The following is a 56,200-nucleotide window of genomic DNA, read 5'->3' as shown; positions in this document are numbered from 1 at the left end:
ACACGGTCGGCCGTCCCTCGGGATCGGCATGCGTCGTCATCAGCCCGCGCGGCTTGTGATAGAGGAACAGCCGGGTCCGCTCGCGCGGCGGCAACGGCGTGCCGTCCACCGCCACCACGTCGTTGGCGGTGACGTCGAGCGCCGGCGAATTGATCACGCGGCCGTTCACGGTGACGCGGCCCTGCGTCACCATCTCCTCGGCATCGCGGCGCGAGGCGAGGCCGGCGCGCGCCAGCACCTTTGCGATGCGCTCGCCGGACTTCTTCGGCGCCGCGGGCTCGGGACGCGTCCGCTTCTCATCGTAGGAGCGCTCGCGATAGGCGCCGCGGCCGCCGAACGCCGGACGCTTGGCGAAGATCTGGCTGTCGTCCTCGTTGTCGCGGCGCGGCCGGTCGGAGAAGCGGCCCTCGCTGCGCGGATGCTCCTGCCAGTCGGTGCGTCCCTCGGGACGCTCGCGGCGGCGGTTGTCGCGGCGGTCGCCGTCCTCGTGCTTCTCCCAGCGCGGCCGGCTGAATTTCGGCCGCTCGCGGAACGGACGATCGCCCTGCTCGCGATCCTCGCGCGGCCGGGAGAAGCGCGGACGGTCGCCGCCCTCGCGGTCGTCGCGCGGCTTGTAGTCGTCGCGCGACTTGTAGTCGTCGCGCGGCGTGCGCTCGCGCTTCTGCCACGGCTTTTCGTCGCCGCGGTCGCGGCCGCCGAAATCCCGATCGGGGCCGCGATCGTCGCGCTTGAAACGCGGACGATCGCCGAAATCGCGTCGCGGTGCGTCGCCATCCTCGCGGCGGCGGAACGAACGGCCCTCGCTTTTGTCGCGGAACGAGCCCTTGTCGCGATCGCCGCGGGAAAACTTGCGGTCGTCGAATTTGCGCTCGGCGCGTTCGCCGCGCGGCTTGAAGGTGCGCTTCTCGCCGTCGCGCTCGCCGCGTGGCGTGTAGGGACGCTTCTCGCGATCGCCATAGGAGCGCTTTTCGCCGAACTTGCGGTCCGAGAACCGTCCCGCCGGACGCGCATCGCCGCGCTCGCCGCGCGGAGCCCGGTCGCCCTTGTCGAAATCGCGCCGCTCGCCGCGCGGCTTGAACGGGCGCTTGTCGCCGCCCTCGCGGTCATCGCGCTTGAAGCGCGGCCGGTCGCCATAGTCGCGGCGCGGGCTATCGCCATCCTCGCGGCGGCGGAACGCGCGGCCTTCGCTTTTGCCACCGAATGAGCGCTTGTCGCGATCGCCCTTGTCGCGATCCTTGCCACCGAAGCTGCGCTTGCCGAACGGCTTGTCCCCGCGCGCGCCACCAGGGCGGCCCTTGCCGGGGCCACCCCGGTCACCCCGGCCGCGCCGGGAATCGTTGTTTTTGTCGCTGTCGCGGGGCATGAATATTTCTCGCCTGGGCGTTCAATTGAGGGTGCAGGGCAACCGGGGATCCGCGCGCCATGCGAGGCGCGCTGGCACAAAACCGGCATCCACTTGTGCTGAAGGCGACGCTAGTAGCAGGTTTCTTGGGATGATACGAGGCATGTCAGCCCCTTCTTTCATGGATTTGGCGCTGAAAACCGCCGAAAATGCCGGAAAGTCGGGCGAAGTTCCGATCGGATGCGTCATTGTGCGGGGTTACGAGGTGATTGCCACGGCCAGCAACCGCACCCTGACCGACCGCGACCCGACCGCACATGCGGAAATCCTCGCGATCCGGCAGGCCGCGGACGCCATCGGCACCGAACGGCTGGTCGACTGCGACCTCTATGTCACGCTCGAGCCTTGCACCATGTGCGCCGGCGCGATCTCCTTCGCCCGCATCCGCCGGCTCTATTACGGCGCCGCCGACCCCAAGGGCGGCGCGGTGGAATCCGGCGTCCGCTTCTTCGCACAGCCGACCTGCCACCACGTGCCGGAGATCTATGGCGCTGTGGGCGAGACCGAGGCGGCGCGGCTCTTGCGCGAATTTTTTCGGGAGCGGCGGTGAGGCCGTAGCCCGGATGAGCGAAGCGATATCCGGGGAAGCCTCGCAGCGGAATAAGTCTATCCCCGTCATCCTGAGGTGGCCGCTTCTTCAGCGGCCCTCGAAGGGTCGACGGCCACCAGCCGGGCCGATTCATCCTTCGAGGCTCGCCGAAGAGGCTCGCACCTCAGGATGACGGTGCGAGAGCCGAGTCACCCCGCCAGGAAAAACTCCCGCAGCAATTTCGCGGTGGCATCCGGCGCTTCCTCGGGGAGGAAATGCCCGGAATCCACCGGCGCGCCGCTGACATTGGTGGCCCACTTTTTCCAGGTATCCAGCGGCGTCGTCGCCGCGCTGGCGACGCCGGCGTCGCCCCACAGTGCGAGCATCGGGATCGTGATCTTGTTGCCGGCGTCGACGTCGGCCTTGTCGATCTCGTAGTCGGCATAGGCGCCGGCGCGGTAGTCCTCGCACATCGCGTGGATGCGGGCGGGATCGCGGAACGGCGCGAGGTAATGTTCCAGCGCGCGCGGATCGATGGCGTCGAGCGTCCCGCTCTTGGTCTGGCTTGCCATCTTCTCTCTTAGGAAGAATTCGCCCTGCCCGGAGATCAGCGTCTCCGGCAGCGGCGCGGGCTGCGCCAAAAACGCCCAGTGATAGATTTTCAGCGCCGACAGCCGGTTCAGCTTCTGCCAGTAGTCATAGGTCGGCGCGATATCGAGCACCGCGAGCTTCGACAGCCGGCCGGGATGATCGAGCGCGAGCCGGTACGAGACGCGGCCGCCGCGGTCGTGGCCGGCGAGCGCGAAATGCACATGGCCGAGCTGCTCCATCGCCTCGACCATGGTCTTCGCCCAGGCGCGCTTGGTGTAGGGCGTGTGGTTGGCATCGCTGCGCGGCATGTCGGACCAGCCGTAGCCGGGCAGGTCGGCAATGATCAGCGTGAACTTGTCGTCGAGCTTCGGCGCCACCGTGTGCCACATCACATGCGTCGACGAAAAACCGTGCAGCAGCAATAGCGGCGGGCCCTTGCCGCCGACGCGGGCGAAGATGCGGCCCTGCGAGGTGTTGATCCATTCCGACGCATACCCGGGAAAAAGATCGGCAAGATCAGGCATCGAAGGCTCCTTCCCGGCGCGCGCCCTGCTTCAAACTTTGTTCGGCGTTGCCGCTGGCACAGGCGAGGTTTATGCCATCCTCAAGTGCCGCCAACAACAACATGAAACGAGGAAGTGCCATGTCGATCGATTTCGAGATTCCGGCCGAGGCCAAGGCGATCCGCGAAAAAGTCCGCAAATTCGTCCACGACGAGTGCATTCCCGCCGAGAAGGAACTGGATACCAAGCCGCTCCCCGAGGTGCTCGGCCCCTTGCGGAAGAAGGCCCGCGCGCAGGGCCTGTGGTGCCCGTTCGTGCCGAAGGAATATGGCGGCATGGGGCTTGGTCCGCTCGCCAACGCGCTGGTGCAGATGGAGCTCGGCGAGAGCATGCTCGGCGCGCTGGCGCTGAACACGCAGGGGCCGGATGACGCCTCGATGATGACGATCCTCGCGCACGGCACCGAGTACCAGAAGGAGAAGTTCCTTAAACCCCTGCTCAACGGCGAGAAGCGGATCTGCTTCTCGATGACCGAAAAGGCCGCCGGCGCCGACGCCACCGGCATGCAAACCACGGCGGTGAAGGACGGCAACGAGAACTACATCCTCAACGGCGAAAAATGGTTCTCGTCGTCGGCGAGCGTCGCCGATCTCGCGCTGGTGATGGCCAAGACCGATCCGAACGCGCCGCGCCACAAGCAATATTCGACCTTCATCGTCGAGCTGCCGAACCCCGGCTACAAGATCAAGCGCAACGTCGCCAACATGGCGATCGAGGGCCCGCATGACGACGTGATCCATGGCGGCCACTCCGAAATCGAGATCAGGGATCTGAAGGTGCCGGCCGACAATCTGCTCGGCGGCGAGGGCAACGGCTTCAACATGGGCCAGCACCGCCTTGCCTACGGCCGGCTGCGCCACGGCATGCACAACGTCGCCAAGGCGCAGCGCGCGCTCGATATGGCGGTCGCCCACGTGACAAAACGCTCGACCTTCGGCCAGCTCTTGGCCGACCGCCAGGCGGTGCAGTTCATGCTCGCCGACTGCGCCAGCGAGCTCTATATCGGCCGCCTGATGCTGCTGCACATCGCCTACAAGGCCGAGAAGGGCCTCGACATCCGGCAGGAGAACTCGATCGCAAAGATCTTCCACGCCCACATGGTGCACAAGGTGATCGACACCGCGATCCAGCTGCACGGCGCGCTCGGCTTCAGCCAGGATACGCCGCTGGCAAAATGGTACACCCAGGTGCGCTCGCAGCGGCTGGTCGACGGCCCCGACGAGGTGCACAAATGGAAGATCGGCAAGAACGTCATCAAGGCGTTCCGCGAGCACGGCACCACGGCGAGCGCGGCGGGCGGGGATTTGCTGTAGCCCCTCTCCGTCATTCCGGACGACGCGCATCGCGCGTCGATCCGGAATCTCGATGGTATTGGCACGGTCGCATCTCATCTCGAGATTCCGGGTTCGGCGCGTTGCGCCGCCCCGGAATGACGGATAGCACTTACTAGCCGCTCGCCGCGAACAATTCCCACTTGCCCGGCAGGCCTTTCAGTTCAAACGCGCCGCGTTCGGCGAATTTCAGGCCGGCGCCGGCGACGAGGTCGGTGACCACGCGCGACACCAGCACCTCGTTGGAGCCGCAGCGCGACATCACGCGCGCCGCGGCATGCACGGCAATGCCGCCGATGTCAGTTCCCCGCACCTCGATCTCGCCGGTGTGCAGGCCGGCGCGCACCGGAAGGCCGATCTGCTGCGCGGCGAAGCCGAACGCGAGCGCACAGCGCACCGCGCGGCCGGGGCCGTCGAAGGTCGCCAAAATGCCGTCGCCGGTGCTTTTCACCAGATGGCCGCGATGCCGGTCGACCATCTGCTGGGCGAGCTCGTCGTGATCGTCGAGCAGCCGCCGCCAGCGTTGATCGCCCATCGCGGCGGCGTTGCGGGTGGAATCCACGATATCGGTGAACAGCACGGTCGCGAGCACGCGCTCGAGCTCGCCCTGCGCATCGTCGCGATGACCGGTGACGAACTCTTCGATATCGCCCAGCATCGTCTCGTTCTCGCCGACCCAGTAGTAGTGATCGCGGCCGGGATATTCCTGCCATTTGGCGCCGGGGATGAGATCCGCGACAGTGCGGCCAAGCGCGATGGGAACGCGGCCATCGCCGGTGCGATGCAGGACCAGGGTCGGCACCTGCAGCATCGGCAAGATCGTCGTGACGTCGATCTCGCGGTTGAGGGTGAGCAGGGTGCGGATCGCGCCCGGACTGCTCGACAGCCGCTCGAACTTCGCGACCTGGGCGATTGCTTCAGTGTTGGCCGCCTGGCTCGGCGCCACGGACTTGATGGTCTCGCCCGCGCCCCAGTTCTGCACGATCTCGTCGCAGCGCGCGCGCCACTCCTGTTCGGACGAGCGGTCCTTCGAACGCGCAAAGCTGCCGAGCAGCACGAGATGCGAGACCCGCGCCGGATAGGTCGCGGCAAACAGCACGCTCATCGGACAGCCCTCGGAGAAGCCGAACAGGGCCGCGCGCTGCGAGCCAATGGCATCCATGATCGCGCGCACGTCGTCCATGCGCTGTTCGAGCGACGGCGCGCCGCTGATGCGGTCGGACAAGCCCTGGCCGCGCTTGTCGAACGCCACGACGCGGGCAAAGCGCGACAGGCGGCGCAGCACGGCGGTGTAACCCGGCAGCTCGTGCATGTATTCGATATGCGAGAACAGGCCGGGGACCAGAATGATGTCGACCGGCCCGTTGCCCATCACCTGGTAGGCAATGCTGGCGTCGCCGCTCTGCGCGTAGCGCGTCTCGGGCAGTTTGAAGTCGGTCATCGAGAGACTCCGGGGCGCACCATTGTCGCCGCTGGAGTTCATCGGATCAACCCCGCTCCGCTTCCACGGCCTGCCAGGCGATGTCGCGGCGACAGAAACCGTCCGGCCAGTTGATGCGATCGATCGTCTGATAGGCGCGGTCGCGCGCCTCAGTCACGGTCTTGCCCATCGCGCAGACGTTCAGCACGCGGCCGCCATTGGCAAGGATCGCGCCGTCTTTCGCCGCCGTGCCGGCGTGAAAAATCTCGACGCCCTCGACCTTGGCGGCGTCATCGAGCCCGTCGATCCGGGTGCCCTTGGCGTAGTCGCCGGGATAGCCCTTAGCCGCCATCACCACGGTCAGCGCCGGCTCCGGATACCAGCGCAGGTCAAAGTTCTTCAGCTGCCCGTCGCAGGCGGCGAGCAGCGCCGGCACGATGTCCGACATCATCCGCAGCATCAGCACCTGGCACTCGGGATCACCGAAGCGGACATTGTATTCGAACAGCTTCGGGCCCTGCGCGGTCAGCATCACGCCGGCATAGAGCACGCCCTTGAACGGCGTGCCGCGGCGCTTCATTCCGGCGACCGTCGGCAGGATGATCCGCGCCATGATCTGGTCGTGGATTTCAGCCGTCACGAACGGCGTCGGCGAATACGCCCCCATGCCGCCGGTGTTCGGCCCCTGGTCGTGATCGAACACCCGCTTGTGGTCCTGCGCGGTCGCCAGCGGAATCGCGGTGTCGCCGTCGCACAGCGCGAAGAAGCTGATCTCGCGGCCTGAGAGGAATTCCTCGATCACGACCTCGGCGCCCGCCGAGCCGAAGCCGCCCTCGAACATCATCGCGATCGCGGCTTCCGCCTCGGCCAGCGTCTGCGCCACCACGACGCCCTTGCCGGCCGCGAGCCCGTCGGCCTTGACCACGATCGGCGCGCCCTGCGCCTGCACATAGGCCAGCGCATCCCCGGCATTGTCGAAGCGGCGATAGGCGCCGGTCGGAATGTTGCACTCGCTGCAGAGATCCTTGGTGAAGCCCTTGGAGCCCTCGAGCTGCGCGGCCTGCTTGCCGGGCCCGAACGCCTTGATGCCGGCGGCGGCGAGGTCGTCGACGATGCCGGCCGCCAGCGGCGTCTCCGGCCCGACCACCACGAGGTCGACCGCATTGCGCTCGCAGAATTCGATCACCGCGGCGTGGTCGGCGACATCGAGCGCGACGCATTCGGCCTCGCGCGCGATCCCGGCATTGCCCGGCGCGCACCAGAGCTTTGCGACCAGCGGGGAGGCTGCAATCTTCCACGCCAGCGCGTGTTCGCGGCCGCCGGAACCGAGCAGGAGAATGTTCATCGAAGCCGATCGAGGGTTTGAGAGGCCATTTTGCGATGGTTTAGCACGGCCTAGCCGCGCCGCAATCGAGCGGTCCGGCGATATGTGGATATGTGAGGCGGCGCCCGAATTGGGCCGCCCAGACCTTGCACATAGTGGCAAAAACCCCGATTCTATAGGTCAGATGACTGCTGCTCCGAATCTCGTCAACGCGCCTGAATTCACCGTCTCGGAACTCTCCTCCGCCCTGAAGCGGACGGTGGAGGACCGGTTTGGCCACGTCCGCGTCCGCGGCGAAATCTCCGGTTTCCGGGGGCCGCACTCGTCCGGCCACTGCTATTTCGCGCTGAAGGACGAGAGCGCCAAGATCGAGGCGGTGATCTGGAAGTTCGCCCATGCCCGGATGCGCTTCAAGCCGCAGGAAGGGCTCGAGGTCATCGCCACCGGCAAGCTGACCACCTATCCGAATTCCTCGAAGTACCAGATCGTGATCGATTCGCTGGAGCCGGCCGGCGTCGGCGCGCTGATGGCGCTGATGGAGGAGCGCAAGAAGAAGCTCGCCGCCGAGGGCCTGTTCGACGAGGCGCGCAAGCAGCTGCTGCCCTGGCTGCCCGAGGTGATCGGCGTCGTCACCTCGCCCACGGGTGCCGTGATCCGCGACATCCTGCACCGGCTGGAGGACCGCTTTCCCCGCCGGGTGCTGGTGTGGCCGGTCAAGGTGCAAGGCGACGGCTCGGCCGAGCAGGTCGCCGCCGCGATCCGCGGCTTCAACGCGTTGCCGGAGGGCGGCCGGATTCCGCGGCCCGACTTGCTGATCGTCGCGCGCGGCGGCGGCTCGCTGGAGGACCTCTGGTCGTTCAACGAGGAGATCGTGGTCCGCGCCGCCGCCGACAGCCACATCCCGCTGATCTCGGCGGTCGGCCACGAGACCGACATCACGTTGATCGATTTTGCCGCCGACAAGCGCGCGCCGACGCCGACGGCGGCCGCCGAAATGGCGGTGCCGGTGCGCAGCGAGCTGTTCGTCGAGGTGGCGGCGCTCGCCCGCCGCACCATGGTGTGCTGGCAGCGCGGCCAGGAGGCCCGCCGCAACGAGCTGCGCGCCGCGGCGCGCGCGCTGCCGGCGGCGAGCGAATTGCTGGCGATCCCGCGGCAGCGGCTCGACCATCTCGCTGCTGCCCTGCCGCGCGGGCTGAAGGCCAACACCCACGCGCATTTCCGCCGCTTCGCCGCGAGCAGCGCGCGGCTCACCATCGGGGTGCTGCGCGGCCAGGTCGCGCATGCGCGGCAGCGGCTCACCGTCTCCGGCGAACGCATCACGCTGTCGGCGCGGGCGCTGCTGCACCGCCGCCGCGAGCGCTTTGCCGGGCTCGAGATCCGGCTGCAGGCCTCCCGGCTCGCCAATGCCAAGGCGCAGCGCAACGCGATCGCGCGCGATCTGGAGCGCACCCACCGGCTTGCCGAGCGCGCCCGCCGCGCCCTCCTCACCACGCTGCAGCGGCTGGAGGCGCGCGTCACCCATCGCGGGCAGTTGCTGGCGGCGCTGTCCTATCGCGGCGTGCTGGAGCGCGGCTTTGCGCTGGTGCGCGACGAGCGCGGCCACTCGGTCCATGCCGCCGCCGATATCGGCCCGAGCGCCAGCCTCTCGATCGAGTTCGCCGACGGCCGGGTCGCCGTCACGTCCGATGCCGACCGGCCGCCGGCGAGCCCGCGCAAACCGCAAGCACCGCGCGAGAAGCCTGCGGCGCCGAAGCGCGTCGTCAAGCCGGTCGATCAGGGCAGCTTGTTCTAGATCTTTTGGCGCATGATCTTTTCGGAAAGCCGCTGCGCACTTTTCCGGATCATGCTCTAGCGCGCCAGCCAGTCCGCGACGCGCTTTTGCGCGTCCTTGCGTGCATCCGCGTCGGTGCCGACATGGCCGCGTTCCGGCGTCGTCGCATCGGCCGAGGCGGCGATCGCGTGCAGCGGCAGGTTGGCGCGGTCGAAATCGTGATAGGCGTCGGGATAGACCACGATCCGCGCCAGCGCGCTGCGGCCGCGCGCGCCGTCCACCATCTGGCGGCAGGCAGCAGGCAACGCCACGTCGTCGCGCGCGCCGATCAGCACCAGGGTCGGCACCCGCGTGCTCCAGCCGAGGCCGGACGAGGCACGGCAATCCGGATAGAACGCGACCGCCGAGCGGAAATCCGGCTCGCTGTTGCGCGACCACATTTGCGGCCGCACCGCCCACAGCAGCGCGGCGGCGCCGTTGCCCCAGCCGACCAGGCTGATGCGGCTCTTCGCCACCCATTTCTGCTGCACCAGCCACTGCCGCGCCGCGCTGATATCGGCGACGCGCTGGCGCCGGATCTGGACCTGATGCTCCTTGCTGATGCGGCACTGCGGCCCAAGCTCGCGCGCGCCGTAGCTGTCCGGCAGCAGCACCGCATGCCCGGTGGTCAGCAGCTGCTCGGCCCAGTCGCGATAGCGCGGCGCGACCTGTTCGGAACGGCCGGCAAGGCCGCTGCAATCATGCAGCGCGATCACGGTCGGAAACGGCCCGTCGCCATCGGGCCGATAGAGCTGCGCATGCAGCGTGACGCTGCCTTCGGGGATCTCGACCTGCCGCGGCGCCGGCAGCGACGTCGCGGCGGCGGCCGGCACGGCAAGCATCGCCAGAACCATCAGGACTGATCCGAGGCGCATCCGATCCAGCCGGCGCGTTATGGCGCGGGAAACACAGCGAACCATGCGCGCAAGGCTACCATGCGCGGCTGCCGCCAAATCATCACAACTCGGTGGTTTAACGGGCGGACATGCCTCCCTATCTGTGATAGACGGCTTCATGAACATCCAGTAGGCCTCGTCCGGGGCAAGGCGGAGAGCTCAATCGTGCTGAACAAGTTCGGTCCCTCGGGCCATGGCGAAGCGCAGGTGCAGTATCTCGACGGCGACTTCCGCGTGATCTCGCCGGGCACCTATGTGCGCTGCGCGATATCAGATGTCCGGATTCCGCTCGACGAGCTGAAGTACTGGAGCGTCGACCTGCAGGAGGCCTATGCCACGCCGACCGCCGTGCTGCAGCGGCACCACCCCGGCGTGCTCAAGCCGCAAGGCTAGGTTGACCTGCGCGCCCTCCTCTCCCTTGACTTGAACAACTGATCCGTCACCAAGCGCCGCAGCGCGTCGGCATCGTCGAATTGCAGCGTCACCGCGAACGGCACGATCGCCTGCGCCCAGGCCGGCAGGCCGCCGGCGCCGCGCAACCGCGCCAGATCCTTTTCCGTCGTCACCAGGGTCAGGCCATCGCGCCGGGCCTCGGCAAGGAGCGCATCGATCTCGCCCTTGGTGAAGGCATGGTGATCGGCGAACGCTTTGCTGCGCGCGACGTCGACGCCATTTGACCGCAACGTGTTGAAGAAGCGCGCCGGATCGCCGATGCCGGCAAAGGCCAGCACGCGCTTGCCGTGAAGCGCGGCGAGCGAAGCCTCATCCGGCTTCAGATGGGCCGACAGCACCGGCCTGCCGCGGGAGCGGATCTCGGCGGCGATGGCCTGCGCCGCGCGTCCCTCGCCGACCACGATCAGCGCGTCGGTCCGCGACAACTGCGGCGGCAGCGGCGCGCGCAGCGGGCCTGCCGGAATGACACGGCCATTGCCGATGCCGCGTGCAGCGTCGATCACGATGAGCGATGCATCCTTGACCACGCTCGGATTCTGGAAGCCGTCGTCCATCAGGATCACGCTGGCGTCCTGCGCGGAGGCGAGCGGCAGCCCAGCGGCGCGATCGCGCGACACCACGACGGGCAGCGTGGCCGCCATCATCAGCGGCTCGTCGCCGACGTCGGCCGCGGTGTGGCTGGCCGGATCGACCTTCACCGGGCCGTGCAGCGCGCCGCCGTAGCCGCGGCTCAGCACCACCGGCCGCTCATCGAGCTCGCGCAACAGCTTTGCCAGCGCCAGCACGGTCGGCGTCTTGCCGGCACCGCCGACATGGTAATTGCCGACGCAAAACACCGGAACATCTGCGGCGGTGCCGGGGCGCTGCATGCGCCGCGCGGCGATCGTGCCGTACAGTGCGGCAAGCGGGGTCAACAGATGCGAGGTCCAAGACGCGGGCCGGTGCCAGAAGGCCGGCTCACGCATTGGCGGCTCCCATCTCGAGCTGCAACTGCAACAGATAGGGCTCGAGAGACGTCAACGTGCGCTCCAGCGCACCGCCGAGCTGTTCGACGACGCGCTCGGAGGCCACGAGCGAGGCGTCCCGCGCGGCGGGATCGGCGAGGAACCGGCCGAGCTGCTTGACCAGCGCCTCCCGATCGTCGGCACGCCGGGCGCCGCCGCCGCGATCGAGCGCGTCATAGACCTCGGTGAAATTGAAGACGTGCGGCCCGTGCACGATGGCGGCGCCGAGCTTGATCGCCTCGATCGGGTTCTGGCCGCCATGCGCGACCAGCGAGCCGCCCATGAACACGATCGGCGCCAGCCGGTAGAACAGGCCGAGTTCGCCCATGGTGTCGGCGACGTAGATATCGGTGGTCGCAACCGGCAGGTCCTCGTGCGAGCGCAGGCCGGGATGCAGGCCGGCGTCGGTCACCAGCCGCGCGACCGCCTCGCCGCGATCGGCATGGCGCGGCACGATCACGGTCAGGAGCCCGGGGAAGAATCCGGCGAGCGACTTGTGCGCCTCGATCACGATCTCCTCCTCGCCCGGATGGGTGGAGGCCGCGACCACGATCGGACGGCCGCGCGTCACCGACATCAGCCGCTCCAGCTTGGCCGGATCGGCCGGCGGCGCCGCGACGTCGAGCTTGAGGTTGCCGGTGACGATGACGTTGTGGCTGCCGAGCGCGGCAAAGCGTTCGGCGTCGGTCTGCGACTGCGCGAGGCAGATGTCGAACTGTCCGAGCAGCGTCCCGATGGTGTGGGACAGCCGTTGCCAGCGCGGGAACGAGCGCTGCGACATCCGCCCGTTGATCAGGACCATCGGCAGCCGCCGCGCGGCGCTCGACAGAATCAGATTCGGCCACAGATCCGACTCGATGAACAGCGCCAGCGACGGACGCCAGTGGTCGAGGAAGCGCGCGACATAACGCGGCGAGTCATACGGCACGTATTGGTGGATCACGTCGGGCGGGAACCGCTTGGCCACGATCGCCGCCGAAGTCACCGTGCCCGAGGTCAGGAGGATGCGCAAATTGAGCGCGCGCAACCGCTCGATCAGCCCGGCCCCCGCCAGCACCTCGCCGACGCTCGCGCCGTGAATCCACACCAGCGGGCCGTGCGGCCGGACATCGTCGCTCATGCCGCGCCGCTCGCCGACGCGCTCGGGGTCTTCCTTGCCGAGCTTGAGCCGGCGCTTGATCAGGGCAGGCGCGAGCGGCACCATCGCGGACGACAGCTTGCGGTAAACACGCAACGTCATCGGGAGCGAGCTAGCCAAGCGCTGCCTCCGGCCGCCCGACCACCTCATAGGCGCGCCGGGTCGATTCGTTCAGAAGATACTCCACCTGCTGCCGGAGCTTTTCCATCGTGTCGGCATCGGCATCCGGCGGCACGTAGACCGGCTCAATACCTACCACCGCGCCGCGCCCGAATGGCAAATTGATGGTGGTCGAATCCCAGTTTTTCAACCGAATGAATCGGCTGGTGACCATCGCGAACGGGATGATCGGCCGGCCGGTTTCCCGCGCCAGCATGATCGGCCCAAGCCCCGCCACCCGCGCCCGCTTCGGCACATCGGCCGTGGTCGCGATATTGCAGCCGTCCTGCAGGGAGCGCACCATCTCCATGAAGGCGCCGACGCCGCCCTTGCGCTGAAACGCGCCGGAATGGTCGCCGGAACCACGGATGGTGCCGATGCCGAGCCGCTCGACCGCAATCGCATTGAACTCGCCATCGCGGTGGCGCGAGATCAGCACCTTGGCGCGGTAGCTCTCCTTGCTCTTGATGAACGGCGTCATGAAGTGCTGGCCGTGCCAGAACACGAAGATCGCCGGCATCCACGGCTCGACCATCTGATAGACGTCAGTCGGCTCGTAGCTGAAGCGGTTGGTGAGCCAGACCAGCCGCAGATACTCGGCCGCAAGCACGCCCAACGCGCGCTGTACGACGGCGCTGCGCAGCAAATCGCGAAAAAAACGTTTCAATGGGAGTGCTTTGCGTCCTGCTCGGGATCGAGCAACCGGTGGAGGTGAACGACGAAATAGCGCATCTGGGCGTTGTCGACGGTCTGCTGCGCCTTCGCCTTCCAGGCCGCATGGGCGGTCGCATAGTTCGGGAACACGCCGACGATGTCGACCTCGTCCAGGTTCTTGAAGGTGTTGTGCTCGAGATCGGTCAACTCGCCGCCGATGACGAGGTGAAGCAGTTGCGGCTGGGCATTGTCTGACATGATGGCTGTTCCTAGCGGTATGCCCGGCAAGCAAGTTGAGTGATCATCTTCATAAATCGGCTCGTTGCATGGGAGCCGGCTTGGCCTCACGGCAAGGGATGCTTGCGAAAATGCTCGACAATGCGTGCATGACGATCGCGTCCCGCTGCCACCAGCATCCCATGCGTCACCTCGCGGCGATTGTATTCAATCGTGTGCCCCGAGAGCGCAGTCATCCTACCATCCGCTTCCTGCACGATCAAATTCGCCGCGGCAAGATCCCAGTCGCGGCTTTGCCCGCCCGCAAACGCCGCGTCAAGACGACCTTGGGCTACCCGGCACAGCCGCAAGGCGAGCGATCCGATCCGCGGATGCAGCTCGATTTCCTCTCGGCTCGGACTGAGCCGCTGCACCAGCGGCTTGGGTCCCGCCATGCGCGGAAAACTGAGATCAGAACCTGTGGTTGCATGCACGGCGGTGTCGTTGAGGGTGGCGCCCTGGCCGCGCGCGGCAAAAAAGTATTCGCCGGTCGCCGGTGCATAGACCGCCGCGAGTATCGGTGATGCGCGTTCAACCAGCGCCACACTGACGCACCAATCCTCGCGGCCGGCGAGATAGGCGCGGGTGCCGTCGATCGGGTCGACGATCCAGGTCAGCCGCTTGCCGAGCCGCGCCTCATCGTCGGCGCTTTCCTCCGACAGCCAGCCGTAATCCGGCGTCGCCGAACGCAGCCGCTGCTCCAGGAGGTCGTTGACCGCGATGTCGGCCTCGGAGACCGGCGAGGACGCACCCTTGATCCAGTTCTTCAGATCGGTGCGGAACAGCGAGAAGGCGAGCCGGCCCGCCTCCTGCACCGTCCTGGTCAGCAATGCCGCGTCGCGGGCCCTGGTCCAGTCGTCCGTATCAGCGTCCGCCAAGCGTCAGGCCCTCGATGCGCAGCGTCGGCGCGTTGACGCCGTAGCGGAATTCCAGATCGTTCGCCGCGACCAGCGATTTGAACATCGGCAGCAAATGGCCGGCGATGGTGACCTCGCTGACCGGATAGGTGATCTCGCCGTTCTCGATCCAGAAGCCGGACGCGCCGCGGCTGTAATCGCCGGTCACGCCGTTGACGCCGGAGCCGATCAGGTCGGTGACATAAAAACCCTGCTTGATGTCTGATAGCAGCTGCTTCGGCGTCAACGCACCCGGCTCGAGATGCAGATTGTACGATCCCGGCGACGGCGACGACGACACGCCGCGATGCGCGTTGCCGGTGGTGACGAGGCCGAGCTCGCGCGCGGTCGCGGAGTCCAGTATCCAGGAGGTCAGCACGCCGGCGTCGATCAGCGCCTGCTGCCTCACCTTGACGCCCTCGGCATCGAAGGTCTGCGAGCGCAGGCCGCGCACCCGCAGCGGATCGTCGATGATCCTTATATCCTTGGAGAACAGCTGCTCGCCGAGCTTGTCCTTCAGGAACGAGGTCTTGCGCGCGATCGAGGCGCCGTTGATGGCGCCGACCAGGTGGCCGATGATCGAGCCGGCGACCCGCGGATCGTACACCACGGGCACCTTGCAGGTCTCGACCTTGCGCGGATTGGCCCGCGCCACCGCGCGCTCGGCGGCCTTGCGGCCGACGGAAGCGGGCGACTCGAGATCGGAAGCATGCAGCGCGCTGCTGAAATCATAGTCGCGCTCCATCGCGGTGCCCTCGCCCGAGATCGCGGTGGTCGAGATCGAATGGCTGGAGCGCAGATAGGAGCCGTGGAAGCCGGTCGAGGTGACCAGCACCATGCCGCCGATCCCGGTCGAGGCCGACGCGCCGCCCGACTTGCTGACGCCCGCGACCGCGCGCGCCGCGGCCTCCGCCTCCATCGCGCGCCGCTCGAGCTCGGCGGTCGAGGGAACATTGCGGTCGAGCAGATCGAGGTCGGGGAAATCTTTCGCATGCAGCGCCGGATCGGCGAGCCCGACATATTTGTCGTCGGGCGCAACGCGCGCCATCGCCACCGCGCGCTCGGCGAGCTTTGCGATGCCGTCGCCGCTGACATCATTGGTCGACACCACCGCCTGGCGCTGGCCGACGAACACGCGCAACCCGACGTCGTCGCCTTCCGAACGTTCGGTTTCCTCGACGCGGCCGTCGCGCACCTCGACGCCCTGCGAGACGCCGCGCACCGCGACCGCATCGGCCGCATCGGCGCCGGCGCGGCGGGCGGCGTCGACCAGGCGCTGCGCGAGATCGCTGAGGGCGGATTGGTCGAACAGATCGGCAGATGGTGAAGGGTTCACGAACGATTTCCTGCGGATTGGACGGCGGGGCGGGACCAGGTCACGAACCCTCCAGATGTGCCGGATTCACAGGGATTTCAAGCGCTTTGCGGCGCCGGACAACAAAGATTTGAGCGGTCCGTGCAAGGCTTCGTCAATCATGCGGGCCAACCTCTTGTCAATCATGGCGGCGAGTCAGATCGGGTTAACCAGGCTTTTTAAGCCGAAACGGCCAGGCGTCGGCTAAGGTCACACGCATCGACCGGGAACATAATCCCGGCGGGGAGACAAAGGCGTGAGGCGTCAAACACCAACAAGCGGAATCAATTCCGCCGGGTCGAGCCGTGCACTGCGGCTCGACCCTCTTTCTCTTCCGCTCTCCTTCCACGCCCAGGACGCGCGCGCGGATGGCGGGATGCGGCAGGTCGAACTGCATCGCGAACATGTCGTGCTGCGCCGCGCCGTTCTCGGCATGCGGATGGCGGTCAATGTCCGCGTCAGCGATTTCCTCGGCGTTGCGGTGCGCGGCATCGACGACGCGCAGATGCTGGTGCTGGTGCATCGCGATCCCTCGCTCTCGATTCCGCTCGGCACGAGTTCGGATGCCGACGAGATCGCCGCAGCCTGGCAGATGTGGAGCGAGATCTTTCAGCTGCCGCAACTGACCGAGCCGGCGCCGGCCGAAGCGGGCCCGCGCCGTCGCCGCCGCAACGCGATCCGCGCCCGCCGCCCCAAATTCCTGGTCCGCCGCCGCGCCGGCTTTCGCCTCAACGAAGCCAGCATCCATCGCGGCGAGCGCGAGATCATCGCGCGGGATTGAGTCGCCGCTGTTGGTCCCGTCATCCCCGCGCAAAGGCTTCGCCTTTGTCGCTGGAGGTGCGAGCTCTTGCGAGCCTCGAAGGATCGACGGCCACCAGCCGGGCCGATTCATCCTTCGAGGCTCGCCGAAGAGGCTCGCACCTCAGGATGACGGGGATGGTTTAGTCGAGCGCAGCCTCGCGAGCCTCGGAATGACGAGAGTGATCACATCGCGCGCAGCACGGCGTCGACGACGAGGCCGGCGAACAGCAGCAGGCCGGCTTCGCGGTTGGACCAGAAGATGCGGAGGCAGAGCGCGCCATCCTTGATGTCGAGCCTCCTGATCTGCCAGGCGAGATGTAGCGCGAAGGCGGCGAGCCCCGTCCAGGCGGGCCAGCCGGCGCCGGCGAGCGCGAGCGCCACGCCGATCAAGAGCACGGCGAGGCCGTAGAGCACGACCAGCGCGCGATGGGTGCGTTCGCCGAACAGGCGCGCGGTGGACTTGACGCCGATCAGCGCGTCGTCCTCGGCGTCCTGATGGGCGTAGATGGTGTCGTAGCCGATCACCCAGGCGATCGATCCGGCGTAGAGCACGACCGCGGTGAGGTCGATCCGCCCGAAGGTCACCGCGAATCCCATCAGCCCGCCGTAGGAGAAGGCGAGGCCGAGCACGACCTGCGGCCACCAGGTGATGCGCTTCATGAACGGATAGATCGCGACGATCGCGAGCGAGGCGATGCCGGTGAGAATCGCAAAGCGGTTGAACTGCAAGAGCACGGCAAGCCCGATCAGCGCCTGCAGCACCATGAACACCAGCGCCTGCTTCACCGTCACCTGCCCGGCCGGGATCGGCCGCGACCGGGTGCGCTCGACCTTGTCGTCGAGATCGCGATCGGTGATGTCGTTCCAGGTGCAGCCGGCGCCACGCATCACGAAGGCGCCGATGAAGAACAACAGCACCAGCAGCGGCAGCGGCCTGACGTCGCGGGCGACGCCGGCGGCGAGCGCCGCCGACCACCAGCACGGCATCAGCAGCAGCCAGGAGCCGATCGAGCGGTCGGCCCGCGCCAGCCGCAGGTACGGCCGGGCCCAGACCGGCGCGTGCGTATCCACCCAGTTGCCTGTGGAGTCGGCAACGCGGGCGGTTACGTCACTCATGGGTCACGGGTCATCGGGTGAGAACGTTACCGTTCAGCGTATCGAAGGTGCTGCCGCCCTTCTTGGTCGGCGTCGCCTCCGGCAACGAGGCGGACGAACCCAGCACGTCGCTTAGCGACGGGCCGGCGGGGCCGCGCGACTGCGCCTGGGCCTGCTGCTCGGCGGCGCCGCAGACCCGCTTCAGCAGGCCTTCGGTGTTCTTGTGGCCGGCTTTCAACTGATCGGCGATCTGCGGCGGGATTCCGCACTTCGCCGCGTTGGCCTCGACATACTTGATCATGTTGAGCTCGGCCTTGCCGTAATTGCCGATCAGCTTGCAGGCCTCGGCGGCGCTGGCATGCTTGTCGCTCGCGGTCTTGATCGCCTTGCCGCGCTTCTCGGCCTCCTCGCGCAGCGGAACGAAGTTCTTCATGCAGGCGTCGGACGGGCCACCTGCCCCGCCTCCGGGCGGAGGCGGCGCGGCAAACCCGCCGCCGCCGCCGGCGATCGGGGCGGCACCACCGCTCGGAAATGCTGCCGGCGAGGCACCCACCTTGGCCGCGGGCGCGCCATTGACCGGCGGGAACGCCGAGTCGGGCGGAGTGCTCGGTCGCAGTGCAGGCGCCCCGTTGACCGGCGGAAACGGCGAGTCGGACGCGGCCCGCTTTGCGGGCGCGCCGTTCACCGGCGGAAACGCCGGGTCGTTGACGGTGCCGGTCTGACCGGGCAGCGGCGCCGGAAAAGCGCCTTGCGCCGCGGCCTGTCCCACGGACAAGGCGGTCGCAGCAACGGTCAGCACGATCAGGCGGCGGATCATCGAGGGTGGTTCTCCGGCAAAGGTCCAGGCAACCCCAGCGCAACAAAGCGACGAATTGAGGGGTGTATTTACGATTCCTGCGCCGCCTTAACAACCCGTGGATTTGGGCGACAGCGCGGCGTTGGGCCACACCGGCCACATTAAATTGTTCCCCGATTCTAAGCCTTTAGGCTACGAACGGCGGTAAAATGGACGATCAAACATGCCTGAACTGGATTTTCGCAGCCCGCGGCTGTTCGTCGACGCACCCTTGAGCGCCGGCGCGACGGTCGAGCTCGACCGCAACCAGAGCAATTATCTCGGCAATGTGCTGCGGCTCGCGGCCGGCGACACCGTGCTGGTGTTCAATGGCCGCGACGGCGAATGGCGAGCGGAGATTTCCGGGCGCAAGCGGGCCGGCACGCTTGCGATCACCACGCAAACCCGCGCGCAGGATCGCCTCCCCGACATCACCTACGCCTTCGCGCCGCTGAAGCATGCCCGGCTCGACTACATGGTGCAGAAAGCGGTCGAGATGGGCGCGGCAAAGCTGGTGCCGGTGCTGACGCGCTTCACCCAGGTGTCGCGCGTCAATGGCGAGCGGATGCGCGCCAACGTGATCGAGGCGGCCGAGCAGTGCGGCATCATCTCGCTCGCCGAGGTCGCCGATCCCGTTTCGCTCGACAAGTTCCTCACCGGCCGCGCGCCGTCTCGACTTTTGGTGTTCTGCGACGAGGCCGCCGAGGTCGCGAGCCCGGTGCAGGCGCTGCAGACGGCAGCGGCGAGTGGCGGCATCGATGTCCTGATCGGCCCCGAGGGCGGCTTTGCCGAGGAGGAACGCGCGCAGCTGCTGCGCCAGCCGAGCATTCTCCGCCTTGCGCTCGGCCCGCGCATTTTGCGGGCGGATACCGCCGCGGTGGCAGCGTTGGCACTGGTGCAGGCCGCGCTCGGGGATTGGCGGGGCGCGTAGCCCATCCCCGTCATCCTGAGGTGCGAGCCTCTTCGGCGAGCCTCGAAGGATGAATCGGCCACCAGCCGGGCCGTGCATCCTTCGAGGCTCGCAAGGGCTCGCACCTCCAGCGACAAAGGCGAAGCCGTTGCGCGGGGATGACGGGAAACAAGGGGCGACCCCACCCCTAGCCAAGCTGTCGTAAAATCGTTAACGCACGCAATCATTAAGCCATCTGGCCGATCGCTGTCGAAAGCCCGCTTCGGCCGTGGTAGAGCCTGCGCCAATCGACCCTGGAACCGGTGGCGGAACCCGAATTCCGCGCCTTTTGGACCTTGCTGGACTTTTGAGATGACCGACGCTGCTGCCACTCGATCCGCCGCCGGATCCGCCTCCGGGTGGGCGGATGCGTTGCTGGCCTCGTTCGCGCAGGCCGGCTACCTCAGGTCCGAGCCGGCGATTCTACAGCCGGCCGAGCCGTTCCTCGACCTGTCCGGCGAGGACATCCGCAAGAGCCTGTATCTGACGACGGATCCGACCGGCGAGGAACTCTGCCTGCGCCCGGACCTGACGATCCCGGTGGCGCGCGACTATCTCGCCTCGCCGCGCGCCGGCCAGCCGGCGGGCTTCAGCTATCTCGGCCCGGTGTTCCGCTATCGCGGCGGCCAGCCGAGCCAGTTTTTGCAGGCCGGCATCGAATCCTTCGGACGGCAGGACCGCGCCGCGGCCGATGCCGAGATGCTGGCGCTGGCGCTGGAAGCGACCACCGCGTTCAGCGTCAGCGATGTCGAGATCCGCACCGGCGACGTCGCGCTGTTCAACGCCCTGATCGACGCGCTCGGGCTCTATCCGGTGTGGCGGCGCCGCCTGATCAAAGATTTCAACCGCAAGGTCTCGCTGACCGACGATATCGAGCGGCTGACGCTTGCGACCGCGCCCGGCCGCAACGAATATGAGGGCGTGCTTGCCGCACTGGCCGGCTCCGACCGCAAGGCAGCGCTGGCGCTGGTCACCGACCTGATGTCGATCGCCGGCACCACCAATGTCGGCGGCCGCACCGTGGCCGAGATCGCCGACCGCTTCCTCGAACAGTCGACGCTGAAGGCAGGCGCCTTGCCGCGCGATGCGGTCAACATCATCAAGCGCTTCCTGTCGATATCAGGCGATCCGGACGATGCAGTGGCGCAGCTGCGCGCACTGGCCGATGACGCCAAGCTCGATCTCTCGGCGGCGATCGACCAGTTCGAGAGCCGGGTCGGCTTCATGGCCGCGCGCGGCATCGACACCGGCACCACCCGCTTCGCCACCGCGTTCGGCCGCGGCCTCGACTACTACACCGGCTTCGAATTCGAGCTGCACGCCAAGGGCAACGGCGCCGAGCCGTTGGTCGCCGGCGGCCGCTATGACGGGCTGATGACGCAGCTCGGCGCGGCGAGCCCGATTCCCGCCGTCGGCTTCTCGGTCTGGATCGAGGCGCTGACCCGGCACGGCAAGGCGACCTCGCGCGGAGGCGCCGCATGAGCACCCCGTTCGTCGTCGCCGTCCCGTCGAAGGGACGCCTGCAGGAAAACGCGGAAAGCTTCTTCGCCCGGGCCGGGCTGACGCTGTCGAAGGCCGGCGGCGTGCGCGACTATCGCGGCATCATCGCCGGCGTCGACAATGTCGAGATCGCCTACCTCTCGGCGAGCGAGATCGCAGCCAATCTGGCGCGCGGCGCGGTGCATCTCGGCGTCACCGGCGAGGACCTGGTGCGCGAGAGCATTCCGGATGCCGACAAGCGCGTGCTGATGATCGACGGCCTCGGCTTCGGCCATGCCAATGTCGTGGTCGCGGTGCCGCAGGCCTGGATCGACGTCCGCACCATGGCCGACCTCGACGACGTCGCCAGCGGCTTCCGCGAGCAGCACAATCACCGCATGCGGGTCGCGACCAAATACATCAATTTGACCCGCAGCTTCTTCGCGCGCCACGGCGTCGGCGACTACCGCATCGTCGAGAGCGCCGGCGCCACCGAGGGCGCGCCGGCCGCCGGCACCGCCGAGCTGATCGTCGACATCACCACGACCGGCGCGACGCTCGCCGCCAACGGGCTGAAGGTGCTCGACGACGGCGTGATGCTGCGCAGCCAGGCCAATCTCGTCGCGTCGCGCGACGCCGACTGGTCGACCAGCCACCGCGAGACCGCGCGCGTCATCCTCGACCACATCGCCGCGCGGGCCCGCGCCAGCAAGTACCGCGAGGTCCGCACCCGCTTTGCCGGCTGCAACGACGCGCTGCTGGCGGAGGCGCATCAGCGCTTTGGCGTGGTCGCCCCGTTCGGCGGGCCGACCTCGTCCGGCATGCTTACGCTGCACTGCCCACCGGGCAAGCTGTACGCGCTCGGCAGCTTCCTGCGCGACCACGGCGCCGATACGGTGTCGGTGGTGTCGCTCGACTACGTGTTCGACCGCGAGAACCCGCTGTTCGCCAGGCTCGAGGCGTTCCTGCGACAATGAGGCCGCAGGTTCGTTCATCTTGGCGACAGCCGGCCGGCGGTACCATATTGTCTTGATGTGCTTCTGGAACCCGATCGATGACGCTGGGCTCTGACGTTTCCAGCCTGACCACAACCACGAGGACCGCCGCCGCGCAGGGCCTGTCCATCGTCGTGCCCGTCTACAACGAGGGCGCCGGGCTGTCGGCGCTGCACGAGCGGCTGATCGGGCTCGCCAAGACGCTGCAGGCCCGCTACGGCCTCGCCTGCGAGGTGGTCTATGTCGACGACGGCAGCGCCGACAACACGCTCGTGGTCGCGCGCGGCCTGCCCGCCGACACACTCGACGTCCAGGTGGTGTCGCTGTCGCGCAATTTCGGCAAGGAGGCGGCGCTGATGGCCGGCCTCGACCATGCCCGCCGCGGCGCCGTGCTGTTCATGGACGGCGACGGCCAGCATCCGCCGACGCTGGTGGAACGGCTGGTGGCGCACTGGATCGATGACGGCTACGACGTGGTCTATACCGCGAAGGCCAATCGCGACAATGAATCGGCGGCGCGGCGGCTTGCGGTGCGCGGCTTCTATGCGCTGATCAACTGGGGCGCGCGGCAGAAGATCCCGGAGGATGCCGGCGACTTCCGCCTGCTGTCGCCGCGCGCCGCCGCCGCCCTGCGGCAGCTGCCGGAGCGCAACCGCTTCTTCAAGGGGCTGGCGAGCTGGATCGGCTTCAAGCAGATCCGCGTCGACTACGAGCCGGCGCCGCGCGCGCATGGCGTCACCACCTTTAATGCCGGACGGCTGATCGGCCTGTCGATCGAGGGCCTGACCTCGTTCTCGGTGGCGCCGCTGCGCTTCGCCAGCCTGCTCGGCGTGCTGCTCGCCGGCGTCGCCTTCCTGTTCGGCCTTTCGATTCTCTGGGAAGTCTGGACCACCGGCAAGCAGGTCCCCGGCTATCCGTCGCTGGTGGTCGGCCTGATGACGATCGGCGGCGTGCAGCTGATCATGATCGGCATCGTCGGCGAATATATCGGCAAGATCCTGTCCGAGCTGAAGGCGCGGCCGATCTACTTCGTCGCCGAGCACACCGAGAAACACGCCGACGGCGGCGCGGCGCAAAGCGCCAGCGAGCGGACCGCCGCCGAATGAATGACACCGCGCCGCGCCGGATCTGGCTGTGTGCCGACGACTACGGACTGAGTGACGGCGTCAACCGCGCCATTCTTGATTTGATCGAGCGCGGCCGTCTCAACGCAACCTCCGTCATGATGGTGACGCCGGCGATCGGCCGCGACGCCGCCGCGGCGCTGCAGGCGTCGGTGGCGAAGAACCCGCGCTGCGCCATCGGCCTGCATGTGACGCTGACCGCGCCGTTCCGGCCGCTGACGCTGCATTTCCGCCCGCTCGACGGCGACATGTTTCTGCCGTTCCAAAAGCTGCTGCGCGCGGGGATGCTGCGGCGGCTCGACGCCGAGCTTGTGCATGCCGAGGTGCTGGCCCAGCTCGACGCCTTCCGCGAGCTGTTCGGCCGCGTGCCGGATTATGTCGACGGCCACCAGCACGCGCAGCTGTTCCCGCAGGTGCGCGACGGTTTTTTGCGCGCAGTGAAGCAGCGCGCGCCGGAGGCGTGGGTGCGCCAGGGCGGGCTCAACCTGCCGCTCACGCAGCGCATTACCGGATTGAAGACGCTGGTGCTCGACGTGCTCAGCACGCAATTCCGCAGCAAGGCGGCGCGGCTCGGCCTGCGCTACAACCCGACCTTCGCCGGCGCCTACGACTTCACCACCGAGCCCGATTTCGGACCGCTGATGGCCCAGTTCCTCAATGGCCTGCCGGAGGGGGGTCTGGTGATGTGCCACCCCGGCTTCGTCGACGAGACGCTTCGGAGTCTCGATCCGCTGACCACCCAGCGGGAGAAGGAACATGCCTATCTGGCGAGCGACGATTTCCCCGCTTTGCTCGCCCTGAACAATGTTACACTGGGTTGAATTGGTTCAAATAAATCGTCCGGTCGTTTTGTCGCATAGATAAAATTTAATCCGGCCGCCCACTCCTTGCGCCACAAAGCCGGCCCTACATCCCGAACGCGCCGATTCGTTTCGACGCGAAGGAGAACGCCATGAATCCGCAAGAACGCCAACTGATCGACGATCTCTTCGACCGGCTCGCCAAGCTGGAGAATGCCCCGCGCGACAACGAGGCCATGTCCGCGATCATGCAAGGCCTGCGCAGTGCGCCGAATGCGGTTTACGCGCTGGTGCAGACGGCGCTGGTGCAGGACGAGGCGCTGAAGCGCGCGCACGACCGCATCCAGGAGCTGGAGGCCGCAGTCGCCCAGCAGCAGGGCGGGCAGCAGCAGTCCGGCGGTTTCCTCGATTCGATGCGCGACGCGATCTTCGGCCAGTCACAGGGACAGCCGCACGGCTCGGTGCCGCCGGTGCGTGCCCCCGACATGGGCCGCGATCCGGGTGGTGGCCGCCCGGTCTGGAACTCGGGCCAGGCGATGCAGCAGGCCGGTGGCTATGGCCAGCCGCCGCAGTCCTACGGCCAGGCTCCTCCGCCCTACGGCCAGCAATATGGCGCTCCGCAGCAGCCGGCGTTCGGCGGCGGTGGCGGCTCGTTCCTCGGCACCGCGGCGGCAGCTGCCGCAGGTGTGGTCGGCGGCTCGATGCTGATGAGCAGCATCCGCGGCCTGATGGGCGGCGGCAACCACCAGGCGTTCTCCGACGCCGGCGGCCTCGGTGGCGGTTCGCGCCCGTGGGGCGGCGACCAGTCGTCGAGCGATCTCGCGCGTGACGCCGGCATCGGCGACATCGGCTCGTCCGGCCGCGGCAATGATTCAGGTTCGCGCGCCGGCCTGTTCGACCAGGCGTCGAACGACCGCAACAACGATGACAACCGCAACGACGATTACAACAACAACGACCACGATTCCGACGACTTCGACAATGACGACGACGGCGGGTTCGATGGCGGCGGCAACGACAGCGATTACGCGTAAGGCGCAGATCGCGTGAAACGACAACGGCCGCTCGATGAGAGCGGCCGTTTTTGTTTGACCCGTAGCCCGGATGAAGCGAAGCGCAATCCGGGAAAGCCGCGGTGAGACTGCTCCCGGATTTCGCTGCGCTCCATCCGGGCTACAAATTTCACATCACCACGACCTTGGCGCCGACATTGACGCGGCCGTAGAGGTCGATGACGTCCTCGTTGCGCATCCGGATGCAGCCGGAGGAGACGTTGGTGCCGATGGTCCAGGGCTCGTTGGAGCCGTGGATGCGGTAGAGCGAGGATCCCAGATACATCGCGCGGGCGCCGAGCGGATTTTCCGGACCGCCCTCCATGTGCCGCGGCAGATCGGGACGGCGCGCCAGCATTTCCGGCGGCGGGGTCCAGGCCGGCCATTCCTTCTTGGCCGAGATCGTCTTGGTGCCCGCCCATGTAAAGCCGGGCCGGCCGACGCCGATGCCGTAGCGCAGCGCGCGGCCGTCACCCTGCACCAGATAGAGGAACTTGTTCGGCGTATCGACCACGATGGTGCCGGCGCCTTCCTTGCCGTGATACTCGACGGTCTGCTTTTCATATCTCGGATCAAATTGACGCTCCCGCGGATCGACCGCCGCCTCTTCCTGCTGGCGTAGCATCTGCTGCTGCGGATCCATCGGCGGCAGCGACTGCCGGCCGTAATAGCCGGGCTGCTGCTGATACACCGGCTGCTGCGGCGCGTAGCCCTGTGACGACGGCGCGTCGCCGAACAGGAATTCGATGAGGCCGCCGCCCATGTTGCTGGAGCGTTGCGGCTGCACATAGGCCGTGCGCATCTGCGGCTGCGGCGCGTAGAGCACGGTGGGCTCGGAGAGCGGCGCCGCATCGATCGCCATGGCGTGATGCGGAGCGGCAATAAGCGGAGACGCGCCGGCAAGCAGCGCAAGCGTGGTTTTCCTGAACATCGACGTACTCTGTACTGTTTCGTCGTGACCTGTTTCGCGACGGCGCTGAGACCCTGCGCCGCTGCACGTGGTCAATAGGCAGTGAAAACCGCATCGGTTTGGTAAACAGAAGCCGCGTTTCGATTCACCATCCCGCCAAGCGCACGCGGTTTTGCCGGACAGCGTTTATTTTGAATAAATGTCGAGACAACATGGTTAACTGGCGGTGTTCGCCGCGCGTCACGCTGTGCGCGCAATCTGTTCCCGCGTGAACCTCACGTTAAATCGCCTCTGTCTAGAACGGGCGGATTAAAGGGGTGGGAATGTAATCATGTCAGTCAAGCGCAAGCGTTTTCGTGTCGAGCAGGCGATCATGGGCGATGTGGCAATGCCGGAGCCGGAAGCCACGGGCGGCGTCGACCTCGGGCCGATGCACCGCGAGATCATGGCCGAGCTGCGCTCGATCCGCGCCCAGATGGCCGCCGCGCCGGCCCAGGGCGCCGTCGCCGTCACCGAGAGCGCCGGCGCCATCGTGGCGCGCGAGGTCGCCGAGATGCATGCGATGCTCGACACCTACCGCGCCCAGGTCGAGCAGTGCGAGAAGCTCAAGGTCGAGCTCGATCTGATCCACGACGCGATCGGCCGCACCAAGCGCGAGATCGCCGTGCTGCATGGCAAGAGTTTCAATGGCGAGGAGATGGCCAAGGTCAATGGCGAACTCGGCGCCGTGGTCGGCGGCACCGAACAGGCCACCCAGCAGATCCTCGAGGCGGCGGAAGCGATCGACCAGGCCGCGTCCGCGCTGTCGAACAACGTCACGCCGGATCAGCAGAAGCGGCTCAGCGAGGACATCCAGGAGCGCGTGGTCTCGATCTTCGAAGCCTGCAACTTCCAGGACCTCACCGGCCAGCGCATCAACAAGGTGATGCAGACGATGAAATTCATCGAGCAGCACATCAACGAGATGATGGAGATCTGGGGCGGCGTCGACGCCATCAAGGCGCACACCCCGCCGATCGTCGACACCCGCGAGGGCGACGCCCGCCTGCTCAACGGCCCGAAGCTCGACGGCGACGCCGGCCATGCCTCGCAGGACGACATCGACGCGATGTTCAATTGAGGTCTTGCAGAGAGACGCAAAACGCCGGCCCCCGGGCCGGCGTTTTTGTTTGTGACTCTATCCACCGTCATTGCGAGCGCAGCGAAGCAATCCATCGTTCCGCAAACGCGGCACCATGGATTGCTTCGTCGCTCCGCTCCTCGCAATGACGGCCCCTTCCCTTCTCCCCTTGTGGGAGAAGGTGGCGCGAAGCGCCGGATGAGGGGTATCTCTCCGCGAGCGCTGAACGAGAGAGACTGGGACTCGCGGAGAGATACCCCTCACCCGGATTGCATCTACGATGCAATCCGACCTCTCCCACAAGGGGAGAGGTGCACTACCGATGCCGCACTAGTGAATTGGAGGAGCTACTCCCCGCCGCTTACGCCCTCGGCGCGCAGCGGACGTAGACCATGTTGCCGTAGCGGACGCCGGCGTCCTTGTCGACGAAGCGGGTGATCAGGACGCGGCCGTCGAACGAGACGATCTCGCGGTCCTGTTCGCCGGGCGTCGGGCCGGGCGGGCCGATATAGTTCTTGCCGCTCGGCGAGCCCTTCAGCCGCAATTCCTGCGGGGTGGCCTGATCGGCCAGGTGCATGATGACGCCGCCGGACTGGCCGGCGCCGATCACGTAGGGCTGCTTGCACTGGTCGCGCGCGGCCTTTTCGGTGCGCGGGCGATCGGCCGGGTTCTGGAACGAGGCGAGGCCCCAGCGGCCGACGATCTCGTCGGCGCGGATCGTCGCGGGCATCTCCGGGGCCACGCCCGGCTCCGTCGGCGGCGGTGGCTCGTTCGACGAGAACGACGGCAGGCTCATGCTGCTGCACGCCCCCAGGAATAGCGTCAGCGCCGGAATGGCCGCGAACCGTGCGACCAATCGCGCGTTGAATGACCTGATCATCTTCATCCCCCGAACTTGATCCCGGCCGCACCCGTCCTGCAGCCAAGCGTAAAACGTAAAGCGGAGCAATGACGTCCGGCAAAGTGACAGCATCGCTACGATTTGGTTTCTGGTCCACCATCCTATATTGGCCTCAAGAAGGCCTTAACCCCGTTGCTTGACAGGAACCGCGCCAGGCCATATTCCCGGCGCGCTATTAGCACTCTCGCACCACGATTGCTAAGGGCGTCGGCGTCCCGCACCGGCGCCGACCGGACCGGCATTCAGCGCCGGTCGCGATGAACCGGACCTGAAACCGAGCCTCCAAGAGGACCTCAACAGAGGAAACGCCATGGCTAAATCCACCTTCCGCCCGCTGCATGACCGCGTCGTGGTCAAGCGTATCGATGCCGAGGAGAAGTCCAAGGGCGGCATCATCATTCCGGATACCGCCAAGGAAAAGCCCTCCCAGGGTGAAATCGTCGCTGTCGGCCCGGGTGGCCGCGACGAGGCCGGCAAGCTGATCCCGATCGATCTCAAGGTCGGCGACCGCGTGCTGTTCGGCAAATGGTCGGGCACCGAGGTCAAGCTCGACAACCAGGAACTCCTGATCATGAAGGAGTCCGACATCATGGGCGTGCTGGCGTAAGCGCGCCCTCTCCCACAATCCATACCGTCATGCCCGGGCGTAAGCGCGAAGCGCGTCTTCAAGCCGACGACCCGGGCATCCATCAAGCTTCGGAAGAGTCTTGCAGGAGCGATGGATTGCCGGGTCACTTGGTACGAAGACGCACTTCGTGCTTTAGCCCGGCGATGACGAACCTAAGACGCAGCAAGCACATTACCGACATTCAGGAGTTGAAGAGATGGCTGCCAAGGACGTGAAATTCGCCGGAGAGGCCCGCGAGCGCATGCTGCGCGGCGTCGACGTGCTCGCCAATGCCGTCAAGGTGACGCTCGGCCCCAAGGGCCGCAACGTCGTCATCGAGAAGAGCTTTGGTGCCCCGCGCATCACCAAGGACGGCGTCACCGTCGCCAAGGAGATCGAGCTCGAGGACAAGTTCGAGAACATGGGCGCGCAGATGCTGCGCGAGGTCGCTTCCAAGACCAACGACACCGCCGGTGACGGCACCACCACCGCGACCGTGCTGGCGCAGGCCATCGTCCGCGAGGGCGGCAAGGCGGTCGCCGCCGGCATGAACCCGATGGACCTCAAGCGCGGCATCGACATCGCGGTGTCAGCCGTGATCAAGGATCTCGAGAAACGCGCCAAGCCGGTCGCCGCCTCCTCAGAGGTCGCCCAGGTCGGCACCATCTCGGCCAACGGCGACGCCGCGATCGGCAAGATGATCGCGCAAGCGATGCAGAAGGTCGGCAATGAGGGCGTGATCACGGTCGAGGAGAACAAGTCGCTCGATACCGAGGTCGACATCGTCGAAGGCATGAAGTTCGACCGCGGCTATCTGTCGCCGTACTTCATCACCAACGCCGAGAAGATGACCGCCGAGCTCGAGGATGCCTACATCCTGCTGCACGAGAAGAAGCTGTCCGGCCTGCAGGCGATGCTGCCGGTGCTGGAAGCCGTGGTGCAGTCCGGCCGTCCGCTGCTGATCCTCGCCGAGGACGTCGAGGGCGAGGCGCTGGCGACGCTGGTGGTCAACCGCCTGCGCGGCGGGCTCAAGGTCGCCGCCGTTAAGGCGCCGGGCTTCGGCGATCGCCGCAAGGCGATGCTGGAGGACATCGCGATCCTGACCGGCGGCCAGCTGATCTCCGACGAGCTCGGCATGAAGCTCGAAAGCGTCACGGTGAACATGCTCGGCCGCGCCGGCAAGATCGTGATCGACAAGGAGAACACCACCATCGTCAAGGGCGCCGGCAAGAAGAAGGACATCGACGCCCGGGTCGGCCAGATCAAGGCGCAGATCGAGGAGACCACCTCGGACTACGACCGTGAGAAGTTGCAGGAGCGTCTCGCCAAGCTCGCGGGCGGCGTTGCCGTGATCAAGGTCGGCGGTGCGACCGAGGTCGAGGTCAAGGAGAAGAAGGACCGGGTCGAGGACGCGCTGAACGCGACCCGCGCCGCGGTGCAGGAAGGCATCGTGCCCGGCGGCGGCGTGGCGCTGCTGCGCGCCAAGAAGGCGGTCGGCCGTCTCTCCAACGACAATGCCGACGTCCAGGCCGGCATCAACATCGTGCTCAAGGCGCTGGAAGCTCCGGTCCGCCAGATCTCGGAGAACGCCGGCGTCGAGGGCTCGATCGTGGTCGGCAAGATCCTCGAGAACAAGTCGGAGACCTTTGGCTTCGACGCCCAGACCGAGGACTATGTCGACATGGTCGACAAGGGCATCATCGACCCCGCCAAGGTGGTGCGCACCGCGCTGCAGGACGCCTCCTCGGTGGCCGGCCTGCTGGTGACCACCGAAGCGATGGTCGCCGAAGTGCCGAAGGACGCAGCGCCTGCGATACCGGGCGGCGGCGGCATGGGTGGAATGGGCGGCATGGGCGGCTTCTGAGCCGCGACCGCGCATCGCTACCGAGATCGAAGGCCGCCTCCGGGCGGCCTTCCTTTTATTTGGTGTCTTTCTTGTCGCCGTCGTCCGGATCATCATCGGGGGCGGCAGCGCTGTCTTCCCTGTCGCGCCGCTTCTGTCGCAGAACCTGACGCTCGATCTTGGTCAGTTCACGAAAGTCGCTGGCAACGAGGCCGACGGCCCCCGGACATGCATCGCCACGCAGTGTTGCAATCGCACGCAGAGACGGATCATCGGCTTCGCTCTGCCGCGGGTCCTGAATTCCGAGGATACGGCCATTGTAGATGAATCCCCTCGCGATATAGGGGGCGCCGTCCGCTTCGCACATCAGCTTGTTGATCGCTTCCGCGCGCGCCAGGCGGATCGTCTCGTTGGCCGCCCGATCGGAATTGATGAGTTGATCCGATACCAGTTGTTTCGCGTCCGCCTTTCGGGCGGGGTCGAGCACCTGCAATCGTGCCACGACCACCTGACGAATCTCCTCGCTCTGGATGCGCTCCTGGGCACGCACAACCAGCGTCTTGAATCCGGCGGCATCGAGGGTTTGCGGCAGATCCGGGTTGTTGCGTTCCACCGATCCGGGCATCAGGGTTTTGGGATACACTGGGCGCGCATTCACGCCGATCAGGATCGCTCCGGCATGATCATCGAAGTTGACGAAGGCGCGATAGAGCCTGGCCGTGCGGAACGTCGCATTCGCCAGCGTAGCGCCGCGAAAGGTTGCGCCCTGCAATTGCGTCTCCAGCAGGCTGCCGAACGACAGGTCTGCACCGTCGAGATTGGCGCCCTGCATCTGAGCGCCGAACATCGATGTTGCCGTCAGGTTGGCATTGGCGAGCGAGGCGCCTTCGAGCCGCGCGTAGGTGAAGGCCGCACCAGTTAGATCGGCGTCATCGACGATGGCGCCCTGCATCATCGCGCGGGCGAACCGCGCCCCGCGTAGGTTGGCGTGGTTGAAGGACGCGCCGTGCAGCACGGCCTCGGAGAAGTCGGCACCGCGCAGATCGGTAGCGTGTTCCTCGTCGCAGGAATCCGCCTTGGCACGCTGTCGCAGTTGCTCACTCAGCGCGAGTTGCAGATCGGCCGCGCAGCCGAATTTGGTCTTTTGTAGCCGGGCACCGAGGAACGATGCTTCCAGCAGCGTCGCTCCCGTGAAGTCGGCCTGACTCAAATCGGCGCGCGAGAGCACGGCGCCGCGCAGATCGCGGCCGCGCAGCGAGACCGGGACGTCAATCTTCTTCGTCGGGTCGGGGAAGCGCTCGTCCGGCAGGATGATCCGGTTGGCAAACAGGCTGCCCGGCTGCCCGGTCACACCGTCGACCTTGCCCTCGAAGAAGTATTTTGACGCCGAGATCGCCTGATCGCGGAACGCCAATGAAACCAGCCCATCGACCGTCTTCGCCAGCCCGTTGCGGTACATGCCCTCTCCGGGAAAGGTGGCCAGCGACAGACTGAAGATCACCACCAGAAGCGCGCCCGCCGCCTCCAGGACCGCCACCGCCGCGCGCCGGCGCCGGCTGGTTTCGAGGTTGCGGCCGATCGCATGCCAAAAGAACCAGATCATGCCGAGATCAATCATCAGGCAGATCCGCTGCAGCCAGATGATCGGCTCCGAGTGGTAAGGCAGGAAGACAATCTGTAGCTGCAGCAAGACCACGATCGGGAACAGCACGACGGTGATCCACGAAATGAACATCTGCAGATTGCCCGCGAGCCCAGTCCGACGCTCGCGCACACCGGCGAGGAACTGCAGGAACGGAAAATCGTCGAGCCGCCACCGTGCCCGGCGGCGATCGACCGCCGGCTTCACGGTTTCGTTCAGTACCTGATTGTAATCGGCTACCTTCTCGCTCAGTCCCTCGAGTTGAAGCAGCAGGTAGAAGTGGAAGATCAGATAGAGAATCGGCGCAACCAGAAAGTACCCGGTGACGGGCAATTCGACGCCGAGGACCGGCAGCTTGATCGACGAGTTCAGGAACAACTCGCGATGCGTCACCGAGCCGGTGGCAATCAACAGGTAGGTGCCCAGCGTGAGGAAGCTGGTCCAGAGGACGCCGGCCTTGCTCGCCGAGTCATTGACCGCCTTCTCGAGTGCGCTCAAGCGCTGCGCATCGCCCCCGTCCGCCATGACCAACTCCAATACTCAATGATCAATCAAAAAGAGTATTAGACAGTCATACAACCCATGAACGGAGCGATCAAGAAGGCTTGCCGGCCGATCACGCGGCCGGACCAGCGGTGACGGCGCTTCGCGCTCGCCCTGTGCGCTGGTCGCGGCCTGCGAGCGCCGTACTACGCCACGCAGATGTCCGGCACCGCGACCTTCTGGAACAGATGCGGCGAGGCCACGGCCGAGGCCGGATAGGCCGAGAGCTTGGCGCGGAACTCCGGATTGGCGAAGGCGGTGCGGAAGGCGGCGGTGGATTCCCAGACCGCGTAGTTGAGATAGGCCGGGCTGTCGCCGAGCGCGCGATGCAATTGGGTCGAGATGAAGCCCGGCTGCCGCTTCATGATCGCGGCGTCGTCCTGCCAGGCCTTGAGGAAGCTCTCCTCGTCGGCGGTATCGAGCGTGAACAGGTTGACGAGCACGACGGCTTCGGCATCGACCGCAAGCTGACGCTCGATCGGGAATGCAGGATCCAGGGGGCGCATCTGGGGCATGGTGAACTCCATCCAATTTGGTGCTATGATGTCATTTCGTTACGATGGATACATAGCAATATTGACATTATGATGTCAATACACTCTTATGGTGACAAATGCCGCAGACCAAGCGCACCCCGGCCGGCGATGCCCTGAGCGACCTGATTCTCGACCTGTTCCGGCTCAACAGCCTGCTGTTCACCGCCGGCGACCGTCTGGTGGCCGGGCTCGGGCTGACCAGCGCGCGCTGGCAGATCCTCGGCGCCATCGTCGCCGCCGAACGCCCGCAGCCGGTCGCCTGGCTGGCGCGCGACCTCGGCGCCAACCGCCAGAACGTGCAGCGGATCGTCAACGATCTGGAACGCGACGGCCTCGTCAGTTTCGAGACCAACCCGCATCACCGCCGCGCACAGCTCGTCGTGCTGACCGACAAGGGACGGCAGGCGTTTGACGCCGCCATGCGACTGCAGTCGCCCTGGGTGAACGGATTGTCGGAGGGGCTCGCGGTCAAGGACATCGAAACCATGGGCCGCGTCGTCGCCGCGCTGCGCGAGAAGCTGGAAAGCAGCGGGGAACCTGACGCACGGGCATGACCAACGGCGGCGCGAAGCCACGACCTCGCGTTGCGCCGGCGGGAATGACTCAAATTTTCCCGGCCTCGCAAACGAAGTCCTTACCATCGTCAATCTCTACGCGATCGGCAGCGCGACTTTAACCCAGTGGTTGTGAATTTGCTCGCACGCTCCGCGCCGACACTCTGTTGGGCGGGTCCATGGACTCTCATCACTCCGCTGCACCGGAACTTGCCGGTCCCAGCCTCATGCCTGCGCGCTCCTATCTCGGGGTGGGTGGCGGCGTGCTGGCAGCGATCCTCGCGCTGTCGTGCGCCTTATATGCCTTCCCTGCGGCAAGGACCGGCCTGAAAGCGCCGCCTGCGACGGCCGAGGAATTGAGCGCGGGTGTCGTGACGGTGGTTGCGCCCGAGGACAGCATCGGAATCAAGTCAGCGATTGCCGCGGTCGACGTGCCCGAGACGGCTCGATCGGAGATAGCGCGCGCGGTCCAGACGAACCAGCGGCAGATGGCCTGGCTCGTGTTCGTCGACAGCATGGACCCGGACGGCGACGTCGTCGCGGTCCGCGCCTCGGGCCTCACCCAAAATATTACGCTCTCAAAGGCCTGGACACCGGTTGCAGTGCCGATCTCGCCGGGATCACCGATCGAAGTGACCGGCGTGAGGGACGGCCTGGGCGGAGGCATCACGGTGGCGCTCGCAACACGAAACGGGCCGATGACGCTTCGCATCCTGAGCCCCGGAGAAACACTCGAGGTGATGCCATGACAGGGCTCAATCCATGGCTCGGCCGGCTGTTCATCGTGCTGGGCCTCATCACCATCGATCACGCGTCGCCGGCGCTGGCCCGGACGCTGGTCGTTGGCGCCGCCGTCGTCGCGGTCTTCATCTTTCTCTATCAGGGCTCCTGTCTGCCGAGGTTCATCATGGACGTACTGGATCGTCTCACCAACAAGGCTTCGCTGGAACAGGCCTACGCGCAGCGCAGCGGCAAGCTGGTCACGATCGACGCGGATCAGCTCGCCGACAGGATCATTGCCCGGGTGATCGGGCAGAACGATGCAGTGCATAGCATCGCCATGCAGTTGCGCCGCCGCTTCGCGGCACGCCGCGCCGACAAGCCGATCGCGGTGTTCTGCCTCGCGGGCGCGCCCGGCACCGGCAAGACCCACTTCGCCAAGGTGCTGGCCGACGAACTTTATGGCGGCAAGGGCCATCTCCACTTCTTCGACATGAGTCAGTTCGGTCAGCCGCACGCGGCAGCCAGCCTTTTCGGCCAGGCGCGCGGCTATGTCGGCTCGCAGACCTACGGCGCGCTGACCGCAGCACTGCGTGACGTTCCGGACTCGATCGTACTGCTCGACGAATTCGAGAAAGCCCATCCGGAGGTTCATAAGCGTTTCCTCACGGCCTGGAACGACGGCTTCATCACCGAGGTCAGCGACGGCGCGCGCGTCGCGACCAGCGACGCGATCTTCATCCTGACGACCAATGCGGCGTCGCGCCGGATCGGCGAGATCGCCGAGCAGAACCAGACCGCCGAGGACCGTGGGCGCCTCGCCAAGGCCTCGCTGCTCGACGCCCAATTCGCGCCGGAGGTGTTGTCGCGAATCGACGAGGTGTTCGCATTCCGTCCGCTGAAGGGGCTCGACATCGCACGCGTCGTTGCGCTCGAGATCGAAGCGATCGCGCAGCAATTCGGCCTCAGGATCGCGGGCGGCGGCATCGATCCGAAGATCCTGCTGGATTCGATTGAGACGCTGTCGAACCGCCTCCAGGGCGGCGTTCGCGATCTGACGCGGGCGCTCGAGCGCCAAGTCACCGACAAGCTGATCGATGCCCGGGCGGCCGGTGCCGTTGAAGTCCGCCTGATCGATCGCGGCTCCGGCGTCACCGTCGAGGTCACGCGAAGCAACGCCACGGCCGAGCCGCTGCAGCCGCAGTCGGCCGAAGTCTTGAACAACTGATTGGAATTGGTCCAGTGCCCCAGTCGATTTTCCCGGCCGTCAAGAAGAGCGCTTGGCAGCGCCTGTTGCAGCTTTGGCATGGCAACGGCAGCTTTCGCGGCTTTCTCGAATTCGCCGCGATCGGCGCGGTGGTCATCGCCTTTCTGCACGGATCAAATTTCGGCGTCCTGAAGTGGGTCGGCTCTGCGGTTGGCAGCAAGATCGCCAGCGCCGTCACAAGCAAGGACTGGACGGCACGTCCGCCGATGCTGTCCGATGTCATGTTCGACGGCAGCTACTTCGCGGCAAGACCGGAGCCGCTTCATTCCAAGCTGACCTTTGCCACGATCGCCATTCAGGCCCGACAGTCTGGCGAGGTCGAGCGGCTGCTTGCCGGCACAGATGCGAACGACCCGTCCGTGCAACTCGTGAAGGGCACGGCGGCACTGATGTCGCCGGATCCGCGCAGCTATTCGGCGGGACTCGAATTGCTCAGGCAGGCGGCCAGGCAGGGCGAGCCGAAAGCGATGGCGATCCTCGGCCTTGCCATGATCCTCGGACACGGCGGCCAGGACCAGAATGCCGAGCTCGGCCGGCAATACCTGCAGCAGGCGATCGACGCCGGCGATGCGCGGGCAGCCCACGTCCTCGCAGCAGGCTACTTCACCGGCTGGGCGGGGCGGGTCGATCCGGTCGCCGGCGCCGGCCTGATGCGCCGCGCCGCCGAGCGCGGCGACACCGATTCGATGTTCCAATATGCAATCATGCTGGTCAGGGGATTGGGCGTCACCAAGAGCGCGGTCGAAGGCGAGGCCTGGTTGCTGCGCGCCGCCGAACGCGGTCACGCCGGCGCGCAGTCGGAATTCGGCCTTGCGCGGCTGATCGACTTCAACCGTCAACTCACCACCGACGCCGGGCCGGCGATCACTTGGCTGTCGCGCGCCGCGGAGCAAAATGAACCCGACGCGATGTTCGCGCTCGGCATGTTCTACACATCCATCAAGCCGTCCACGGGCTATTCCAATCCGGTGCGTGGCACGGGGCTGCTGGAGACATGCAGCCGGCAGACGCTGGACAGCCGCTGCACCTTTGCCTACGCGACCATGTTGGAAAACGGCCACGGCACCGCTATCGATCTGGTGCGCGCCCATGCCTTCTATCGCCTGTCCAACGACGTCAAGGACACGTCGGAAGGCCGCAAGCGGCTGGCGGACCTCGAGAAGCAATTGTCCGGCGGCGATCTCGCAAAAGCGCGTCATCTCGCGCAAGAGGTCCGCGAGAGATATATGGCGGGCACACGGCGGCCGGTCCTCGGCAACTACGCGCCGGTTCCAACGCCGCTGGACGGTCATTGAGTCCAGGCTTCGACAACGATCCTGCAACAATAATTCTGTCGCAAATCCCCGGCACTTCTGGGATGGTGAGCCCGAATCAGCTCCCATCGGTGACGAGGTCGTTTGCATGCGCTCCGCTGTGTCTGTCGCTCTTCTCCTGCTGTCGGTTGGATCGACACTGGTCTCCTCCGCACCGGCTCTCGCCCAGATGAAGCTCCAGCCGAAAGCGGCGCCCGGCGGGCCCGAAACGCGCTATTTCACCGCGATCGACGGGCTGATGGACGGCAATGCCGACGTCATTCTCAAGGAAACGCGCCAGGGCAAGACCGTCACCGCCGCCGTGCTCGACGTCTGCTATCCCGCCGACAAGGCGTCCGATCGCAAGGACCGCTTCGTCGCTACCCTCACCGTCAACGGCCAGACGCTGTCCGGCTCGACCCAGAGCATCGCCGACAAGCAGCCGGTCAGCATCAAGCTGACCCGCAAGCAAAGCGGCGACAGCTTTGACTTCCGCGGCCAGATCACGATCGGCCAGGCCGTGACCGAGGTCGCCTCGTCGGACAATTCCGACCTCAGCGAGAAGGAATTTCTGGACAACCAGACCACCGACGACGGCATCACGCCGCAGCCGAAGGATTTTACCGACGTCTCGCCGGAATCGGTCGGCGTTCGGGTCAAGCTCGACACCGCGGCCGACTTCCTCAAGAGCCTGAAGGGCGAGCCGGTCGAGATCGGCACCTCCAGCCTCGCGGTGAGCTGCGATGCGCTGCGCGCCGGCGAGCAGACCATCAACCTCACGGTCGACCCGGAGCGCGCCTCAGCCCTGCTCGCCAAGGCGAAGGCGATGCCCGGCGTGACCGCCGCAGGGTGGACCAGCGGCGCGGTCGAGATGGACCGCACCATCCGCTTTGCCGCCGCCGACTGGTCGAGCGGCGACAAGATCAACAAGGACAAGCTCGCCAGCGCGATCTCGGCCGTGCTGGCGCGGACGCTGCAGGCCAAGGCAGCGTCGGCGGCGTGGAACGCCAACACCGGCAAGCTGAAGCTGGTGCTGAAGCGGCCGAGCGGCGTCTATCCGGCGCTCGGCCTCGTCGAAAATCTCGAGATCACCGCGCTGGTCTCGCCCGACAAGCCCGGCAGCACCGACAAGCTAATGCTGTGGGTGTCGAGCCCGGTGACCTCGACCTCGGACGACAGTGCCGGCGCCAAGCTCAATCTGTCCGACGATTCCAGCGGCGACGAGGAAGGCGGCGAGCCGCGCGACGACAACGGCACGATCGACGCGCTGACCAAGGAATTCAAGGGCCAGCGCTGGGACGCCGACAAGTCGGTGTGGAAGTGACGGCCGCCGTCGCGGCCGCGATCATCCTCCTCGCCTAACCGGTCAACGTTCCCGACGCGTTGCACTTGTCATCGGCGCTGACGAACAGCTAGGTGCTCCGTCCTGCCGCGGCGCGCGCTATGCCGGAAAGATCAGGCACGTCGTCGTGCCGTGGGCGAGCAAGCGGCCTTGCGCATCGGTGACCCTGCCCTCCGCCGTGCCGATGCGGCGGCCGCAATTGAGCACCTGTCCCTCCGCCCTGATCGGGCCGGTCTCCGGCGTGATCGGACGGATCAGCGAGATCTTGAATTCGAGCGTGGTCTGACTCGTCCCGGCATCGAGCGTCGACTGCACCGCTAGCCCCATGCAGCTGTCGAGCAGCGTCGCGGTGAGGCCGCCATGCACCGTGCCCGCCGGATTGAGATGCGCGTCGGTCGGCAACAACGTGACAACGACACGGCCTCGCTCGGCCTCCGCAACGTCATAGCCGAGCGTCCGCGCGATGGTGTTGAGCGGCAGCGCGCCGCTGGCGAGCCCCTGGACGAATTCGAGGCCGCTCATCTGCCGCTTCTGCTCGGCACTGACGGTGCCATAGGACTTGGTCATTGCCGATCTCCATGAGAGTTGGCGCGAGTGAGCTTTGTCTTCCTACGCATCGCCGAGGGCGGCCGGCCGTAAAGTCTGGTGAAGGCAGCGCTCATGCGCCGCGTGCTGGAGAAGCCGGCACGCTTCGCCACCAGATCGATCGGAAGGTCGCTGCCATCGATCAGGCGTTTGGCGCGCTGCACGCGCAGCGACAGCGCGACCTGCAGCGGCGAGGCATCGAGATGTTCGGCGAACAGGCGCGACAAATGCCGCGCGCCGACGCCGAGCCGTTCGGCCAGCGCGTCGACATGGCCGCGATCGAGCGCACCCTGCTCGATCAGAACCAGCGCACGCTCGACGGTCGTCCTGGTGCCTTTCCAGGCCGGGCAGAACGGCGCCGCCTCGGGCCGGCAACGCAGGCACGGCCGGAAGCCGGCGCGCTCCGCCGATGCAGCGCTGCCGTAGAACGCCACGTTGCGCGCCAGCGGCGTGCGCGCCCGGCACACCGGGCGGCAGTACACGCCCGTGGTCTTGACCGCCACGAACACGATGCCGTCCCAGGCGGGATCGCGGCGTTGAAAGGCAGCATACTGGGCGGCGAAGTCGAGCATGCTCCCGCTATAGGCGCGGCCGCTTGCCATGACGACCCGCTTCCCGGAGACGACGTCCGGAAACGACCGCACGCGCAGGGCCGACGCGGCCTGCGACCGATTGGCCATGCTTTGCCCCAGTTCGGTCACCGAAAATTAAGGCTCGATTCAGTTTCCGGGCTCATCATTTGCATGAGCCGAACACCAGGTCACGCCATGCACGACCGCGCGCCGATCAGTCCTGACAACGTCTGGCCGACAGATCTGGCTGGCGGCCGGTCGGCCGAGCCGGCAAGCGACCTCTGGGATCTCTCCAACGCCAACCACGACGCCGCTTTGCTACTGCGCGAGCCGCTGGCCGACCGCATCGGCACCGCGCTGCTGGTCGCGACGGCACTGGCAGCCAGCTTCGTGCTGGGATGGGCCGGCAATGTGAGCTGGAATCACTTCACGAGCGTCCCCGAGCCGGCTGTTGTGGCCCAGAAGGAAGCGCCATCGCCGCGCGTGGCGGAGACACGGCCGAGCGCGCGAGGCGAAGCCACCCGGCGGACTGCATCGAACACTGAGCCTGCCGTCACCGGCAGCATTCCGAAGACCACGGGCAATCCGCGCCCGACCGCCTTGGGGGCCGCGCCCACCACCCTGAACGCGCAGGCCGCAGCGCTGGCGACCAAGCCGCAGCCGGCGGGGCCCGAGACGCGGCCGAGCACCGTGCCCGGATGGTCGGTGCTCGAGGTCCGCGACGGCACCGCCGTGCTGGAGGGACCGGACGGCGTCAAGATGGTCGCCCGCGGCGACGTCGTGCCCGGATTGGGCCGAGTCGATTCCATCGTGCGCTGGGGCAATCGCTGGATCGTCGCCACCGCGAACGGTCTGGTCGCGACGCCCTGAGCGGCGAAACTTCTCTCAGTTGCCGTTGATCAGGAAGCGCAGCGACTTGCTGCCGATTAGGGTGACCGCTTCGCCCTGCCGCTGCCAGGTCGCGGTGCTGCCGAGTGCGGCGAGCAGATCGCGGTCGGCCTGCGCCCGCTCCGGCGAGCAGGTGCGGTTCTCCATCGCGCCGGGAATGAAGACGAGCGTGTTGCCGGCGACCGAGAACTTGCCCTTGCCGCCGTCGCACCAGAGCTCGAGGATCACCTCGCCATCGTCGCCGATCTCGATCGAGGGAATCCGCTTCGAGCCCGGCATGCGCGCGGCATCCAGCGTCATCACGAAGCCGAACGGGAATTCCTCCTGGGCCTCGGCCGGGATCGATGCAAATGCGGCGGCAACCAGCGCCAGCGCGGCCATGCCGTTCAATATCCGCCTCATCGCCATCATGCTTCCCTGAAATTGCGCCGCCGCCCAACGGCCGTCCTTGTATGGGACGAGGCCGCGCTTGGCCAGCGTGGCGCGCGACAAAATCTCCGGAACCAAGGCGCCGCGGCGTGATGCCCACGGCAAAGCGTCGCTGCAACCCACCGGGCGGTCGCGCGCTCGACCAGCCAAGACGACACAACGCCCCAAGGTTGCAAATCGTTATTGCACTCGTCGCAATGCTGTGATCAACTTCAGGTTGATTAACTCCGCCCTTTCGTTTCGATCCGGGGAGGATGCGTTGAGTATCGACAATCACATTGCGACACGACACAGCGCCCGTTGCCTGCTGGCGGCGTTTTCGCTTGCGTTCTTGAGCCAGGGCGCCAACGCCGGGACCACCCTCCCCCCCAACGTCATGTCGACCTGCGCCTTCACGCCCGCGGAGTTCGGCGGCATATTCGAGTCCGGAAGCGTCTCGAAGAACGGCGGCGTTCAGCCCGCAAACAGCTTCGCATTCACACCGAACTCGCTGTGCTCCTTCTACAAGTGGTCGACGCAGATGTTTCTCTGGCTGACCTCGCCGGCACCGTCGCGCGCCGGCGGCGGCACCCACGTGTTCGACTCTCCGGTCTTCTTTGCGGTGTCTCCGCTCGATTCGAGCGGTCAACGTGACCTGATTCCTGCTGCGCCCGGCCGGTCCCTGCCATTCCTGCCGCTCATCAGCCAGCGCGGAAACAACGGGCAGGAGGTCGTGTTCGACAGCAAGGGAAAACTCCACGACGTCGTCCGCGCGGCGGTCGGGCCGAACGGAAGATTGCTGGCGCGGGATAGAGCGGGCCAGCCGGTCGAGATCGAGCGCGTTCAAGCGGCTCCCGACGGCAAACCTATCCTGCTCGACCGCGCGAACAGGCCGGTCGACTTCCAGGCGACGCGCGCTGGCGCGCCGACGCTGTTCAGCGACACCGGTGCGCCGCTCGCGTTGCGGCCGGACACCGTGCTGGTGAACGGCCGTCCACAGTTGGTGACGACGTCAGGCGCGGTGATTCAGACCGAGGAAGGTCAGGCCGGTGGCGGCGCGCTGATGGCACAGAACGGATCGCTTGTGTTCTACCTGCTCCAGGTGAACGACGTATGGGCCTACTTCAATACTGGAATGAAGGACAGCAAGATCACCAATCCGACCCCGACTACATTCCCGACGCTGGGCAGCGGTCTCGGCCAGATCACCACCTTCGCGCACCAGGCACCCGCGCCATTTACGAAATCCGCATTTCCGGACAACGTCGCAATGGCTGTCGAGGTGAAGTCCTCATGGATAGAAACCACCGGCCTCGCCAACCCTGACGACTACATCACCATCGACGCGACCATCCCAACCTACAATCCGCCGCTGACTCAGCCCAACAATACCCAGTCGGTTCAGTCGGGCACGAAACAGACCAAACTCGCGCTGGTCGGCATCCACATTGTCGGCAGCACGCTCGATCATCCGGAAATGCTGTGGGCCACGTTCGAGCACGTCAACAACAGCCCCAATCCGCAATACACCTTCACCACGACCGCGAGCGGCGTGGGCACCCAGCCGGCGGATGGACCCGGCGGCTGGATCTTCTCGTCGACCGGCGCAACGACCGCCAATCCCAACAATCTGCGCATAACGCCAAACGGTACAGCCCTCAACGCAGTGCCCGGCCAAACGATCGGCCCAAGCGATGTCGTCCGGATCAACCCGTGGGGGACCGCTTCGTCCAGCGCGCAGTTTACCGCCAACAACACCGATATCGTGTCGCTCAACAAGAACGTCATCGGCCTGCTGGCCGCCGGCGACGCGCGCCAGAACTACCTGCTGGTCGGTGCGACCTGGGTGCTCGGCGGCGGCCCGCCAAGCAAAGGCGTAATAACCGGCACGCCGCAGATGGCCAATTCGACAATGGAAACGTTCTTCCAGCCGAGCAACTGTTTCGACTGCCACTCCGACGACGGCGGCAACATGCTCGGCACGCCGTCCGGTCCGGATGGTTTCAGCGGAGGTCTGAGCCATATCTGGGCCGCTACACGCCCACTGTTTCCCTGAAAAGTCCGGGAGCTGATTTCACGCTGCCGGCCCGCGCGCCCCGCCATTTGCACTTCGAGAGGAATCCACCATGAGCCCGGCAAGTGAATGGAAGTGGGTGGCGACCAACTCGCCGACGGCAAATTCCCGGACCGACGACATCTGGTTCTTCGACGAACAGAAGGGCTGGCTGGTGAACAGCAACGGCCAGGTCAGTCAGACCCTCGACGGTGGCGAGACGTGGACGATGAAGAAATTCATCGATCCGAATTCAAAGGGCTTCCCCTATCTGCGCTGCATGGGCTGGGCAAACGAGAGGATCGGCTGGGTCGGAGCGGTTACGGTGTTCGACGCAGGCAACAAGGACTATCTGCAGGTTCTGCTGCATCGAACTACCGATGGCGGTGCAAGCTGGGAAAACATGTCGAACATGCCCGACAGTTCACCCGCCGGCATTTGCGGCATGTTCGCGGTCAACGAGAAGATCGTTTACGGAGCCGGAACGAATGATCCGGACCTGCCCGGTCCAGGATTGGTCAAGACCACCGATGGCGGCCTGACATGGACGCACACGGATTTGAGCCAGCACGCCGACAATCTGATCGACGTTTATTTTTTCGATGAAAACACCGGGTGGATCGTCGGTGGAAAAAAGCAATCTTCATGCCCCGCAATCAAGCCCGGCTACGAGACTCACCCGCAATATTCGCAGCTCAAGCCGGTGGTCCTGAAGACCACCGACGGCGGTGCGACCTGGGTCAACAAGGCCGCCGGCGTCGACGGGTTTGATTGCGGCGAGTGGGGGTGGAAGATTCAATTTCTCGACGCCAGGACGGGCTTCGTTGCTCTGGAAAACTTCTCCACGGCGGCCATTTTGAAGACATCCGACGGGGGAGAGACCTGGGTGCGCTTGCCGATCGTCGACGCTGCCGGCCGTCCGATCAACATGGATCTCGAAGGCGTTGGCTTCATCGATGGGCAGTCCGGCTGGGTCGGCGGATGGGCCGACAACTTCGAGGGCCTCTTCAACAGTCTGACCGTCGACGGCGGGAAATCATGGACCGCACAAAACAATGTGCCGGGTAATCCGGCTACCGACCCGCGGATCAGGATCAATCGCTATCGATTCCTCGGCAGCCCGATTTCGAAGGGGTATTGCAGCGGAGCGCAGGTTTACAAGCGTGCCGCGCCTGGTGCGCCGACGATCGCCATGGCTGCCGCGAGGCGCGCGACGCCGCAACCCGCAGGTCTGGCGCTGTCCCACACCGCCAATTTCAGCAGCCGCTCCGTCGAAATCACCTACGTGCTGCCGCAAGATGCCGCGAGTGTTTTTGTTGGGATATGGAACCATTTCGCCTTCCACGTGCGGACGCTTGTCGACGGAAGAAGCCTGAAGGCCGGCCGGCACACGATCACGTGGGACGGCACGGACGACAGCGGGAAGCCTCTCGGCGGCGACCTCTATATCTGCAGGATGTCCGTCGACGGCAGGACAGGAGAGAGCCAGACGGTTCGATTGCCAAAATAAGGACGAACCAATTGGCCGGCCGCGGCTGCGGCCGGAGCGACGAGATGCGCTTCAGATGTTTGCGCTTCAGGCATGGATGACAGGAGGATTGAGATGACAGTGACCTGGCCGACGATACAAGCGTACTTCACGGATATGGATGTCGAGCATATGAAACGCGTGTCGGCAAACTGGCCGAAGGTGATGGATTTGCATGACGAGGCCAGCGTTCTCTACTACGCGACGCAGATTCACGCCTCGGTCTCCAGCGGCCGCATGCCGATCGGCGAGCCGCGCTGGAGTGCGCAAATGGTCGCGGATTTTCTAGACTGGTGGAAAAGTCAGAATCCGGCTGCAAGCCCTATTGTGTGACCTGCCCGATGCGATGCAAGGCCGCCGGGAGGTCGTTTGCTTGAGCATGATCGGGCCGGATCGACGGAGCTGGTACGAGCAGGGCATTCGACGGGCCGAGCAAGATGGCCTGATTCACTACCGGCGCGACAACGGCGGCGGCGAATGTCCGATCTCCGACGACTATAGCCACATTCGCCACGACGGCGGCGCACCGCTGCTGAAATATACCAATGCACGGCCGCTGTCAGCGATCGCCGGCCGGATCCTTGAGCTGTACCGCGATCATGCGGATGTTCGAATTCTGGAGCTCGGACCAGGCGCCGGCGTTGCTTGTGCAACAGCAAGCCGCCTGTTACCCCGCGCAATCATCGACACCGTCTCCCTGACACCGCTCAATCCCTATTTGAGATTTCGCCGGGACGATGTGTACGACCACATCGCGGAACAAATTGCCGACGAACAGTGCCTGTCACGACTTTACGGCTCGTGTCGCTCTCCCTTCGTCCGAGATCAATACATTGGCAGGTTTCCGCGAGAGATCAGCCTGCGCGAACAGACCTATCATTTCATCTACGAGAACCATGGGGCCATCTTTCACAATCTGCTTGCGAATGAGGATGGTGATCCGACGGAGGTTGCCAGGACGTCGATCTCCTCGGCCCTGTCACTGCTGCGACGTGATGGAACGATGGTGATCATGGCCTCGGATGGCGCGCACCGGATCGAGGATGCGATCGAATCCTGTTCTGCCGGCACCGACATCATTGCCACCTGCAAGCGGACCGCCGCGTACCACAGCTTTCCCTGCGTTCTGGCGCGCGAAGGCAGTCCACTGTGGGTGCGGTTCCGCGAGGACGAACAGGGCTTATTGTCAGCATCGCAAAGAATACTGCGGTTGGATACGCACACGCTGGAAGCAGCGATTTTGCGGATTTGTCGGTTGCGCCGTTGAATCGCCCGCGCATTCCTCGCCACGAGGCCGCGGCAATCCCGCGGGGATCGCCAGCTAAAGCGCGATGAGATCAGGTTGAATCGTCATCGCGCTTTAGCTCTTTGTTTGAGCATGATGATCTTTCCGGAAAGCCGCTTCACGCTTTCCTGATCATCAGGCGCCGGTCATTTCAGGACCATCATGGTGAACGGATAGACATAGGCCTGCAGTGTCACGAGCACGCCGACCAGGCACGCCAGCACGATCGAGTGCAGGAACACGTAGCGCAGGATCGAGCCCTCGTGGCCGTACCAGTTGGTCGCGGTCGAGGCGACCACGATCGATTGCGCGTCGATCATCTTGCCCATCACGCCGCCGGACGAGTTGGCCGCCCCCATCAGGATCGGTGACAGGCCGAGCTGCTCGGAGGTGATCTTCTGCAGGTTGCCGAACAGAATGTTGGAGGCGGTGTCCGATCCGGTCAGCGCCACGCCGAGCCAGCCGAGCAGCGTGCCGAAGAAGGGATAGAGCACGCCGGTGGCGGCGAAGGCGAGGCCGAGGGTGGCGTCGATGCCGGACAGCCGGGTCAGCGTGCCGATCGCCAGCATCGCCGAGATCGTGATCAGCGAGATCGCGCACAGTTTCAGCGTGCGGCCGTATTCCGCGATCAGCTTGCCCGGCGTCATTCCCATCAGGAAGCCGGAGATGATCGCGGCGATCAGCATACCGGTCCCGGTGAAGGACAGATAGGTGAAACCGAACACGGCGGCCTCCGGCGTCGGCTTGGCGGCCACCGGCGGCACCTTGTTGATCAACTTGTCGAGCTCGGGGACCGGATAGTTCCAGACGAAGTTCGCATTCGCCCAGGCCTTGAAGGCACCGTTGCCCCAGATCAGCATCAGGATGCAGACGATGATCCACGGCAGCAGCGCGCTCCACAATTCACCCTGGGTCAACGGCGTCTTGTCGAGCGGCTGGGCCGCCGCCATCGTCGCCGCCGATTCATCGCGGCCGCGCAGCGCCGGCGACAGCCAGAGCTGACGCGGCTGCCAGACCCTGAGGAACAGGATCAGGCAGCCCATCGAGATCAGCGACGCCCCGATGTCGACGATCCAGGGATTGATGTGGTTCGAGATCACATATTGCGGGATCGCAAACGAGACGCCGGTGACCAGGATCGCCGGCCAGACCTCCTTCATGCCGCGCCAGCCGGCAAACGCCCACACCACCCAGAACGGCACGATCAGCGAGAACACCGGCAGTTGCCGGCCGACCATGGCGCCGAGGATGTAGGGATCGATGCCGGTGACCGAGGCAAGGCCCTGGATCGGCGTGCCGAGCGCGCCATAGGCGACCGGCGCCGTGTTGGCGATCAGCGACAGGCCGGAGGCCGCGAGCGGCGAGAAGCCGAGCCCGATCAGCACCGCGCCGGTGATTGCAACCGGCGTGCCGAAGCCCGAGGCGCCCTCGAAGAAGGCGCCGAACGAGAACGCGATCAAGAGCAGCTGCAGCCGGCGATCCTCGGTGACGCCGCCGATGGCGCGCTTCAGCAGCTCGAACTTCCCGCACCGCACGGTCACCTGGTAGAGGAAGATGACGTTGAGCACGATCCAGCCGATCGGGAAGAAGCCGGAGACGACGCCGAGCAGCGAGGCGCGGATCGACATCCCCGCCGGCATCGTGAACACGAAGATCGCAATCAGGTTGGTCACGATCACCGCGATGATGGCGGCGATGTGCGCCTTCACCTTGCCGCTGGCGATCAGGATCAGCAGCGTGACCACGGGAATAGCGGCGGCGATCGTCGACAGCGCCGCACTGTTCAGCGGATTGTAGATTTGATTCCAGGTGTTCATCTTGGGATACCCCCCATTTATTATGCAGCGCCCCTGCCCGCCTGCTGGCAGGGGCTGCTGATGCGATTGCGGGAGTCCGTCTGGTATTGCTTGAGGCCCGGCTCGCAGATGGACGATCTTTAAGGATCGCTCACATCCTCGCGAAATTCGAAGGTCCCCCGCCCCCTCGCCATTGCCGGCATGCTAGAGTTGACTACAACACCGGGACAAGCCAACGCTTGCATGCCAGTCCTACGACTTTAGTCGGGGACCGTTCCGATTACCCTGATTCTTCAGGCCTTTGCGGGCCATTCCCCGGAGACGATAATCTGTGAACAACATTCGCTCGACACTCGCGACCGTATGGCGGATCGCCTCGCCCTATTTCAGTTCCGAGGATAAATGGGCGGGCCGCGGCCTGCTCGGCGCGGTGATCTCGATCGAGCTCCTGCTGGTCGGCAACGACGTCCTGGTCAACCAGTGGCGCAACCGCTGGTACACGGCGCTGCAGAACAAGGACTGGGACACTTTCAAATTCGAGACGATGGTGTTCTGCGGCCTCGCGACAGTCTCGGTCGTGCTCGGCGTCTACCAGCTCTATCTCAACCAGTGGCTCCAGATCCGCTGGCGCAACTGGATGACCAACAAGTATCTCGGCGAGTGGCTGCATGACGCCAACCACTACCGCATGCAGCTCGCGGGCGATGCGGCCGACAACCCCGACCAGCGCATGAGCGACGACGTCAAGCTGTTCGTCAGCCAGACGCTGGCGATCGGCGTCGGGCTGTTGAGCGCGGTGGTGACGCTCGCCTCCTTCGTGATCATCCTCTGGGGGCTGTCCGCGGCGCTGCCGCTGCTGCTGTTCGGCAGCGATTTGACGTTTCCGGGTTATCTGGTCTGGGCCGCACTGGTCTACGCCGTGTTCGGCACCATGCTGACACAGTGGATCGGCTCGCCGCTGGTCAACCTCGACTTCAACCAGCAGCGGCTGGAAGCGGACTTCCGCTTCAATCTGGTGCGGGTGCGCGAAAACTCCGAACAGATCGCGCTGCTCAGGGGAGAGAGCGCCGAGCGCGGACGATTGTCGGAGCGGTTCGGCCGCGTCGTCGGCAACTGGTACGGCATCATGAGCCGGACCAAGCGGCTGACCGCGTTCACGCAGAGCTATGCGCAGGCCTCGGTGATCTTTCCCTTCGTACTTGCGGGTCCGGCCTATTTCGTCAGCAAGTCGATCCAACTCGGCGTGCTGATCCAGATCGGCGAGGCCTTCGGCAAGGTACAGGACGCGCTCTCGTTCTTCGTCACGGCCTACCGCACCATGGCCGAGTGGCGCGCCACCGTCGCCCGTCTCGACGGCTTCGAGAACTCGATTTCGAGCGCCGAGAAGCTCGCGGCCGACCCCGCCTCGATCCACACCAGGCCCGCGTCGGGCGGCGACATCGCGCTGCCGCAGCTCCTGGTCAAGCTGCCGAACGGCGCGCCGCTGGTCTCGGTCAGCCATTTCAGCTTCCGCCCCGGCGAGCGGACGCTGGTCACCGGCCCCTCCGGCGCCGGCAAGTCGACCCTGTTCCGCGCGGTCGCCGGCATCTGGCCGTTCGGCAATGGCGCCATCGAGGTGCCGCGCGACGCGACGCTGATGATGCTGCCGCAGCGTCCCTATCTGCCGATCGGCTCGCTGCACGACGCCGTGGTCTATCCCGGCGAGGCCGCCGGCTACGATGCCGGCCGGGTCCGCGAGGTGCTGACCGCAGTCGGACTGCCGCAACTCGCGACGCGGCTGGAAGAAGAGGCGCACTGGAACCGGATGCTGTCGCTCGGCGAGCAGCAGCGCCTCGGCATCGCGCGGGCGCTGCTGCACACGCCGCAATTCCTGTTCCTGGACGAGGCGACCGCCTCGCTCGACGAGCCCTCGGAGGCCGCGCTCTATCAGCTGATCGCCGCGAAGCTGCCTGACACCACGGTGGTCTCGATCGGCCACCGCTCGACGCTCGACGCCTTCCACCAGCGCAACATTGCGCTGGTCCGCGACGGCGAACGTTTTGCGGTGCGCGACGCCGTCAAGGTCGCCGCGTCGTAGGCCTTGACCGCATTCGAACTTCACCTCGCCCCGCGTGCGGGGAGAGGCGTAGGACGCCTTCGGGGGCCGCTCTGAAGAACGCCGAAGCGAAGCTTCGGCTATGTTGCATCGCAGATGCAATCCGGGTGAGGGGAAGTCTCCGCGATTCCGTCTCCCACCGCATGCCTGGACGGCCCCCCTCACCCCACCCTCTCCCCGCAAGCGGGGCGAGGGGGACAACGGTCCGCGGCAATATCACTTGCGAGATCTACCGGCGCGGCCACGGTCTGCGGCTGACCCAGCGGTGCCAGGCATAGGCAAAGCCGGCGAGCAGCAGCACGCCGGTGAGCACCGGCACCAGCAGGAACGTCCATGGCAGGCTGCCCGATACGATCAGCAGCGGGCTGATCCCCGCCGGCGGGTGGAAGCTATCGGTGAGGACCATTGCGAGGATCGCGAGCCCGACCGCGGCTGCGGCCGCCCAGGCGTGCGGGCCGGTCAGCGACAGCACGGCAAGACCGGTCAGTGCGGAGACCAGGTGGCCGCCGATCAGGGCGCGCGGCTGCGCCGGTTCGGCCTCGGGCGATCCCATGATCAGCACGATCGAGGTCGCGAACGGGATCACCGCCAGCGGGTAGCCGGCCTCGATGGAGAACCACTCCATCGTGCCGATGGCGATGGCGCCGCCAAGACCGGCCACGGCGCCGGCAACCAGATCGCGCCGCCGCCCGCGCATGATCGCCGTCGCCAACGGCCGCATTGATCTCATCGGAACCCCACAAACAAAAAGGGCGGCAGATCGCTCTGCCACCCCTTCGTCTCTCCGCAGAGAGAGCTCTACTTCAGGTTCGATGCCGCCGTCAGGTCGACCGAGAGCTTGGCGACACCGGCCGCGCCGCACCAGTTGGAGCCGACGCCGGTCGGGTTGATCGGGGTGACGTTGGTGGTGCCGCGCGCGGTGTAGTCGCTGGTGAAGGCGTTGCAGTCACCCTTCGACAGATCCGTGTCGTAGTAGCGCAGATCGAGCGTAAACACCTTGTAGGTGAAGCCGATACCGACGTTCCAGGTGTTGTAGTCGGCGTACTTGATGCCGTTCGGGAACGCCGGGACGCCGTAGAAGCTGTCGGAGGTGCCGAGCCACTGCCGGCCGAACTCACCCGACACATACATGCCGACGCCGTTGGAGAAGGCGGGCGCGGTGTACTTGCCGATGATCGAGGTGTAGTTGCCCCACGCACCGAGGTTGAGGAAGTTCGGCGAGTAGTACTCGTTCAGCGTGAATGCCCAGTTGTCGTTGATGGTGTAGGTGACCTTGCCATAGACTTCGAAGAAGCTGGCGTCCTTCTTGGCCACGTTGAGGTTGGTCAGGGTGTTGGCGATACAGTCCGCGCTCAGCGGGTTACCCGCGAAATCGGTCACGGCGCCGCCGCCGTAGTAGCAGGTTCCACCCGGATAAAGGTAGCCCCAGACACCGAAGTCGAAGGCGAACGCACCGAAGGTCGGGCGGATACCGCCGTAGACGTCGATCTCGGCCGCAGCACGGTTCGGGAACGAGATGCTCTCGCCGGCCACGCCGACATAGAGCTGCAGGTCCTTGCTGACGTTGTAGCGCGGCTCGAAATAAGCGGAGACCGAGGCGTTGTGGTTCGACTGGGTGACGCCGCGGAAGATGTAGTCGTTCATGATGCCGGCGCCGAAGGCGACATCCCATGGGTCGAACGGAGCCGGCGGCGGCGCCTTGACGGCCTTCACCGCCATGTCAGCTGCCATTGCCGAGCTCGAGATCATTGCTAGCGCCGTTGCTAACAAAGCCAGTTTCTTCATGACGGTCCCCATCTACTGTCCAGACAGCCCATCTTCGGTGGCCCCCCAGGGCACGCGACAGCGGACTGCAACGAAATCGCGTGTGGCCAATCTGGAACGCGTGCACGAGACCGTGAAGCCAAAAAGACATGCATGTGCCGACTTTTTAGGCGTTCCAGCCAATTCGTCGCATGTTGGTCGCCGGGTGTTGCATTTGTAACACTAGAAGGGTGCTCACGTTGCAGTCGAGCGGCGAGAAGGCGACCGCTGAAGAAAGCCGCGAAGGGGATCCAAGCCGAATCGCTGTGCCCGCAAAATCACGGGGCCCTCGGCCGTCCCGGCATGGAAAAAGCCGCAGCGGCGTCCGCTGCGGCTTTCTGATCGATTGCTAGCCCCGCCCGCGTTCGAGGCGATTACGAGGCGATTAGTGGTGCTCGCCGTCAGACGAGGTCCCGGCGATCCAGCCCGGGGCCGGCTCGTGGCTCGGCGTCGCCCAGCTCGGCGCCGGCTGCGGCTCGGGCGCCGGTTCTGGCGCAGCGGCCGGCTTCGGCGCCGCGGCCTTCTTCGGAGCGCTCTTCTTGGCAGCTTTCTTCGGCGCGGCCTTCGCGGCAGCTTTCTTCGCAGCCTTCTTGGCGGCTTTCTTGGCAGCTTTCTTCGGTGCGGCTTTCTTCGCCGCCTTCTTGGCCGCCTTCTTCACCGACTTCTTCGCAGCCTTCCTGGCCGACTTCTTCGCAGATTTCTTCTTGGCCGCTACCGCCTTCTTGGCCTTTTTGGCCTTCTTGCTTTTCTTCGCCTTCTTCGACTTCGCCATCGTAGTCCTCCTGTTGCCGCTGATGTGAGGCCGCCGGGCGCATTGAAGTGATCGCTTGCCGAAAACCGAACGGGCTTCGCGAGAAGCTTCATCCGCTTCGCTGGTCGGGCATGGTCCCCCCGCAAACGCTTCGCGTTGTGGTGAAGCGGCGCCGGTCCTTGAACGTCACGCCGAGCTCAGGTCCGGATCATGCTCGAATGGCAGTCGATCAATTCAATCCTGGCCGGGGACCTCCTGTCGCCCAATCGAGAAGCTCAATCGTGTGCACCACAGGAACTGACGTACCGCCGGCAATCTGAACCATGCAGCCAATATTGCCCGCAGCGATCATGTCCGGTTTGACAAGCGCAATATTGGCGACCTTGCGATCGCGCAATCTGCTCGCAATGTCGGGCTGGAGAATGTTGTAGGTGCCCGCCGAACCGCAACACAAATGGCTCTCAGGTACATCTTTCACCACGAATCCATTCTTGGAAAGCAATTCTTTCGGAAGTTCAGTTATTTTCTGCCCATGCTGCAGCGAACAAGCCGAGTGATAGGCGACGGTGACATCGTCGCGTAGCGTCGAAGGCGCAAGCTCGAGGCTGCTCAGATACTCGGTGATATCCTTTGCCAGCGCGGAGATTCGCTTCGCCGGCTCGGCGAACGCGGCGTCCTCGCGCAGCAGATAGCCATAGTCCTTGACCACCGTGCCGCAGCCCGAGGTGGTCACCAGGATGGCATCCAGCCCGCCTCTGTCCGCCTCCGTTTGCCACACCGTGATGTTGGCCCGCGCGCGCGCGAGCGCGTCGGCGTCCTGCCCCATGTGATGGGTCAACGCGCCGCAGCATTGCTCGTCCTTGACCAGCACCACCTCGATGCCATGCCGGGTCAGCACGTTGATCGCGGCCTGATTGATGCGCGGCGCCAGCACCTGCTGGGCGCAACCCTGCAGCAGCGCGACCCGGCCGCGGCGCCGGCCGAGCGGCGCAAACACGGTTCCCGCCGCCGGACCCGGCTGCGGCAGACCGCGCGGCGCGAGCGCCAGCATGGCCTTGATCCGCCGCAGCAGCGTGGGGCCTGCCGCGCCGACCGACGGGGTCGGCAGCAGCGCCGTGAACGGTCGGGCGAGCCCGGCCAGGATCATGCTGATCCGGAACATGCCCGGCCGCGGCAGCACGTAGGCCAGCACCGAGCGCAACAGCCGCTCGCTCAGCGGGCGGGTATAATCCCGCTCGATCCTGACCCGGGCCTGGTCGACGAGGTGCATGTAGTTCACGCCCGACGGGCAGGTGGTCATGCAGGCGAGGCACGACAGGCAGCGGTCGATATGCTTGACCACGTCAGGTGTCGGCGGCTTGTCCTTCTCCAGCATCTCCTTGATCAGATAGATGCGGCCGCGCGGGCTATCGAGCTCGTCGCCGAGCAGCACATAGGTCGGGCAGGTCGCGGTGCAGAAGCCGCAATGCACGCAGTTGCGCAGGATCTTGTCGGCTTCCCTGATGTCGGGATCGGCGAGCTGCGTCAGGGAGAATTCGGTCTTCATGCGCCGCTGCCTCGCTTCATCCGGCCGCGGTTGAGGATCGATTTCGGGTCGAAGCTCGCCCGCACCCGCTCGGCGAGCGCGGCAAGCCCGTCCGCCTGCGGCTGGAACACATCGACATTGCGGCGCACTTCCTCGGCGGCGCGGATCAGGGTGGCATGGCCGCCGATCGCCTCGACTTGCTTGCGGACCAGCGCGGCCTGCGCGTCGGCGCTCGACGGCAGCGCGGCCCAGATCAGCCCGCCGCCCCAGTCGTAGATCACCTCGCCGCCGGTCTCGCGCGCCAGCGCCTGGCCGAGCGCGCCGCCGACGGCCGGCGGGCAGACGATGCGCCACACCGGCGACGCCCCAAGCGCGCCGTTCGCAGCGAATGGCTTGACGTCACGCAGCGCGCTCCAGACCGCCGCCGAGGCGTCGTCGGCGAGGCTGTCGACCGTCCCATAAGAAGACAGCGTCTGGCTTAGCGACCCCGCCCGGTGCGTCACCGACGCCGCGATGCCCTCGAGCCGCACCAGCGTCACGGCCTGCCCGGCGTCGGCGAGGGAGGCGAACGCCTCCGCCCCGGACCGGAACGCGGAGCCCGGCAGATGCGCCGCCCCCGAGACGTCGTAGGGCGAGCCGAGCGCTGCCGTCATCGCCTTGTTGGCGGTGACGTCGTCGAGGGCGCGCAAGATCAGCGTGCGCTCGCTTTCCGGCTTCGGCATCACCTTGAGCGTCACCTCGGTCATGACCGCAAGCGTGCCCCAGGAGCCGGTCAACAGCTTGCAGAGATCGTAACCGGTGACGTTCTTCACCACCCGCCCGCCGGTCTTGAAGCCGTCGCCGAACCCGGACACGGCATGGGCGCCGAGCAGATGATCGCGGGCGCCGCCCGCCCTGATGCGGCGGGGACCGGCGAGGCCTGCGCCGATCATGCCGCCGATGGTGCCGGCCGCCGCGGTGCCGAGCAGCACCGACGTGTCCATCGGCTCGAAGGCGAATTGCTGGTTCCTGGCGTCGATCAGCGACTGCACGTCGGCGAGCGGTGCACCGGCCTGAACCGTGATGATCAGCTCGCTCGGCTCATAGGAGGTGACGGCGTTCAGCGCCGAGACGTCGAGCACCGCATTGGTCGCCATCGGATGGCCGATGGCGCGCTTCGAACCATGGCCGATGATTTCGAGCGGCTGCTCGCCGGCAATCGCCGCGCGCACCACCTCTTCGACGTCTTTGGCGTCTCTGACCTTGAGCGTATCCACGCGTTAGCCGGTATCGAAATTCCGCGCCGAAATCAAATGCGCGCACCGAACAGTGTCGTGAACGCCGCTAACCCGTCTGCGGTGATCTCGACGGAACGGCCCTGCGGACGGCGCCGGATCCAGTCGCGCTGAAACGCGAGGTCGGCAAGCGCAGCCCCTGCCCGTCCGGCAAGGTGCGGACGCCGCTCGCTCCAGTCGAGACAGGACCGGCAGAGCAGCCGGCGGCTGCGCGCCGGGGAGCGCAGATCGATGCCGAGATCGCCGAGAAAGGCGATGCCGGCCGCAGTCAGTTCGCCGGCCTCCCGATCCAGATGGAGGTGGCCGCACTGCCGCATCGCGTCGGTGACGGCGACACCGAGTTCGCCGGCAAGGTGATCGTAGCAGGTCCGGGCCCGCCGCATCTGCGGGTCGATCCGCGGCGGCGAGCGGGACGGATTCGGCTCAACGGCGGCGACCGTCATCATGGCTTCGAGCATCTGCGCGACCAGCGGCGTCACCAGCCGGTAGAGCCGGCGCGGACCGGAGCGCTCGACCTTGAGCAGCGCCCGCGCGGCCAGCCGCGCCAGATGCCAGCTTGCCGTCTGCGGCGTCACCCCGGCAACCCGCGCCAGTTCGCTCGCGGTCTGCGCACGGCCATCCATCAGCCGCGTCAGCATGCCGGCGCGACCGGGGTCGGCGATCAAGGCGGCAAGGTCGGCAAGCTCTGGTGCGATGGTCTGCATGGCCAGCTCCGGGCTAGAGCGTTTTCCAGCGAAGTGGATACCGGTTCGCGTAAGGAAAACGCGTCAAAACAAGAATCCAGAGCCCCGTTCCGATTCCATCGGAACGGGAATGGCTCTAGGGACCACGATGCTTGTCGCACGGCTACCCACCACAACGCTTCGACCATAGTCGAAGTGTTCACGACATCGACACTTCGATCAGCGGCGAACCGCCCGCGCCGACCGATCGCCTATGTCCTGGGTGCGGTTCGGCACCGCAAGACAATCGGAGACGATCATGCAGCCGTCTGAAGTCGACATCGCCACGATGCCCAGCCGACGAGCGGCCATCGGCAGGGTAGCAGCGATCATGGCGATCGCCAGCGTCTCGCCCTGGGCCGTGTCGCAATCCCGATCAGAGCCAAGCAACGGAGGAAGACCGATGAAGCACTATGCAATGAGCACGAGAACCATCAGCGACGCCATCAACACCGGCGGCCTGCTGGTGGTGGCGCAATGGGAGGCCAAGGAAGGACAGGCCGACAGGATCGCGGAGATCCTCGACCACTTCCTGCCCGAGGCGCAGAAGGACCCCGGCACCAAGCTGTTCCTGATCGGCCGCGGCAAGGACAATCCGGCGCAGTTCCTGTTCTACGAGCTGTTCCAGGACGAGGCCGCATTCAAGGCGCATCAGGACAGCGCCTACTTCAAGACCTACATCGCGGAGCAGGCGCTGCCGCTGCTGGC

55 protein-coding genes (2 of these 55 running past the window's edge) are annotated in these 56,200 nt (G+C 66.0%); 26 read left to right on the top strand and 29 right to left on the bottom strand.

Annotated features, from left to right (window positions below; genetic code table 11):
* Positions 1-1,363, bottom strand: partial view of a pseudouridine synthase gene (locus XH93_RS07325; RefSeq protein ID WP_194472992.1) — the 5' portion only. 713 nt of this gene lie to the left of the window's left edge; 1,363 of the gene's 2,076 nt are visible here — the first part of the coding sequence; the start codon lies at positions 1,361-1,363; its stop codon lies beyond the left edge, outside the window.
* Between the two features lie 130 nt (positions 1,364-1,493).
* Between XH93_RS07325 and XH93_RS07320 the strand changes: the two genes are divergently transcribed.
* Positions 1,494-1,952 (top strand): nucleoside deaminase, encoded by a 459-nt coding sequence (locus XH93_RS07320; RefSeq protein WP_139480992.1) that lies wholly within the window; start codon positions 1,494-1,496, stop codon positions 1,950-1,952.
* A gap of 188 nt (positions 1,953-2,140) precedes the next feature.
* Here XH93_RS07320 and XH93_RS07315 read toward each other — a convergent pair whose 3' ends face one another.
* Together XH93_RS07315 and XH93_RS42680 are read right to left on the bottom strand one after the other, a co-directional pair.
* A complete protein-coding gene (locus XH93_RS07315; protein ID WP_194472991.1) occupies positions 2,141-3,046 on the bottom strand; it encodes an alpha/beta fold hydrolase in 906 nt (301 codons plus the stop codon).
* A complete protein-coding gene (locus tag XH93_RS42680; RefSeq protein ID WP_256436597.1) occupies positions 3,039-3,167 on the bottom strand; it encodes a hypothetical protein in 129 nt (42 codons plus the stop codon). Before XH93_RS42680 ends, XH93_RS07315 begins: the two co-directional genes overlap by 8 nt.
* On the opposite strand from XH93_RS42680, the gene XH93_RS07310 reads away from it, so the two are divergent.
* Positions 3,166-4,398, top strand: a complete 1,233-nt coding sequence (locus XH93_RS07310; protein WP_139480969.1) for an acyl-CoA dehydrogenase family protein — start codon at positions 3,166-3,168, stop codon at positions 4,396-4,398. The genes XH93_RS42680 and XH93_RS07310 overlap by 2 nt on opposite strands.
* A 133-nt stretch (positions 4,399-4,531) precedes the next feature.
* Here the strand turns inward: XH93_RS07310 and XH93_RS07305 are convergent, their stop codons facing one another.
* A complete protein-coding gene (locus tag XH93_RS07305; protein ID WP_194472990.1) occupies positions 4,532-5,857 on the bottom strand; it encodes an adenylate/guanylate cyclase domain-containing protein in 1,326 nt (441 codons plus the stop codon).
* 46 nt (positions 5,858-5,903) lie between these two features.
* Positions 5,904-7,181: a phosphoribosylamine--glycine ligase gene (gene purD / locus XH93_RS07300; RefSeq protein ID WP_194472989.1), complete on the bottom strand. Its 1,278-nt coding sequence runs from the start codon at positions 7,179-7,181 to the stop codon at positions 5,904-5,906.
* A gap of 163 nt (positions 7,182-7,344) precedes the next feature.
* Here purD and xseA point away from each other — a divergent pair, with 163 nt between their 5' ends.
* A complete protein-coding gene (xseA, locus tag XH93_RS07295) occupies positions 7,345-8,952 on the top strand; it encodes an exodeoxyribonuclease VII large subunit (RefSeq protein ID WP_194472988.1) in 1,608 nt (535 codons plus the stop codon).
* A 56-nt stretch (positions 8,953-9,008) separates the two neighbouring features.
* Here the strand turns inward: xseA and XH93_RS07290 are convergent, their stop codons facing one another.
* A complete protein-coding gene (locus XH93_RS07290; protein WP_371814940.1) occupies positions 9,009-9,824 on the bottom strand; it encodes a dienelactone hydrolase family protein in 816 nt (271 codons plus the stop codon).
* Positions 9,825-10,031: 207 nt separating this feature from the next.
* Between XH93_RS07290 and XH93_RS07285 the strand changes: the two genes are divergently transcribed.
* Entirely contained in the window at positions 10,032-10,259 is a 228-nt protein-coding gene (locus XH93_RS07285; protein WP_139480993.1) for a DUF2093 domain-containing protein, read from the top strand.
* Here the strand turns inward: XH93_RS07285 and lpxK are convergent.
* The 6 genes from lpxK to XH93_RS07255 form a co-directional block, all read right to left on the bottom strand.
* Positions 10,256-11,284, bottom strand: a complete 1,029-nt coding sequence (gene lpxK / locus XH93_RS07280; RefSeq protein ID WP_194472986.1) for a tetraacyldisaccharide 4'-kinase — start codon at positions 11,282-11,284, stop codon at positions 10,256-10,258. The two genes, XH93_RS07285 and lpxK, sit on opposite strands and share 4 nt — an antisense overlap.
* Entirely contained in the window at positions 11,277-12,611 is a 1,335-nt protein-coding gene (locus XH93_RS07275; protein WP_139480975.1) for a 3-deoxy-D-manno-octulosonic acid transferase, read from the bottom strand. Before XH93_RS07275 ends, lpxK begins: the two co-directional genes overlap by 8 nt.
* The gene (locus XH93_RS07270; RefSeq protein ID WP_194472985.1) at positions 12,574-13,287 is read right to left on the bottom strand and encodes a lysophospholipid acyltransferase family protein; all 714 of its coding nucleotides are present in this window, start codon (positions 13,285-13,287) and stop codon (positions 12,574-12,576) included. Before XH93_RS07270 ends, XH93_RS07275 begins: the two co-directional genes overlap by 38 nt.
* Positions 13,284-13,532, bottom strand: coding sequence for a DUF4170 domain-containing protein (locus tag XH93_RS07265; RefSeq protein WP_194472984.1), 249 nt, complete (start codon positions 13,530-13,532; stop codon positions 13,284-13,286). Before XH93_RS07265 ends, XH93_RS07270 begins: the two co-directional genes overlap by 4 nt.
* A gap of 86 nt (positions 13,533-13,618) precedes the next feature.
* Positions 13,619-14,428 carry a 3'(2'),5'-bisphosphate nucleotidase CysQ gene (locus XH93_RS07260; protein ID WP_194472983.1) on the bottom strand — a complete coding sequence of 270 codons (810 nt, stop codon included), beginning with the start codon at positions 14,426-14,428 and terminating at the stop codon, positions 13,619-13,621.
* Positions 14,415-15,782 carry a TldD/PmbA family protein gene (locus XH93_RS07255; protein ID WP_194472982.1) on the bottom strand — a complete coding sequence of 456 codons (1,368 nt, stop codon included), beginning with the start codon at positions 15,780-15,782 and terminating at the stop codon, positions 14,415-14,417. Before XH93_RS07255 ends, XH93_RS07260 begins: the two co-directional genes overlap by 14 nt.
* A gap of 274 nt (positions 15,783-16,056) precedes the next feature.
* Between XH93_RS07255 and XH93_RS07250 the strand changes: the two genes are divergently transcribed.
* Positions 16,057-16,581 carry a DUF6101 family protein gene (locus tag XH93_RS07250; RefSeq protein ID WP_139863441.1) on the top strand — a complete coding sequence of 175 codons (525 nt, stop codon included), beginning with the start codon at positions 16,057-16,059 and terminating at the stop codon, positions 16,579-16,581.
* Between the two features lie 203 nt (positions 16,582-16,784).
* Here XH93_RS07250 and ubiA read toward each other — a convergent pair whose 3' ends face one another.
* Together ubiA and XH93_RS07240 are read right to left on the bottom strand one after the other, a co-directional pair.
* Positions 16,785-17,717: a 4-hydroxybenzoate octaprenyltransferase gene (gene ubiA / locus XH93_RS07245; RefSeq protein ID WP_194472981.1), complete on the bottom strand. Its 933-nt coding sequence runs from the start codon at positions 17,715-17,717 to the stop codon at positions 16,785-16,787.
* 10 nt (positions 17,718-17,727) lie between these two features.
* Complete coding sequence (locus XH93_RS07240) at positions 17,728-18,513, bottom strand: hypothetical protein (RefSeq protein WP_194472980.1); 786 nt, start codon at positions 18,511-18,513, stop codon at positions 17,728-17,730.
* A gap of 202 nt (positions 18,514-18,715) precedes the next feature.
* Here XH93_RS07240 and XH93_RS07235 point away from each other — a divergent pair, with 202 nt between their 5' ends.
* From XH93_RS07235 to XH93_RS07210, 6 genes are all read left to right on the top strand, one after another.
* Positions 18,716-19,462: a 16S rRNA (uracil(1498)-N(3))-methyltransferase gene (locus XH93_RS07235; protein WP_194472979.1), complete on the top strand. Its 747-nt coding sequence runs from the start codon at positions 18,716-18,718 to the stop codon at positions 19,460-19,462.
* A gap of 330 nt (positions 19,463-19,792) precedes the next feature.
* Positions 19,793-20,962 carry an ATP phosphoribosyltransferase regulatory subunit gene (locus XH93_RS07230; RefSeq protein WP_194472978.1) on the top strand — a complete coding sequence of 390 codons (1,170 nt, stop codon included), beginning with the start codon at positions 19,793-19,795 and terminating at the stop codon, positions 20,960-20,962.
* On the top strand, positions 20,959-21,936 hold the full coding sequence (gene hisG / locus XH93_RS07225) for an ATP phosphoribosyltransferase (protein ID WP_139863445.1): 978 nt from the start codon (positions 20,959-20,961) through the stop codon (positions 21,934-21,936). Before XH93_RS07230 ends, hisG begins: the two co-directional genes overlap by 4 nt.
* Positions 21,937-22,013: 77 nt before the next feature.
* Positions 22,014-23,060: a glycosyltransferase family 2 protein gene (locus XH93_RS07220; RefSeq protein WP_194472977.1), complete on the top strand. Its 1,047-nt coding sequence runs from the start codon at positions 22,014-22,016 to the stop codon at positions 23,058-23,060.
* Positions 23,057-23,899, top strand: a complete 843-nt coding sequence (locus tag XH93_RS07215) for a ChbG/HpnK family deacetylase (protein WP_194472976.1) — start codon at positions 23,057-23,059, stop codon at positions 23,897-23,899. Before XH93_RS07220 ends, XH93_RS07215 begins: the two co-directional genes overlap by 4 nt.
* A 131-nt stretch (positions 23,900-24,030) precedes the next feature.
* Entirely contained in the window at positions 24,031-24,912 is an 882-nt protein-coding gene (locus tag XH93_RS07210; RefSeq protein ID WP_194472975.1) for a DUF2076 domain-containing protein, read from the top strand.
* Positions 24,913-25,060: 148 nt separating this feature from the next.
* Here the strand turns inward: XH93_RS07210 and XH93_RS07205 are convergent, their stop codons facing one another.
* A complete protein-coding gene (locus XH93_RS07205; RefSeq protein WP_194472974.1) occupies positions 25,061-25,861 on the bottom strand; it encodes a L,D-transpeptidase in 801 nt (266 codons plus the stop codon).
* Between the two features lie 310 nt (positions 25,862-26,171).
* Here XH93_RS07205 and XH93_RS07200 point away from each other — a divergent pair, with 310 nt between their 5' ends.
* Positions 26,172-26,960 (top strand): protein phosphatase CheZ, encoded by a 789-nt coding sequence (locus tag XH93_RS07200; RefSeq protein WP_194472973.1) that lies wholly within the window; start codon positions 26,172-26,174, stop codon positions 26,958-26,960.
* A 361-nt stretch (positions 26,961-27,321) separates the two neighbouring features.
* Here XH93_RS07200 and XH93_RS07195 read toward each other — a convergent pair whose 3' ends face one another.
* Positions 27,322-27,840 carry a hypothetical protein gene (locus XH93_RS07195; RefSeq protein ID WP_194472972.1) on the bottom strand — a complete coding sequence of 173 codons (519 nt, stop codon included), beginning with the start codon at positions 27,838-27,840 and terminating at the stop codon, positions 27,322-27,324.
* A gap of 331 nt (positions 27,841-28,171) precedes the next feature.
* Here XH93_RS07195 and XH93_RS07190 point away from each other — a divergent pair, with 331 nt between their 5' ends.
* On the top strand, positions 28,172-28,468 hold the full coding sequence (locus tag XH93_RS07190) for a co-chaperone GroES (protein ID WP_194472971.1): 297 nt from the start codon (positions 28,172-28,174) through the stop codon (positions 28,466-28,468).
* A 217-nt stretch (positions 28,469-28,685) separates the two neighbouring features.
* On the top strand, positions 28,686-30,332 hold the full coding sequence (groL, locus tag XH93_RS07185; RefSeq protein WP_194472970.1) for a chaperonin GroEL: 1,647 nt from the start codon (positions 28,686-28,688) through the stop codon (positions 30,330-30,332).
* 55 nt (positions 30,333-30,387) lie between these two features.
* On the opposite strand, the gene XH93_RS07180 is transcribed toward groL, so the two are convergent.
* Both XH93_RS07180 and XH93_RS07175 read right to left on the bottom strand, forming a co-directional pair.
* The gene (locus XH93_RS07180) at positions 30,388-32,478 is read right to left on the bottom strand and encodes a pentapeptide repeat-containing protein (protein ID WP_194472969.1); all 2,091 of its coding nucleotides are present in this window, start codon (positions 32,476-32,478) and stop codon (positions 30,388-30,390) included.
* Positions 32,479-32,642: 164 nt separating this feature from the next.
* Positions 32,643-33,011, bottom strand: a complete 369-nt coding sequence (locus tag XH93_RS07175; RefSeq protein ID WP_194472968.1) for an antibiotic biosynthesis monooxygenase — start codon at positions 33,009-33,011, stop codon at positions 32,643-32,645.
* Between the two features lie 98 nt (positions 33,012-33,109).
* Here XH93_RS07175 and XH93_RS07170 point away from each other — a divergent pair, with 98 nt between their 5' ends.
* From XH93_RS07170 to XH93_RS07150, 5 genes are all read left to right on the top strand, one after another.
* Complete coding sequence (locus XH93_RS07170; RefSeq protein WP_194472967.1) at positions 33,110-33,586, top strand: MarR family winged helix-turn-helix transcriptional regulator; 477 nt, start codon at positions 33,110-33,112, stop codon at positions 33,584-33,586.
* Between the two features lie 179 nt (positions 33,587-33,765).
* On the top strand, positions 33,766-34,335 hold the full coding sequence (locus XH93_RS07165) for a hypothetical protein (protein ID WP_194472966.1): 570 nt from the start codon (positions 33,766-33,768) through the stop codon (positions 34,333-34,335).
* On the top strand, positions 34,332-35,534 hold the full coding sequence (locus XH93_RS07160; protein ID WP_194472965.1) for an AAA family ATPase: 1,203 nt from the start codon (positions 34,332-34,334) through the stop codon (positions 35,532-35,534). Before XH93_RS07165 ends, XH93_RS07160 begins: the two co-directional genes overlap by 4 nt.
* A 14-nt stretch (positions 35,535-35,548) precedes the next feature.
* Positions 35,549-36,868 (top strand): tetratricopeptide repeat protein, encoded by a 1,320-nt coding sequence (locus XH93_RS07155; protein ID WP_194472964.1) that lies wholly within the window; start codon positions 35,549-35,551, stop codon positions 36,866-36,868.
* A 106-nt stretch (positions 36,869-36,974) separates the two neighbouring features.
* The gene (locus tag XH93_RS07150; protein ID WP_194472963.1) at positions 36,975-38,189 is read left to right on the top strand and encodes a hypothetical protein; all 1,215 of its coding nucleotides are present in this window, start codon (positions 36,975-36,977) and stop codon (positions 38,187-38,189) included.
* Between the two features lie 117 nt (positions 38,190-38,306).
* Here XH93_RS07150 and XH93_RS07145 read toward each other — a convergent pair whose 3' ends face one another.
* Entirely contained in the window at positions 38,307-38,774 is a 468-nt protein-coding gene (locus XH93_RS07145) for a PaaI family thioesterase (RefSeq protein ID WP_194472962.1), read from the bottom strand.
* Entirely contained in the window at positions 38,771-39,364 is a 594-nt protein-coding gene (locus XH93_RS07140) for a bifunctional transcriptional activator/DNA repair enzyme AdaA (protein ID WP_194475020.1), read from the bottom strand. The genes XH93_RS07145 and XH93_RS07140 overlap by 4 nt, the downstream gene beginning before the upstream one ends.
* A gap of 171 nt (positions 39,365-39,535) precedes the next feature.
* Here XH93_RS07140 and XH93_RS07135 point away from each other — a divergent pair, with 171 nt between their 5' ends.
* Positions 39,536-40,234, top strand: coding sequence for a hypothetical protein (locus XH93_RS07135; RefSeq protein WP_194472961.1), 699 nt, complete (start codon positions 39,536-39,538; stop codon positions 40,232-40,234).
* 15 nt (positions 40,235-40,249) lie between these two features.
* Here the strand turns inward: XH93_RS07135 and XH93_RS07130 are convergent, their stop codons facing one another.
* Positions 40,250-40,654 (bottom strand): META domain-containing protein, encoded by a 405-nt coding sequence (locus XH93_RS07130; RefSeq protein ID WP_371814939.1) that lies wholly within the window; start codon positions 40,652-40,654, stop codon positions 40,250-40,252.
* Positions 40,655-40,721: 67 nt separating this feature from the next.
* Between XH93_RS07130 and XH93_RS07125 the strand changes: the two genes are divergently transcribed.
* The 4 genes from XH93_RS07125 (at position 40,722) to XH93_RS07110 (ending at position 45,508) form a co-directional block, all read left to right on the top strand.
* Positions 40,722-42,716 (top strand): hypothetical protein, encoded by a 1,995-nt coding sequence (locus XH93_RS07125; protein ID WP_194472959.1) that lies wholly within the window; start codon positions 40,722-40,724, stop codon positions 42,714-42,716.
* 70 nt (positions 42,717-42,786) lie between these two features.
* The gene (locus XH93_RS07120) at positions 42,787-44,223 is read left to right on the top strand and encodes a YCF48-related protein (RefSeq protein WP_194472958.1); all 1,437 of its coding nucleotides are present in this window, start codon (positions 42,787-42,789) and stop codon (positions 44,221-44,223) included.
* 93 nt (positions 44,224-44,316) lie between these two features.
* Positions 44,317-44,574, top strand: coding sequence for a hypothetical protein (locus XH93_RS07115; RefSeq protein ID WP_194472957.1), 258 nt, complete (start codon positions 44,317-44,319; stop codon positions 44,572-44,574).
* A gap of 40 nt (positions 44,575-44,614) precedes the next feature.
* Complete coding sequence (locus XH93_RS07110) at positions 44,615-45,508, top strand: hypothetical protein (protein WP_194472956.1); 894 nt, start codon at positions 44,615-44,617, stop codon at positions 45,506-45,508.
* A 164-nt stretch (positions 45,509-45,672) separates the two neighbouring features.
* On the opposite strand, the gene XH93_RS07105 is transcribed toward XH93_RS07110, so the two are convergent.
* The gene (locus XH93_RS07105) at positions 45,673-47,343 is read right to left on the bottom strand and encodes an L-lactate permease (RefSeq protein WP_139480675.1); all 1,671 of its coding nucleotides are present in this window, start codon (positions 47,341-47,343) and stop codon (positions 45,673-45,675) included.
* Between the two features lie 310 nt (positions 47,344-47,653).
* Here XH93_RS07105 and XH93_RS07100 point away from each other — a divergent pair, with 310 nt between their 5' ends.
* Positions 47,654-49,399 carry an ABC transporter ATP-binding protein/permease gene (locus XH93_RS07100; RefSeq protein WP_194472955.1) on the top strand — a complete coding sequence of 582 codons (1,746 nt, stop codon included), beginning with the start codon at positions 47,654-47,656 and terminating at the stop codon, positions 49,397-49,399.
* Between the two features lie 247 nt (positions 49,400-49,646).
* Here XH93_RS07100 and XH93_RS07095 read toward each other — a convergent pair whose 3' ends face one another.
* The 7 genes from XH93_RS07095 to XH93_RS07065 all read right to left on the bottom strand — a co-directional run bounded on the left by XH93_RS07095 (position 49,647) and on the right by XH93_RS07065 (position 55,825).
* Positions 49,647-50,147, bottom strand: coding sequence for an HPP family protein (locus XH93_RS07095; protein WP_194472954.1), 501 nt, complete (start codon positions 50,145-50,147; stop codon positions 49,647-49,649).
* 68 nt (positions 50,148-50,215) lie between these two features.
* Positions 50,216-51,202 (bottom strand): TorF family putative porin, encoded by a 987-nt coding sequence (locus XH93_RS07090; RefSeq protein ID WP_139480678.1) that lies wholly within the window; start codon positions 51,200-51,202, stop codon positions 50,216-50,218.
* Positions 51,203-51,605: 403 nt separating this feature from the next.
* On the bottom strand, positions 51,606-51,992 hold the full coding sequence (locus XH93_RS07085) for a histone (RefSeq protein WP_194472953.1): 387 nt from the start codon (positions 51,990-51,992) through the stop codon (positions 51,606-51,608).
* Between the two features lie 208 nt (positions 51,993-52,200).
* Entirely contained in the window at positions 52,201-53,517 is a 1,317-nt protein-coding gene (gene glcF / locus XH93_RS07080; protein WP_194472952.1) for a glycolate oxidase subunit GlcF, read from the bottom strand.
* Positions 53,514-54,752, bottom strand: a complete 1,239-nt coding sequence (locus XH93_RS07075; RefSeq protein WP_194472951.1) for an FAD-binding protein — start codon at positions 54,750-54,752, stop codon at positions 53,514-53,516. The genes glcF and XH93_RS07075 overlap by 4 nt, the downstream gene beginning before the upstream one ends.
* 32 nt (positions 54,753-54,784) lie before the next feature.
* Positions 54,785-55,474 carry a helix-turn-helix transcriptional regulator gene (locus XH93_RS07070; RefSeq protein WP_194472950.1) on the bottom strand — a complete coding sequence of 230 codons (690 nt, stop codon included), beginning with the start codon at positions 55,472-55,474 and terminating at the stop codon, positions 54,785-54,787.
* A 198-nt stretch (positions 55,475-55,672) separates the two neighbouring features.
* Complete coding sequence (locus XH93_RS07065; protein ID WP_172628297.1) at positions 55,673-55,825, bottom strand: hypothetical protein; 153 nt, start codon at positions 55,823-55,825, stop codon at positions 55,673-55,675.
* A gap of 70 nt (positions 55,826-55,895) precedes the next feature.
* On the opposite strand from XH93_RS07065, the gene XH93_RS07060 reads away from it, so the two are divergent.
* Positions 55,896-56,200, top strand: the 5' portion of a protein-coding gene (locus XH93_RS07060; protein WP_194472949.1) for a putative quinol monooxygenase. Its footprint extends 34 nt past the window's final position; the window shows 305 of its 339 coding nt (coding positions 1-305); it begins with the start codon at positions 55,896-55,898; its stop codon lies off the right edge, out of view.

It is taken from the genome of Bradyrhizobium sp. CCBAU 51753 (genome assembly GCF_015291565.1).
Classification (GTDB): Bacteria; Pseudomonadota; Alphaproteobacteria; order Rhizobiales; family Xanthobacteraceae; genus Bradyrhizobium; species Bradyrhizobium ivorense.
This window is presented reverse-complemented; position numbering and strand designations above follow the sequence as displayed.

Coding starts and splice junctions, on each gene's coding strand:
- XH93_RS07320 (WP_139480992.1), top strand. CDS start 1,494: ATGATACGAGGCATGTCAGCCCCTTCTTTCATGGATTTGGCGCTGAAA.
- XH93_RS07315 (WP_194472991.1), bottom strand. CDS start 3,046: ATGCCTGATCTTGCCGATCTTTTTCCCGGGTATGCGTCGGAATGGATC.
- XH93_RS07310 (WP_139480969.1), top strand. CDS start 3,166: ATGTCGATCGATTTCGAGATTCCGGCCGAGGCCAAGGCGATCCGCGAA.
- XH93_RS42680 (WP_256436597.1), bottom strand. CDS start 3,167: ATGGCACTTCCTCGTTTCATGTTGTTGTTGGCGGCACTTGAGGATGGC.
- XH93_RS07305 (WP_194472990.1), bottom strand. CDS start 5,857: ATGACCGACTTCAAACTGCCCGAGACGCGCTACGCGCAGAGCGGCGAC.
- purD (WP_194472989.1), bottom strand. CDS start 7,181: ATGAACATTCTCCTGCTCGGTTCCGGCGGCCGCGAACACGCGCTGGCG.
- xseA (WP_194472988.1), top strand. CDS start 7,345: ATGACTGCTGCTCCGAATCTCGTCAACGCGCCTGAATTCACCGTCTCG.
- XH93_RS07290 (WP_371814940.1), bottom strand. CDS start 9,824: ATGGTTCTGGCGATGCTTGCCGTGCCGGCCGCCGCCGCGACGTCGCTG.
- lpxK (WP_194472986.1), bottom strand. CDS start 11,284: ATGCGTGAGCCGGCCTTCTGGCACCGGCCCGCGTCTTGGACCTCGCAT.
- XH93_RS07275 (WP_139480975.1), bottom strand. CDS start 12,611: ATGAGGTGGTCGGGCGGCCGGAGGCAGCGCTTGGCTAGCTCGCTCCCG.
- XH93_RS07265 (WP_194472984.1), bottom strand. CDS start 13,532: ATGTCAGACAATGCCCAGCCGCAACTGCTTCACCTCGTCATCGGCGGC.
- ubiA (WP_194472981.1), bottom strand. CDS start 17,717: ATGAGTGACGTAACCGCCCGCGTTGCCGACTCCACAGGCAACTGGGTG.
- XH93_RS07240 (WP_194472980.1), bottom strand. CDS start 18,513: ATGATCCGCCGCCTGATCGTGCTGACCGTTGCTGCGACCGCCTTGTCC.
- XH93_RS07235 (WP_194472979.1), top strand. CDS start 18,716: ATGCCTGAACTGGATTTTCGCAGCCCGCGGCTGTTCGTCGACGCACCC.
- XH93_RS07230 (WP_194472978.1), top strand. CDS start 19,793: ATGACCGACGCTGCTGCCACTCGATCCGCCGCCGGATCCGCCTCCGGG.
- hisG (WP_139863445.1), top strand. CDS start 20,959: ATGAGCACCCCGTTCGTCGTCGCCGTCCCGTCGAAGGGACGCCTGCAG.
- XH93_RS07220 (WP_194472977.1), top strand. CDS start 22,014: ATGACGCTGGGCTCTGACGTTTCCAGCCTGACCACAACCACGAGGACC.
- XH93_RS07215 (WP_194472976.1), top strand. CDS start 23,057: ATGAATGACACCGCGCCGCGCCGGATCTGGCTGTGTGCCGACGACTAC.
- XH93_RS07210 (WP_194472975.1), top strand. CDS start 24,031: ATGAATCCGCAAGAACGCCAACTGATCGACGATCTCTTCGACCGGCTC.
- XH93_RS07205 (WP_194472974.1), bottom strand. CDS start 25,861: ATGTTCAGGAAAACCACGCTTGCGCTGCTTGCCGGCGCGTCTCCGCTT.
- XH93_RS07200 (WP_194472973.1), top strand. CDS start 26,172: ATGTCAGTCAAGCGCAAGCGTTTTCGTGTCGAGCAGGCGATCATGGGC.
- XH93_RS07195 (WP_194472972.1), bottom strand. CDS start 27,840: ATGATCAGGTCATTCAACGCGCGATTGGTCGCACGGTTCGCGGCCATT.
- XH93_RS07190 (WP_194472971.1), top strand. CDS start 28,172: ATGGCTAAATCCACCTTCCGCCCGCTGCATGACCGCGTCGTGGTCAAG.
- groL (WP_194472970.1), top strand. CDS start 28,686: ATGGCTGCCAAGGACGTGAAATTCGCCGGAGAGGCCCGCGAGCGCATG.
- XH93_RS07180 (WP_194472969.1), bottom strand. CDS start 32,478: ATGGCGGACGGGGGCGATGCGCAGCGCTTGAGCGCACTCGAGAAGGCG.
- XH93_RS07175 (WP_194472968.1), bottom strand. CDS start 33,011: ATGCCCCAGATGCGCCCCCTGGATCCTGCATTCCCGATCGAGCGTCAG.
- XH93_RS07170 (WP_194472967.1), top strand. CDS start 33,110: ATGCCGCAGACCAAGCGCACCCCGGCCGGCGATGCCCTGAGCGACCTG.
- XH93_RS07165 (WP_194472966.1), top strand. CDS start 33,766: ATGGACTCTCATCACTCCGCTGCACCGGAACTTGCCGGTCCCAGCCTC.
- XH93_RS07160 (WP_194472965.1), top strand. CDS start 34,332: ATGACAGGGCTCAATCCATGGCTCGGCCGGCTGTTCATCGTGCTGGGC.
- XH93_RS07150 (WP_194472963.1), top strand. CDS start 36,975: ATGCGCTCCGCTGTGTCTGTCGCTCTTCTCCTGCTGTCGGTTGGATCG.
- XH93_RS07145 (WP_194472962.1), bottom strand. CDS start 38,774: ATGACCAAGTCCTATGGCACCGTCAGTGCCGAGCAGAAGCGGCAGATG.
- XH93_RS07140 (WP_194475020.1), bottom strand. CDS start 39,364: ATGCTCGACTTCGCCGCCCAGTATGCTGCCTTTCAACGCCGCGATCCC.
- XH93_RS07135 (WP_194472961.1), top strand. CDS start 39,536: ATGAGCCGAACACCAGGTCACGCCATGCACGACCGCGCGCCGATCAGT.
- XH93_RS07130 (WP_371814939.1), bottom strand. CDS start 40,654: ATGAGGCGGATATTGAACGGCATGGCCGCGCTGGCGCTGGTTGCCGCC.
- XH93_RS07120 (WP_194472958.1), top strand. CDS start 42,787: ATGAGCCCGGCAAGTGAATGGAAGTGGGTGGCGACCAACTCGCCGACG.
- XH93_RS07115 (WP_194472957.1), top strand. CDS start 44,317: ATGACAGTGACCTGGCCGACGATACAAGCGTACTTCACGGATATGGAT.
- XH93_RS07105 (WP_139480675.1), bottom strand. CDS start 47,343: ATGAACACCTGGAATCAAATCTACAATCCGCTGAACAGTGCGGCGCTG.
- XH93_RS07095 (WP_194472954.1), bottom strand. CDS start 50,147: ATGAGATCAATGCGGCCGTTGGCGACGGCGATCATGCGCGGGCGGCGG.
- XH93_RS07090 (WP_139480678.1), bottom strand. CDS start 51,202: ATGAAGAAACTGGCTTTGTTAGCAACGGCGCTAGCAATGATCTCGAGC.
- XH93_RS07085 (WP_194472953.1), bottom strand. CDS start 51,992: ATGGCGAAGTCGAAGAAGGCGAAGAAAAGCAAGAAGGCCAAAAAGGCC.
- glcF (WP_194472952.1), bottom strand. CDS start 53,517: ATGAAGACCGAATTCTCCCTGACGCAGCTCGCCGATCCCGACATCAGG.
- XH93_RS07070 (WP_194472950.1), bottom strand. CDS start 55,474: ATGCAGACCATCGCACCAGAGCTTGCCGACCTTGCCGCCTTGATCGCC.
- XH93_RS07065 (WP_172628297.1), bottom strand. CDS start 55,825: ATGATCGCTGCTACCCTGCCGATGGCCGCTCGTCGGCTGGGCATCGTG.